This window comes from Enterobacter sp. CRENT-193, from assembly GCF_002787395.1.
Lineage (GTDB): Bacteria > Pseudomonadota > Gammaproteobacteria > Enterobacterales > Enterobacteriaceae > Enterobacter > Enterobacter hormaechei_C.
In genome coordinates this window covers 857,650-914,509 of the sequence record NZ_CP024812.1, presented here as the reverse complement: position 1 = coordinate 914,509, position 56,860 = coordinate 857,650, and the positions used below count along the sequence as shown (strand labels likewise).

The 56,860-nt window shown below is 57.1% G+C and carries 58 protein-coding genes (2 of these 58 running past the window's edge); 34 read left to right on the top strand and 24 right to left on the bottom strand.

Annotated features, from left to right (window positions below; genetic code table 11):
* The 7 genes from priA to rraA all read left to right on the top strand — a co-directional run.
* Positions 1–192, top strand: the 3' portion of a protein-coding gene (priA, locus tag CU081_RS04550; protein WP_022652057.1) for a primosomal protein N'. The gene continues 2,004 nt to the left of window position 1, outside the view; the window shows 192 of its 2,196 coding nt (coding positions 2,005–2,196); the start codon falls outside the window, past its left edge; it ends in the stop codon at positions 190–192.
* A 152-nt stretch (positions 193–344) separates the two neighbouring features.
* On the top strand, positions 345–1,337 hold the full coding sequence (cytR, locus tag CU081_RS04545; RefSeq protein ID WP_371822456.1) for a DNA-binding transcriptional regulator CytR: 993 nt from the start codon (positions 345–347) through the stop codon (positions 1,335–1,337).
* Positions 1,338–1,429: 92 nt separating this feature from the next.
* The gene (gene ftsN / locus CU081_RS04540; protein WP_003862037.1) at positions 1,430–2,398 is read left to right on the top strand and encodes a cell division protein FtsN; all 969 of its coding nucleotides are present in this window, start codon (positions 1,430–1,432) and stop codon (positions 2,396–2,398) included.
* Positions 2,399–2,492: 94 nt separating this feature from the next.
* Positions 2,493–3,023, top strand: a complete 531-nt coding sequence (gene hslV, locus CU081_RS04535; protein WP_003862036.1) for an ATP-dependent protease subunit HslV — start codon at positions 2,493–2,495, stop codon at positions 3,021–3,023.
* Between the two features lie 9 nt (positions 3,024–3,032).
* A complete protein-coding gene (gene hslU, locus CU081_RS04530; protein WP_058647351.1) occupies positions 3,033–4,364 on the top strand; it encodes an HslU--HslV peptidase ATPase subunit in 1,332 nt (443 codons plus the stop codon).
* Positions 4,365–4,432: 68 nt separating this feature from the next.
* On the top strand, positions 4,433–5,353 hold the full coding sequence (gene menA, locus CU081_RS04525) for a 1,4-dihydroxy-2-naphthoate polyprenyltransferase (protein WP_022652060.1): 921 nt from the start codon (positions 4,433–4,435) through the stop codon (positions 5,351–5,353).
* A 92-nt stretch (positions 5,354–5,445) separates the two neighbouring features.
* Positions 5,446–5,931: a ribonuclease E activity regulator RraA gene (rraA, locus tag CU081_RS04520; protein WP_003862032.1), complete on the top strand. Its 486-nt coding sequence runs from the start codon at positions 5,446–5,448 to the stop codon at positions 5,929–5,931.
* Between the two features lie 80 nt (positions 5,932–6,011).
* Here the strand turns inward: rraA and zapB are convergent, their stop codons facing one another.
* The gene (gene zapB / locus CU081_RS04515) at positions 6,012–6,251 is read right to left on the bottom strand and encodes a septal ring assembly protein ZapB (protein WP_003862031.1); all 240 of its coding nucleotides are present in this window, start codon (positions 6,249–6,251) and stop codon (positions 6,012–6,014) included.
* 399 nt (positions 6,252–6,650) lie between these two features.
* Here zapB and CU081_RS04510 point away from each other — a divergent pair, with 399 nt between their 5' ends.
* The 4 genes from CU081_RS04510 to fpr all read left to right on the top strand — a co-directional run bounded on the left by CU081_RS04510 (position 6,651) and on the right by fpr (position 11,003).
* Positions 6,651–7,496: an MIP/aquaporin family protein gene (locus CU081_RS04510; protein ID WP_003862030.1), complete on the top strand. Its 846-nt coding sequence runs from the start codon at positions 6,651–6,653 to the stop codon at positions 7,494–7,496.
* Positions 7,497–7,517: 21 nt separating this feature from the next.
* Positions 7,518–9,026: a glycerol kinase GlpK gene (gene glpK / locus CU081_RS04505; RefSeq protein ID WP_003862028.1), complete on the top strand. Its 1,509-nt coding sequence runs from the start codon at positions 7,518–7,520 to the stop codon at positions 9,024–9,026.
* 123 nt (positions 9,027–9,149) lie between these two features.
* On the top strand, positions 9,150–10,160 hold the full coding sequence (gene glpX, locus CU081_RS04500) for a class II fructose-bisphosphatase (protein ID WP_003862027.1): 1,011 nt from the start codon (positions 9,150–9,152) through the stop codon (positions 10,158–10,160).
* A gap of 96 nt (positions 10,161–10,256) precedes the next feature.
* Positions 10,257–11,003 (top strand): ferredoxin--NADP(+) reductase, encoded by a 747-nt coding sequence (gene fpr, locus CU081_RS04495; protein ID WP_022652061.1) that lies wholly within the window; start codon positions 10,257–10,259, stop codon positions 11,001–11,003.
* On the opposite strand, the gene CU081_RS04490 is transcribed toward fpr, so the two are convergent.
* Positions 11,004–11,423, bottom strand: coding sequence for a DUF805 domain-containing protein (locus CU081_RS04490; RefSeq protein ID WP_003862022.1), 420 nt, complete (start codon positions 11,421–11,423; stop codon positions 11,004–11,006).
* Positions 11,424–11,535: 112 nt separating this feature from the next.
* On the opposite strand from CU081_RS04490, the gene CU081_RS04485 reads away from it, so the two are divergent.
* A complete protein-coding gene (locus tag CU081_RS04485; protein WP_022652062.1) occupies positions 11,536–12,132 on the top strand; it encodes a DUF1454 family protein in 597 nt (198 codons plus the stop codon).
* A gap of 111 nt (positions 12,133–12,243) precedes the next feature.
* A complete protein-coding gene (gene tpiA, locus CU081_RS04480; protein ID WP_003862019.1) occupies positions 12,244–13,011 on the top strand; it encodes a triose-phosphate isomerase in 768 nt (255 codons plus the stop codon).
* Positions 13,012–13,058: 47 nt separating this feature from the next.
* On the opposite strand, the gene CU081_RS04475 is transcribed toward tpiA, so the two are convergent.
* The 6 genes from CU081_RS04475 to cpxP form a co-directional block, all read right to left on the bottom strand.
* Positions 13,059–14,363, bottom strand: a complete 1,305-nt coding sequence (locus CU081_RS04475; RefSeq protein WP_022652063.1) for an SLC13 family permease — start codon at positions 14,361–14,363, stop codon at positions 13,059–13,061.
* A 73-nt stretch (positions 14,364–14,436) separates the two neighbouring features.
* Positions 14,437–15,180 (bottom strand): CDP-diacylglycerol diphosphatase, encoded by a 744-nt coding sequence (locus tag CU081_RS04470; RefSeq protein ID WP_003862014.1) that lies wholly within the window; start codon positions 15,178–15,180, stop codon positions 14,437–14,439.
* Between the two features lie 111 nt (positions 15,181–15,291).
* Complete coding sequence (locus tag CU081_RS04465; RefSeq protein WP_003862012.1) at positions 15,292–16,281, bottom strand: sulfate ABC transporter substrate-binding protein; 990 nt, start codon at positions 16,279–16,281, stop codon at positions 15,292–15,294.
* Positions 16,282–16,511: 230 nt separating this feature from the next.
* A complete protein-coding gene (gene pfkA / locus CU081_RS04460) occupies positions 16,512–17,474 on the bottom strand; it encodes a 6-phosphofructokinase (protein ID WP_003862009.1) in 963 nt (320 codons plus the stop codon).
* Between the two features lie 184 nt (positions 17,475–17,658).
* On the bottom strand, positions 17,659–18,543 hold the full coding sequence (gene fieF / locus CU081_RS04455; protein ID WP_022652064.1) for a CDF family cation-efflux transporter FieF: 885 nt from the start codon (positions 18,541–18,543) through the stop codon (positions 17,659–17,661).
* A gap of 153 nt (positions 18,544–18,696) precedes the next feature.
* Positions 18,697–19,203 carry a cell-envelope stress modulator CpxP gene (gene cpxP / locus CU081_RS04450; protein ID WP_003862006.1) on the bottom strand — a complete coding sequence of 169 codons (507 nt, stop codon included), beginning with the start codon at positions 19,201–19,203 and terminating at the stop codon, positions 18,697–18,699.
* 150 nt (positions 19,204–19,353) lie between these two features.
* Between cpxP and cpxR the strand changes: the two genes are divergently transcribed.
* Positions 19,354–20,052: an envelope stress response regulator transcription factor CpxR gene (gene cpxR / locus CU081_RS04445; protein ID WP_022652065.1), complete on the top strand. Its 699-nt coding sequence runs from the start codon at positions 19,354–19,356 to the stop codon at positions 20,050–20,052.
* The gene (gene cpxA / locus CU081_RS04440; protein WP_003862003.1) at positions 20,049–21,422 is read left to right on the top strand and encodes an envelope stress sensor histidine kinase CpxA; all 1,374 of its coding nucleotides are present in this window, start codon (positions 20,049–20,051) and stop codon (positions 21,420–21,422) included. The genes cpxR and cpxA overlap by 4 nt, the downstream gene beginning before the upstream one ends.
* Before the next feature lie 52 nt (positions 21,423–21,474).
* Here cpxA and yiiM read toward each other — a convergent pair whose 3' ends face one another.
* Both yiiM and sodA read right to left on the bottom strand, forming a co-directional pair.
* Positions 21,475–22,149, bottom strand: a complete 675-nt coding sequence (gene yiiM, locus CU081_RS04435; RefSeq protein WP_003862001.1) for a 6-hydroxyaminopurine reductase — start codon at positions 22,147–22,149, stop codon at positions 21,475–21,477.
* 66 nt (positions 22,150–22,215) lie between these two features.
* On the bottom strand, positions 22,216–22,836 hold the full coding sequence (gene sodA, locus CU081_RS04430; RefSeq protein ID WP_003861999.1) for a superoxide dismutase [Mn]: 621 nt from the start codon (positions 22,834–22,836) through the stop codon (positions 22,216–22,218).
* A gap of 288 nt (positions 22,837–23,124) precedes the next feature.
* Here sodA and rhaT point away from each other — a divergent pair, with 288 nt between their 5' ends.
* Positions 23,125–24,159, top strand: a complete 1,035-nt coding sequence (gene rhaT, locus CU081_RS04425; protein ID WP_022652066.1) for an L-rhamnose/proton symporter RhaT — start codon at positions 23,125–23,127, stop codon at positions 24,157–24,159.
* Here rhaT and rhaR read toward each other — a convergent pair whose 3' ends face one another.
* Both rhaR and rhaS (CU081_RS04415) read right to left on the bottom strand, forming a co-directional pair.
* Complete coding sequence (gene rhaR, locus CU081_RS04420) at positions 24,160–25,008, bottom strand: HTH-type transcriptional activator RhaR (RefSeq protein ID WP_022652067.1); 849 nt, start codon at positions 25,006–25,008, stop codon at positions 24,160–24,162.
* A 73-nt stretch (positions 25,009–25,081) separates the two neighbouring features.
* Positions 25,082–25,918 carry an HTH-type transcriptional activator RhaS gene (gene rhaS, locus CU081_RS04415; protein WP_022652068.1) on the bottom strand — a complete coding sequence of 279 codons (837 nt, stop codon included), beginning with the start codon at positions 25,916–25,918 and terminating at the stop codon, positions 25,082–25,084.
* Between the two features lie 301 nt (positions 25,919–26,219).
* On the opposite strand from rhaS (CU081_RS04415), the gene rhaB reads away from it, so the two are divergent.
* From rhaB to rhaM, 9 genes are all read left to right on the top strand, one after another.
* Positions 26,220–27,689 carry a rhamnulokinase gene (gene rhaB, locus CU081_RS04405; RefSeq protein ID WP_022652069.1) on the top strand — a complete coding sequence of 490 codons (1,470 nt, stop codon included), beginning with the start codon at positions 26,220–26,222 and terminating at the stop codon, positions 27,687–27,689.
* Positions 27,686–28,945, top strand: coding sequence for an L-rhamnose isomerase (rhaA, locus tag CU081_RS04400; RefSeq protein ID WP_003861990.1), 1,260 nt, complete (start codon positions 27,686–27,688; stop codon positions 28,943–28,945). Before rhaB ends, rhaA begins: the two co-directional genes overlap by 4 nt.
* A gap of 96 nt (positions 28,946–29,041) precedes the next feature.
* Positions 29,042–29,872, top strand: coding sequence for a rhamnulose-1-phosphate aldolase (rhaD, locus tag CU081_RS04395; protein WP_022652070.1), 831 nt, complete (start codon positions 29,042–29,044; stop codon positions 29,870–29,872).
* 82 nt (positions 29,873–29,954) lie between these two features.
* On the top strand, positions 29,955–30,941 hold the full coding sequence (gene rhaS, locus CU081_RS04390; protein WP_003861987.1) for a rhamnose ABC transporter substrate-binding protein: 987 nt from the start codon (positions 29,955–29,957) through the stop codon (positions 30,939–30,941).
* A gap of 75 nt (positions 30,942–31,016) precedes the next feature.
* A complete protein-coding gene (locus tag CU081_RS04385; protein ID WP_003861985.1) occupies positions 31,017–32,519 on the top strand; it encodes a sugar ABC transporter ATP-binding protein in 1,503 nt (500 codons plus the stop codon).
* Positions 32,520–33,524, top strand: a complete 1,005-nt coding sequence (locus CU081_RS04380) for an ABC transporter permease (protein WP_022652071.1) — start codon at positions 32,520–32,522, stop codon at positions 33,522–33,524. It begins immediately after the preceding gene.
* Positions 33,521–34,525: an ABC transporter permease gene (locus tag CU081_RS04375; protein WP_003861982.1), complete on the top strand. Its 1,005-nt coding sequence runs from the start codon at positions 33,521–33,523 to the stop codon at positions 34,523–34,525. Before CU081_RS04380 ends, CU081_RS04375 begins: the two co-directional genes overlap by 4 nt.
* A 97-nt stretch (positions 34,526–34,622) precedes the next feature.
* Positions 34,623–35,771: a lactaldehyde reductase gene (gene fucO / locus CU081_RS04370; RefSeq protein ID WP_022652073.1), complete on the top strand. Its 1,149-nt coding sequence runs from the start codon at positions 34,623–34,625 to the stop codon at positions 35,769–35,771.
* On the top strand, positions 35,768–36,082 hold the full coding sequence (rhaM, locus tag CU081_RS04365; RefSeq protein WP_022652074.1) for an L-rhamnose mutarotase: 315 nt from the start codon (positions 35,768–35,770) through the stop codon (positions 36,080–36,082). Before fucO ends, rhaM begins: the two co-directional genes overlap by 4 nt.
* Here rhaM and CU081_RS04360 read toward each other — a convergent pair.
* From CU081_RS04360 to CU081_RS04345, 4 genes are all read right to left on the bottom strand, one after another.
* Positions 36,070–37,347 (bottom strand): MFS transporter, encoded by a 1,278-nt coding sequence (locus tag CU081_RS04360; protein WP_003861977.1) that lies wholly within the window; start codon positions 37,345–37,347, stop codon positions 36,070–36,072. The two genes, rhaM and CU081_RS04360, sit on opposite strands and share 13 nt — an antisense overlap.
* A gap of 44 nt (positions 37,348–37,391) precedes the next feature.
* On the bottom strand, positions 37,392–39,515 hold the full coding sequence (locus CU081_RS04355; protein ID WP_022652075.1) for an alpha-galactosidase: 2,124 nt from the start codon (positions 39,513–39,515) through the stop codon (positions 37,392–37,394).
* A 105-nt stretch (positions 39,516–39,620) separates the two neighbouring features.
* Positions 39,621–40,616, bottom strand: coding sequence for a LacI family DNA-binding transcriptional regulator (locus CU081_RS04350; RefSeq protein ID WP_003861974.1), 996 nt, complete (start codon positions 40,614–40,616; stop codon positions 39,621–39,623).
* Between the two features lie 17 nt (positions 40,617–40,633).
* A complete protein-coding gene (locus CU081_RS04345; protein WP_003861973.1) occupies positions 40,634–41,182 on the bottom strand; it encodes a helix-turn-helix domain-containing protein in 549 nt (182 codons plus the stop codon).
* 103 nt (positions 41,183–41,285) lie between these two features.
* On the opposite strand from CU081_RS04345, the gene CU081_RS04340 reads away from it, so the two are divergent.
* Complete coding sequence (locus CU081_RS04340) at positions 41,286–41,945, top strand: AzlC family ABC transporter permease (RefSeq protein ID WP_022652076.1); 660 nt, start codon at positions 41,286–41,288, stop codon at positions 41,943–41,945.
* Positions 41,945–42,268, top strand: coding sequence for an AzlD domain-containing protein (locus CU081_RS04335; RefSeq protein ID WP_003861969.1), 324 nt, complete (start codon positions 41,945–41,947; stop codon positions 42,266–42,268). Before CU081_RS04340 ends, CU081_RS04335 begins: the two co-directional genes overlap by 1 nt.
* A 39-nt stretch (positions 42,269–42,307) precedes the next feature.
* On the opposite strand, the gene CU081_RS04330 is transcribed toward CU081_RS04335, so the two are convergent.
* Together CU081_RS04330 and fdhD are read right to left on the bottom strand one after the other, a co-directional pair.
* The gene (locus tag CU081_RS04330; protein WP_003861966.1) at positions 42,308–42,520 is read right to left on the bottom strand and encodes a DUF1471 domain-containing protein; all 213 of its coding nucleotides are present in this window, start codon (positions 42,518–42,520) and stop codon (positions 42,308–42,310) included.
* Between the two features lie 114 nt (positions 42,521–42,634).
* Positions 42,635–43,471, bottom strand: a complete 837-nt coding sequence (fdhD, locus tag CU081_RS04325; protein ID WP_003861964.1) for a formate dehydrogenase accessory sulfurtransferase FdhD — start codon at positions 43,469–43,471, stop codon at positions 42,635–42,637.
* Between the two features lie 371 nt (positions 43,472–43,842).
* Between fdhD and fdnG the strand changes: the two genes are divergently transcribed.
* From fdnG to CU081_RS04300, 5 genes are all read left to right on the top strand, one after another.
* Positions 43,843–46,893: a formate dehydrogenase-N subunit alpha gene (gene fdnG, locus CU081_RS04320; RefSeq protein ID WP_086527948.1), complete on the top strand. Its 3,051-nt coding sequence runs from the start codon at positions 43,843–43,845 to the stop codon at positions 46,891–46,893.
* A gap of 12 nt (positions 46,894–46,905) precedes the next feature.
* The gene (gene fdxH / locus CU081_RS04315) at positions 46,906–47,808 is read left to right on the top strand and encodes a formate dehydrogenase subunit beta (RefSeq protein ID WP_003861960.1); all 903 of its coding nucleotides are present in this window, start codon (positions 46,906–46,908) and stop codon (positions 47,806–47,808) included.
* Entirely contained in the window at positions 47,805–48,440 is a 636-nt protein-coding gene (gene fdoI, locus CU081_RS04310) for a formate dehydrogenase cytochrome b556 subunit (protein ID WP_003861958.1), read from the top strand. Before fdxH ends, fdoI begins: the two co-directional genes overlap by 4 nt.
* On the top strand, positions 48,437–49,366 hold the full coding sequence (gene fdhE, locus CU081_RS04305; protein ID WP_022652077.1) for a formate dehydrogenase accessory protein FdhE: 930 nt from the start codon (positions 48,437–48,439) through the stop codon (positions 49,364–49,366). Before fdoI ends, fdhE begins: the two co-directional genes overlap by 4 nt.
* Positions 49,367–49,681: 315 nt before the next feature.
* Positions 49,682–50,602 carry an alpha/beta hydrolase gene (locus tag CU081_RS04300; RefSeq protein WP_003861954.1) on the top strand — a complete coding sequence of 307 codons (921 nt, stop codon included), beginning with the start codon at positions 49,682–49,684 and terminating at the stop codon, positions 50,600–50,602.
* A gap of 8 nt (positions 50,603–50,610) precedes the next feature.
* Here the strand turns inward: CU081_RS04300 and fabY are convergent, their stop codons facing one another.
* The 6 genes from fabY to CU081_RS04270 form a co-directional block, all read right to left on the bottom strand.
* Positions 50,611–51,552 (bottom strand): fatty acid biosynthesis protein FabY, encoded by a 942-nt coding sequence (fabY, locus tag CU081_RS04295; protein ID WP_015569910.1) that lies wholly within the window; start codon positions 51,550–51,552, stop codon positions 50,611–50,613.
* 44 nt (positions 51,553–51,596) lie between these two features.
* Positions 51,597–52,034, bottom strand: a complete 438-nt coding sequence (gene dtd, locus CU081_RS04290; protein ID WP_015569909.1) for a D-aminoacyl-tRNA deacylase — start codon at positions 52,032–52,034, stop codon at positions 51,597–51,599.
* Positions 52,031–52,912, bottom strand: coding sequence for a virulence factor BrkB family protein (locus tag CU081_RS04285; protein WP_058647352.1), 882 nt, complete (start codon positions 52,910–52,912; stop codon positions 52,031–52,033). Before CU081_RS04285 ends, dtd begins: the two co-directional genes overlap by 4 nt.
* Entirely contained in the window at positions 52,906–53,505 is a 600-nt protein-coding gene (gene yihX / locus CU081_RS04280; protein ID WP_003861947.1) for a glucose-1-phosphatase, read from the bottom strand. The genes CU081_RS04285 and yihX overlap by 7 nt, the downstream gene beginning before the upstream one ends.
* A 118-nt stretch (positions 53,506–53,623) precedes the next feature.
* Positions 53,624–54,424 carry a DeoR/GlpR family DNA-binding transcription regulator gene (locus CU081_RS04275; protein ID WP_022652079.1) on the bottom strand — a complete coding sequence of 267 codons (801 nt, stop codon included), beginning with the start codon at positions 54,422–54,424 and terminating at the stop codon, positions 53,624–53,626.
* A gap of 34 nt (positions 54,425–54,458) precedes the next feature.
* A complete protein-coding gene (locus CU081_RS04270) occupies positions 54,459–55,355 on the bottom strand; it encodes a sugar kinase (protein ID WP_022652080.1) in 897 nt (298 codons plus the stop codon).
* Positions 55,356–55,510: 155 nt separating this feature from the next.
* Between CU081_RS04270 and yihU the strand changes: the two genes are divergently transcribed.
* Together yihU and yihT are read left to right on the top strand one after the other, a co-directional pair.
* Positions 55,511–56,401 (top strand): sulfolactaldehyde 3-reductase, encoded by an 891-nt coding sequence (yihU, locus tag CU081_RS04265; protein WP_022652081.1) that lies wholly within the window; start codon positions 55,511–55,513, stop codon positions 56,399–56,401.
* Positions 56,402–56,418: 17 nt separating this feature from the next.
* Positions 56,419–56,860: the 5' portion of a sulfofructosephosphate aldolase gene (gene yihT / locus CU081_RS04260; RefSeq protein WP_022652082.1), read on the top strand. Its footprint extends 434 nt past the window's final position; only the first 442 of its 876 coding nucleotides appear in the window; its start codon is at positions 56,419–56,421; its stop codon lies off the right edge, out of view.

Below are 56,860 nucleotides of genomic sequence, written 5' to 3'. Positions count from 1 at the left end.
CTGTGGATTTTAGGCCCGGTACCCGCGCTCGCCCCGAAACGCGGCGGCCGTTTCCGCTGGCAACTCTTACTTCAGCACCCCTCGCGTATCCGTTTACAGCAGATCGTCAGCGGCACGCTGGCGCTGATCAATGCCCTGCCGGAAGCGCGAAAAGTGAAGTGGGTTCTGGACGTCGATCCGATTGAAGGCTGAAGACGGATCGAAAAATTTAATGCGCCTCACACTTTTTATGAAAATTCTGTAACCGATTCCATTAACTATCTGTAAAAATGGTGCGGTCCGCAGTTCGGTGTTCAGGCGAGGAGAAGACGTTGAAGTCCAGGAAAGAGGTTGCCTCGGCGACCATGAAAGACGTTGCCGAGAAAGCACAAGTCTCAACAGCAACCGTGTCCCGCGCATTGATGAACCCTGACAAAGTCTCCCAGGCGACCCGAAACCGGGTTGAAAAGGCGGCGCTTGAGGTCGGTTATTTTCCGCAAGCCATGGGGCGTAACGTAAAACGCAACGAATCCCGCACCATCCTGGTGATCGTGCCGGACATCTGCGATCCCTTCTTCAGCGAAATCATCCGCGGCATTGAAGTCACGGCCGCCGCCCAGGGCTATCTGGTGCTGATTGGCGATTGTGCCCACCAGAACCAGCAGGAAAAAACGTTCATCGACCTGATCATCACCAAGCAGATTGATGGCATGCTGCTGCTTGGCTCACGCCTGCCGTTTGATGCCAGCATTGAAGAACAGCGCAATTTACCGCCGATGGTCATGGCGAACGAATTCGCGCCGGAGCTGGAGCTGCCAACCGTTCATATCGATAACCTCACCGCCGCGTTCAACGCCGTGAACTATCTTCAGGAAATGGGGCATAAGCGCATCGGTTGTATCGCCGGACCAGAAGAGATGCCGCTGTGTCATTACCGCTTGCAGGGCTACGTTCAGGCGCTGCGCCGTACCGGGGCTATCGTCGATCCGCACTACATTGCGCGCGGTGATTTCACCTTTGAAGCGGGCGGGCAGGCGCTGGAAAAATTGCTGGCCTTGCCAGAACCGCCTACCGCGGTCTTCTGCCACAGCGACGTGATGGCGCTAGGGGCGTTATCCTACGCCAAACGTCACGGCCTGCGTGTGCCGCAGGACCTGTCGATAATCGGTTTTGATAATATTTCGCTTTCGGAGTTTTGCGATCCGCCGCTTTCGACCGTTGCACAGCCGCGGTATGACATCGGCCGTGAAGCGATGCTGCTTTTGCTGGATCAGCTGCACGGTCAAACAGTTAGCAGTGGGTCACGGCTACTGGATTGTGAGCTAATTGTGCGCGGCTCTACCCAGGCATTAACTTAAAGTAAATACCTTTCGACACCCTTATCTGGTCAAAGCCCCGTCGCTTAAGTAACATGGCGGGCTGACGAACGAATAAATACAGCGAAACGATAGTGGCACAACGAGATTATGTACGTCGCGGCCAGCCGGCACCTTCGCGACGCAAAAAGAGTAGTTCAAAAAGCAAGCAACGTAGCCTGTCTGCTGTCTCCCCAGCCATGGTCGCCATTGCTGCGGCTGTGCTGGTGGCCTTTATTGGCGGCCTTTACTTCATTACGCATCATAAAAAAGAAGAGTCTGAAGCCCTTCAGGGTAACAAGGTCGTCGGCAACGGCCTTCCTCCTAAGCCTGAAGAGCGCTGGCGCTACATTAAAGAGCTGGAAAGCCGCCAGCCTGGCGTACGTGCGCCTACCGAGCCTTCTGCCGGGGGTGAAGTGAAGAATGCCGATCAGCTGACGGACGAACAGCGTCAATTGCTCGCTCAGATGCAGGCGGACATGCGCCAGCAGCCTACGCAGTTGAACGAAGTGCCGTGGAACGAACAAACCCCGGCGCAGCGTCAGCAAACATTGCAGCGCCAGCGTCAGGCTCAGCAGCAAACGCAACAGCAGCAGTGGACGCAGACGCAGCCGGTACAGCAGCCGCGTTCACAACCGCAGCAGCAGACGCGTACCGTACAAACTCAGCCTGTCCAGCAGCAACCGAAGGCGCAGCCGCAGAAGCAAACGGCACAGCCGTATCAGGATCTGTTGCAGACGCCTGCGCATACCACTGCGCAACAGCCAAAAACGCAGCAGGCTGCGCCGGTCACCAAAGAGACCGAGGTGCCGAAGCAGACGGCTGAGAAAAAAGATGAACGCCGCTGGATGGTTCAGTGCGGTTCGTTTAAAGGCGCCGAACAGGCAGAAACGGTGCGTGCTCAGCTGGCATTTGAAGGATTTGACTCACGCATTACCACCAATAACGGCTGGAATCGCGTAGTGATTGGACCGGTCAAAGGCAAAGAAAACGCAGACGGCACCATTTCCCGTTTGAAAGTGGCTGGCCACACAAACTGCATTCGACTCGCCTCCGGGGGTTGAAACCCCCAAAATCCCCCCCATCTATCATTTAATTCAGCCCTGAGCACAGGCTCAGGGCTTCTGTTTCCCGAATCTGTAACCAGGGGGTCTGCTCGTGACAACAATAGTAAGTGTACGCCGTAACGGCCAGGTGGTAATTGCCGGTGATGGCCAGGCCACGCTGGGTAATACCGTCATGAAAGGCAACGTGAAGAAAGTACGTCGTCTTTATAACGACAAAGTGATCGCCGGTTTCGCAGGCGGCACGGCTGATGCCTTCACGCTGTTTGAACTGTTTGAACGCAAACTGGAAATGCATCAGGGTCATCTGGTGAAAGCCGCCGTTGAGCTGGCAAAAGACTGGCGTACCGACCGCATGCTACGCAAGCTCGAAGCGCTGCTGGCCGTGGCTGACGAAAACGCCTCGCTGATCATCACCGGTAACGGCGACGTAGTTCAGCCTGAAAACGACCTGATTGCCATCGGCTCTGGCGGCCCGTACGCCCAGGCCGCAGCCCGTGCGCTGTTGGAAAATACCGACATGAACGCGCGCGATATCGCGGTGAAAGCGTTGGATATTGCAGGTGATATCTGCATCTATACCAACCACAATCACACCATCGAAGAATTACCGTCTAAAGCGTAAGGATCGCCCATGTCTGAAATGACCCCACGCGAAATTGTCAGCGAACTGAACAAACACATTATCGGCCAGGACAATGCCAAGCGCTCCGTGGCTATCGCACTGCGTAACCGCTGGCGTCGCATGCAGCTCGACGAAGAGCTTCGCCACGAAGTGACGCCAAAAAATATTCTGATGATCGGCCCGACCGGTGTGGGTAAAACCGAAATCGCCCGTCGTCTGGCCAAACTGGCTAACGCGCCGTTCATCAAAGTTGAAGCCACTAAGTTCACCGAAGTGGGCTATGTGGGTAAAGAAGTGGACTCCATCATCCGCGATCTGACCGATTCGGCGATTAAGATGGTGCGCGTCCAGGCGATTGAGAAAAACCGCTATCGCGCCGAAGAGATGGCCGAAGAGCGTATTCTCGACGTGCTGATCCCACCGGCAAAAAACAACTGGGGACAGGCTGAACAGCAGTCTGAACCTTCTGCTGCGCGTCAGGCATTCCGCAAAAAACTGCGCGAAGGCGAGCTGGACGATAAAGAGATTGAGATCGATCTCGCTGCCGCGCCAATGGGCGTGGAAATTATGGCGCCTCCGGGCATGGAAGAGATGACCAGCCAGTTGCAGTCCATGTTCCAGAACCTGGGCGGGGAGAAGCAGAAAGCGCGTAAGCTGAAAATCAAAGACGCGATGAAGCTGCTGATTGAAGAAGAAGCCGCGAAGCTGGTTAACCCGGAGGAGCTGAAACAGGACGCTATCGACGCGGTTGAGCAGCACGGTATCGTGTTTATCGACGAAATCGACAAAATCTGTAAGCGCGGCAACGCGTCCGGCCCGGATGTCTCCCGCGAAGGCGTTCAGCGCGACCTGCTGCCGCTGGTGGAAGGGTGCACCGTCTCCACCAAGCACGGCATGGTTAAGACTGACCACATTCTGTTTATCGCCTCCGGTGCGTTCCAGATTGCCAGCCCGTCTGACCTGATCCCGGAACTCCAGGGTCGTCTGCCAATCCGCGTTGAGTTGCAGGCGCTGACCACCGAAGATTTCGAACGTATCCTGACTGAGCCAAACGCTTCTGTGACCGTACAGTACAAAGCGCTGATGGCGACCGAAGGCGTGAACATTGAATTTACCGATGACGGTATCAAGCGCATCGCCCAGGCCGCGTGGCAGGTCAACGAAACCACCGAGAACATCGGTGCGCGTCGTCTGCACACCGTGCTGGAACGCCTGATGGAAGACATCTCTTATGATGCGAGCGACCTTAACGGTCAAAGCATTACCATTGACGCAGACTATGTGGGCAAACACCTGGATGCGTTAGTGGCAGATGAAGATCTGAGCCGTTTTATTCTATAATCGCGTTCAATGCATTTTCATCACTGTTGATGGGGGCTATGGCCCCCATTTTTATTGGCTAAATAACTATGACTGATATCAGCCGTACACAGGCGTGGCTCGAAAGTCTGCGCCCTAAAACGCTTCCTCTGGCTTTTGCCGCCATTATTGTCGGTACCACGCTTGCCTGGTGGCAGGGTCATTTCGATCCGCTGGTAGCAGGCCTGGCGCTTGTCACCGCCGGGCTGCTGCAAATCCTCTCTAATCTCGCAAATGATTACGGCGATGCGGTAAAGGGCAGCGACAAGCCTGACCGTATCGGGCCGCTGCGCGGGATGCAAAAAGGGGTGATTACCCAGGCACAGATGAAACGGGCGCTGATTATCACCGTGGTATTGATTTGCCTGTCCGGGCTGGCGCTGGTGACGGTCGCGTCGAAAACCACCAGTGATTTCATTGGCTTCCTGGTGCTGGGCTTGCTTGCCATTATTGCAGCCATTACCTATACCGTCGGGACGCGTCCTTACGGGTATATTGGCCTGGGCGACATCTCCGTGCTGGTGTTCTTCGGCTGGCTGAGCGTGATGGGAAGCTGGTACTTGCAGGCGCATACGGTGATACCTGCCCTGTTCCTGCCGGCGACCGCCTGCGGTCTGCTGGCGACGGCGGTGCTGAATATCAATAACCTGCGCGACATCGACAGCGACCGCGAGAACGGTAAAAACACGCTGGCCGTGCGTCTGGGTCCGGTGAATGCACGCCGCTATCACGCCTTCCTGCTCATCGGCGCGCTGGTCTGCCTGGCACTGTTCAATCTGATCTCTCTGCACAGCCTGTGGGGCTGGCTGTTTGTGCTCGCCGCACCGCTGCTGATTAAGCAGGCCCGCTATGTCATGCGTGAACGCAGCCCGGCCGCCATGCCACCGATGCTGGAACGTACGGTAAAAGGCGCGTTACTGACTAACCTGCTGTTCGTCATCGGGATTGTCTTAAGCCAGACGCTGAGTTAGCTGACAAATATCAATTAACAATTGATGATTTTGCCAACAACGCATTTCGCACGATATACTGAACACATTCGCAGCAACAGAGCGTTAAACCTATGAAATACGATACCTCCGAGCTTTGTGACATCTACCAGGAAGATGTCAACGTCGTTGAACCCCTGTTCTCCAACTTTGGTGGACGGTCGTCGTTTGGCGGACAAATCATCACGGTGAAATGTTTCGAGGACAACGGGTTGCTGTACGATCTGCTCGAAGAGAACGGTCGTGGCCGCGTTCTGCTGGTGGATGGTGGCGGTTCAGTGCGCCGTGCACTGATCGATGCGGACCTCGCCCGCCTTGCGGTGCAAAACGAGTGGGAAGGGATTGTGGTCTACGGCTCCGTGCGCCAGGTGGACGATCTGGAAGATCTGGATATCGGTATTCAGGCCATTGCCGCCATTCCGGTTGGCGCAGCGGGTGAAGGCATCGGCGAAAGCGACGTGCGCGTTAACTTCGGCGGCGTGACCTTCTTCTCGGGTGACCACCTTTATGCTGACAATACCGGCATTATCCTTTCTGAGGATGCGCTGGATATTGAGTAGTTAATCGGTAAGCGAGATGCATAAAAAAGCCGGGTGGCGGCTACGCCTTACCCGGCCTGTTCAATTCATTCCCAAGGAAATCAGACTTCTTCCATACGTCCCAGCAGCGCCTGCAAGCGTTCCTGCCAGCCGTTCTGCTGTTCGCGCAGCTGGTTGTTTTCGCGCTCCAGTTCTTCGCGGCTGTGCTGAGCGTTCTGAACTTCCTGAGACAGGGAGTTGTTCTTCTCTTTCAGTTCTTCAATTTCCATTTGCAGCAGCGTGATGGTGTCAATCGCCTGCTGTACTTTCGATTCCAGTTTCTCAAACACTTCTAAAGACATGATCCTACCTCTCCTGAATTGCAAGGCGACGCTTTAACGTAAACGCGCACAACATATGTTCCGATTGTATGGAGCGCCGTCGTCCCTGTCCAGCGGCATGCCACGCAGATCGTGGTTTGCAACACTTTTCGGCCTCGTCCTGGTGCGTTCGCCGCATATACCCCTAAGTTGTTAACCCATAAGTTAAAGAAATGATTCAACCCACAATCATTACCTGATGCAAAAACGCGCTTTATGGCGCGAAAACGCTCATTTTATTGACACAGACCACACATTTCGATTTCGATATTTCTCGTTTGTGCTCGTTAACGATAAATTAACACTATGTCTACAGGGCATCGTGACTGTCACGGGCGGTCACGCAAACAATAAACATTACTCTTTTGCAGGATTCCGATTATGAGTCAGACATCAACCTTAAAAGGCCAGTGCATTGCCGAGTTCCTGGGTACCGGGTTGTTGATATTCTTCGGAGTAGGCTGTGTCGCTGCACTGAAAGTGGCGGGTGCCAGTTTTGGTCAGTGGGAAATCAGTATTATCTGGGGTCTGGGCGTGGCGATGGCCATCTACCTGACCGCAGGGGTTTCCGGCGCACATCTTAACCCGGCGGTGACCATCGCGTTGTGGCTATTCGCGTGCTTTGACGGACGCAAAGTTGTTCCTTTCATCATTTCGCAATTTGCCGGCGCCTTTTGCGCAGCGGCGTTAGTTTACGGGCTTTATTACAATCTTTTCATCGACTTCGAACAGACGCATCATATGGTGCGTGGCAGTGTCGAAAGTCTGGATCTGGCAGGCATTTTCTCAACGTATCCGAATCCGCATATCAATTTTGTGCAGGCGTTCGCAGTTGAAATGGTGATTACCGCTATTCTGATGGGCGTCATTATGGCGCTGGGCGACGACGGAAACGGCATTCCGCGCGGCCCGCTGGCACCACTTCTGATTGGCCTTCTGATTGCGGTGATTGGCGCATCCATGGGTCCGCTGACCGGTTTTGCGATGAATCCGGCGCGTGACCTGGGTCCAAAAACCTTCGCCTTCTTTGCGGGATGGGGCGATGTCGCCTTCACGGGCGGCAAAGACATTCCTTACTTCCTGGTTCCGCTGTTCGGGCCAATTGTAGGGGCGGCACTGGGCGCATTCGGCTATCGCAAATTAATTGGTCGCCACTTACCGTGCGACACCTGTGTGGAAGAGGAAAAAGAGACAACTTCCACCACACAACAAAAAGCTTCGCTGTAATCTGACTACGGGACACATACCATGACCGAAAAAAAATATATCGTTGCGCTCGACCAGGGCACTACCAGCTCCCGCGCTGTCGTAATGGATCATGACGCGAACATTGTCAGCGTGTCTCAACGCGAATTTGAGCAAATTTATCCGCGTCCAGGCTGGGTTGAACACGACCCGATGGAGATCTGGGCGTCACAAAGCTCCACGCTGGTGGAAGTGCTGGCGAAAGCCGACATCAGTTCTGACCAGATTGCCGCTATCGGTATCACCAACCAGCGTGAAACGACTGTGGTCTGGGAGCGCGAAACCGGTAAGCCCATCTACAATGCCATCGTCTGGCAGTGCCGCCGTACGTCAGAGATCTGCGAACAGCTGAAGCGCGACGGGATGGAAGAGTACGTGCGCAGCGCCACCGGCCTGGTGGTTGACCCCTATTTCTCCGGCACCAAAGTGAAGTGGATCCTCGACCACGTGGAAGGTTCACGCGAGCGCGCACGTCGTGGCGAGCTGCTCTTCGGTACCGTCGATACCTGGCTTATCTGGAAGATGACTCAGGGACGCGTTCACGTCACCGACTACACCAACGCCTCGCGCACCATGCTGTTCAACATCAACACTCTGGAGTGGGATGACAAGATGCTGGACGCGCTGGACATTCCGCGAGCGATGCTGCCAGACGTGCGTAAATCTTCAGAAGTGTACGGCCAGACCAACATTGGCGGTAAAGGCGGCACGCGTATTCCTATCGCCGGTATCGCCGGTGACCAGCAGGCAGCCCTGTTCGGCCAGCTGTGCGTAAAAGAAGGGATGGCGAAGAACACCTACGGCACCGGCTGCTTTATGCTGATGAACACGGGCGAGAAAGCGGTGAAATCAGAAAACGGTCTGCTGACCACCATCGCCTGCGGCCCGCGCGGCGAAGTGAACTATGCCCTGGAAGGCGCGGTATTCATGGCGGGTGCCTCCATTCAGTGGCTGCGCGACGAGATGAAGCTGATTAGCGACGCGTTTGACTCCGAATACTTCGCGACCAAAGTGAAAGACACCAACGGCGTGTACGTGGTGCCAGCGTTCACCGGTCTGGGCGCACCGTACTGGGATCCGTACGCCCGCGGCGCGATTTTCGGCCTGACGCGCGGCGTGAACTCAAACCACATCATTCGCGCGACGCTGGAATCCATCGCCTACCAGACGCGCGACGTGCTGGAAGCGATGCAGGCTGACTCCGGCATTCGTCTGCACGCCCTGCGCGTGGACGGCGGTGCAGTAGCCAACAACTTTCTGATGCAGTTCCAGTCCGACATTCTGGGCACTCGCGTTGAACGTCCTGAGGTGCGAGAAGTGACGGCGCTGGGCGCGGCGTATCTGGCAGGTCTGGCGGTTGGCTTCTGGCAAAACCTCGACGAGCTTCAGGAAAAAGCGGTTATCGAACGCGAATTCCGTCCTGGCATCGAAACCACCGAGCGCAACTACCGCTACAGCGGCTGGAAGAAAGCGGTGAAACGTGCCCTGGCGTGGGAAGAGCACGACGAGTAAGCCTATATTCCCTCTCCCCTGGGGAGAGGGTTAGGGTGAGGGGCTCCAACCGCACCGGTCCCCTCGCCCCTCCCCACTCTGTGATAAACTTCGTGCAATTCCTTTTGATTGTACGAGTACCTCATGAAACGTGAACTTGCTATCGAGTTTTCCCGCGTCACCGAAGCTGCCGCCCTCGCAGGCTACAAGTGGCTGGGCCGTGGCGACAAAAATACCGCAGACGGCGCAGCCGTCCACGCCATGCGCATTGTGCTTAATCAGGTTAACATCGACGGCACTATCGTCATCGGTGAAGGCGAGATCGACGAAGCGCCGATGCTCTACATCGGTGAAAAGGTCGGGACCGGCAAAGGCGATGCGGTGGATATCGCGGTCGACCCGATCGAAGGCACGCGCATGACGGCGATGGGCCAGGCCAACGCGCTGGCGGTACTGGCGGTGGGCGATAAGGGCTGCTTCCTCAACGCGCCCGATATGTACATGGAAAAGCTGATCGTCGGTCCTGGCGCTAAAGGCGCTATCGACCTTAGTCTGCCGCTGGACGCCAACCTGCGCAATATCGCTGCGGCGCTGGGTAAAGCGCTCAGCGAACTCACCGTGACCATTCTGGCGAAACCGCGCCACGACGCCACCATCGCGTACCTGCAAACGCTTGGCGTGCGCGTATTTGCTATTCCGGATGGCGACGTTGCCGCCTCTATTCTGACCTGCATGCCTGACAGCGAAGTCGACGCGCTTTACGGCATCGGCGGCGCGCCGGAGGGTGTGGTCTCTGCGGCAGTGATCCGCGCGCTGGACGGCGATATGCAGGCGCGTCTGCTGCCACGCCATGAGGTCAAAGGCGACAGCGACGAGAACCTTCGCATTGGTGCAGACGAACTGGCGCGCTGCGCGGCGATGGGCATCGAGGCCAATAAAGTGCTCGCGCTAAACGAGATGGCCCGCAGCGATAACGTGGTCTTCTCCGCAACCGGCATCACCAAAGGCGATCTGCTGGACGGCATCACCCGCAAGGGTAACATGGCCACCACTGAAACCCTGCTGATCCGCGGTAAATCCCGCACTATTCGCCGCATTAAGTCCATTCATTATCTCGATCGTAAAGATCCGGACGTACAGACGCACATTCTGTAAAACCGTTTGATCGATAGAGCTTTCCGGCCCGAATGGGCTGGAAATGTTTCCCACAAGTACGGAAGATAGAAGAGAGAAACAGCACAGGAGAAGATCATGGCGGACTGGGTAACAGGTAAAGTCACAAAGGTACAGTTCTGGACCGATGCGCTATTTAGCCTCACTCTGCACGCTCCCGTTCATCCGTTTACTGCCGGGCAGTTTGCCAAACTCGGGCTGGATATCGACGGTGAACGCGTACAGCGCGCCTACTCTTACGTTAATGCGCCTGATAACCCGGACCTTGAGTTCTATCTGGTCACCGTCCCGGACGGTAAGCTCAGCCCGCGCCTCGCCGCGCTGAAGCCAGGCGATGAAGTGCAGATTGTCTCCGACGCGGCGGGGTTCTTCGTGCTGGATGAAATCCCCGACTGTGACACGCTCTGGATGCTGGCGACCGGCACGGCCATCGGCCCGTATCTTTCCATTCTGCAATACGGCAAAGATCTGGAGCGCTTTAAAAATATCGTGCTGGTTCACGCCGCGCGCTACGCCGCAGACCTGAGCTATTTGCCGCAGATGCAGGCGCTGGAACAGCGTTACGGCGGGAAATTAAAGATTCAGACGGTGGTCAGCCGCGAAACCGCAGACGGCTCGTTAACCGGCCGCGTTCCGGCGTTGATTGAAAGCGGCGCGCTGGAAGAGGCGGTGGGTTTACCGATGAATACCGAAACCAGCCATGTGATGCTGTGCGGTAACCCGCAGATGGTACGCGATACGCAGCAGCTGCTGAAAGATACCCGACAGATGACGAAGCACCTTCGCCGCCGGCCGGGCCACATGACCGCTGAACACTACTGGTGATCAGCGGTACTTCACCTCAAGGGTATCTTTACCATATTTGTTCTCGCTCTGGGTGCCGATAAACGCGCCCAGTTCGACAACCATCATCACAAAGATAACCGTCGGCAGCAGTCTGCCCACCACCCATGGGAGGATTGAGGGCAGCAATGACCAGTTCCCCGCCACCAGCATCCACGCCAGGATAATCAGGAAAGCCCATGCGCCGGAGCGGCCACGATCGTGCAGACGTTTCACCACCACGGCGGCGGTTGGCCACAGTAAACAGACCAGCGCAAATGCCGCGGTTTGCGTGCTCAGCCATGCGTTGTAGGCAACAAAAAACAGAAGCAGCATGGCGACAACCCACGTTGCAATCCAGATCCAGAAGTCACGGCGCCCAATACGCCCTTTGAATGAAAACAGCCACTGCTGTATGGTCATGTAAGGTTCCTTATTATTGTTTAGCCCGCATTTTACCCTGGAGTTGTGACCTTTTGACAAGCCGACCAGATATCGTTTTAATCATGGGCAATGACGGCCAGGGGCAATGTTGATGAAAAGTTCGGCACACTCTCTTTATTTGTGTTTAGCGATGCTGTGCGCCAGTTTTTCCCTGTACGCCACGGAAACGGCTTCCCCGGTCACCGCCCCCTATCTTCTGGCGGGCGCTCCCTCTTTCGATCAATCTATCAGCCAGTTCCGCGAAGCCTTCAACAAAGAAAACCCCTCACTTCCGTTGGGAGAGTTCCGAGCGATTGACAGCGCCCGCGATACGCCGACCCTGACCCGCGCGGCCAGCAAAATTAACGAGAATCTGTATGCCTCTACCGCCCTTGAGCGCGGAACGTTAAAAATCAAAAGCATGCAGATCACCTGGCTGCCGATTCAGGGCCCAGAGCAGAAAGCGGCGAAAGCGAAAGCGCTGGAGTACATGAGCGCTATTCTGCGCGCCTTTACCCCCACCTTCACGAAAGCACAAAGCCAGCAAAAGCTGCAAAAACTACTTACCGCGGGGAAAAACAAACGCTATTACGCCGATACGGAAGGTGCCGTTCGCTATGTCGTCGCAGATAACGGCGAAAAGGGGCTGACCTTCGCGGTTGAACCGATTAAGCTGGCCCTATCAGACGCACTCGAGGGGGCGAATTAATGACAAAAAGCAAAGCCTTTCGAGGGAAAATCTCTATACTGATTCACAGACCATGCTGCCCTTAAGGGTGGCCATATTCCTTAATTCGCTTATTGAGCGTGGAGAATTGAAATGCGACATCCTTTAGTGATGGGTAACTGGAAACTGAACGGCAGCCGCCACATGGTAAACGAACTGGTTGCTAACCTGCGTAAAGAGCTGGCTGGCGTGACCGGCTGCGCGGTTGCTATCGCTCCGCCGGATATGTACCTGGATCTGGCTAAACGTGCCGCTGACGGCAGCCACATCATTCTGGGCGCGCAGAACGTTGACGTTAACCTGTCTGGCGCGTTTACCGGTGAAACCTCCGCTGAAATGCTGAAAGACATCGGCGCGAAATACATCATCATCGGCCACTCTGAGCGTCGCACCTACCACAAAGAATCTGACGAGTTCATCGCGAAGAAATTCGCTGTGCTGAAAGAGCAGGGTCTGATCCCGGTTCTGTGCATCGGTGAAACCGAAGCAGAAAACGAAGCGGGTAAAACCGAAGAAGTGTGCGCACGTCAGATCGACGCTGTGCTGAAAACCCAGGGCGCGGCAGCGTTCGAAGGCGCGGTTATCGCATACGAGCCAGTCTGGGCGATCGGTACCGGCAAATCTGCAACTCCAGCGCAGGCACAGGCGGTGCACAAGTTCATTCGTGACCACATTGCGAAAGCAGACGCGAAAGTGGCGGAGCAGGTCATCATCCAGTACGGCGGTTCCGTTAACGCATCAAACGCAGCTGAGCTGTTCACCCAGCCAGACATCGATGGCGCGCTGGTTGGCGGCGCATCCCTGAAAGCAGACGCTTTCGCGGTGATCGTTAAAGCGGCAGAAGCGGCTAAGCAGGCGTAATTGCCTTTGTGGCGGGTGGCGCTTCGCTAACCCGCCCTACAAAACCACTACAAACGTCCTAATACGCTAAACCACAAATAATCCAGCGGCAGCAGCACCAGGTACGTCGCAATCGCCAGCGCCAGACAGAGCAGCATCCCCGCCTTCGCAGGCACTTTCCCTAAGCCCATCGCCACCACAATTGGCGACGCCTGATACGGCAGCAGCGGCGTGGAATACCCCAGCACCTGAATCATGATCACCGACAGCAGCGGGAAGCCGGTCGCGTCGGAGAAGCTCTGCGCCAGCGTGGTGTACAGCGCCGGAACGCCATTGGCGGTCATAATGAAGTTGAGCGCCGTGGTGATCCCCGTCAGCGCCAGGAAGCTGGTAAACGGGCGATCTGCATCCAGCGGCATGATATGGAGCAACGCTTCACCTACGGCCGCACCGATACCGGTCTGCGTTACCGTAATGGCCAGCCCGAGTATACCCGCGACGTAAATACAGGTACGCATATTCACCCCCGCCGAGAACTCCTCCCCGGTGATAAAACCTATACGCGGCAGCATAACGACGACTGAGGCCGCCAGCCCTGTCCACGCTGGGCCCACGCCGTGCCAGCTCTCCATCACCCACATCGTCAACACCACCGCCAGCAGCCAGGCGAGCCGTTTTTCGTCACGCCCCATCGGTTCCGATGGCGCGAGATCCTTCGCCGGTTTCGGGTTGCCGGGGAACAGCCAGCAGATCAGGCCAATCAGAATCAGGCCTTTGAGAATACCCAGCACCGGGGTGTGCAGCAGCAGATACGGAACATAGTTCAGGTGGATGCCGTATGAGCCTTCCGCCGCGCCGCTCATCACCAGGTTGGGCACGTTGGCGGGCAAAATAGTGGCCGAGAGCTGGAAGGTGCCAAACCCGACCGCCAGCGCCAGGCCAAACCAGGCCCGCGAGCCATCAGGAATGCCGGCCCGCTTCGCCATCGCGGCGACAATCGGCATCAGAAGCGCAATACGTCCCATGTTCGACGGCATCACGAATGCCAGGGCATAGCTCAGTAGCACAACGCTTGCCACCATCAGCACCCAGGAGTCGGTAAGCTTTGCCGACAGCGCCCGGGCGGCCCTGTCCGCCAGGCCGGTTTTCCGAATCGCCACACCCAGCACAAAGCCGCTGAACACCAGCCAGAAGGCAGACGAGGCGAAGCCGCCGAAGATCACTTCCGGCGGGGCGATTCTGGCGGTCATCGCCGCCGTGAAAAACAACAGCGCGGTGATAAATTCGGGCAACAGCGACGTCGCCCACAGCACGATGGTGACGCCGACGATCAGCGAGGGAAGCAGCAGAGGATGCGTTAACCAGAGCGACATACCTGTCTCCTGTAGAATTTTTCAGCAAGTCTACGGCGACAGGCAGGGCGAGTAAACGCTATTTATGGTGGGGTCACTTCAGGATATCGCATTGATGATCCTGCAATTCCTCAGCTGACGCGCGGTTAAAGGTAAGCAAATTACGCTCTGTCGCCAGCAATACAAACGAGCCGTCTGACTGCTGCGCCATCGCCAGCGCGAAGCGTCCCATATGGTCGCGCGCTTCTGGCAGCTCTTCCGCCAGCATCATAAACGGGCTGCGCTGCACCAGTTCGTTCTCCGTCACCCGACGGGCAAGGTATTCATGCCCTTCCAGCCCGCCCGGAAGCGGTAACCACTGGGTGCTGATTTGCCCCTGCGACGCGTTCAGCTTCTCGCGCACGTCTGGGCGCAGACAGGAGATGTGGATATGAAAATGGTTTTGCGTGCGCCCGGTCGGGGAGTTGATGGTTAGCGAAACGGCGCTGTCAGGCACGTCGGCCCCTCGTTTCATGCTCATAAAATGACGAGACTGCCATGCCAGCCAGAAGAAATTCGGTGTCTGCGGCTCTGTCAGCAGCGGGCTTTCAGTGCCGTTGATACGGTACGTGGGCATCAGCAGGTATTGCAACGGTCCGTTGCGGTCTTTGAACACCACGTAGCCCGCATCTGGCTTCACCTGCGCGCACGGTGCCGGGTTACGGTTATGCAGCTGGTTGGGCACACACTGGTCGAGAACGATATGACGCAACGCATTCGGATTACCCGCTTTCATCCAGTACACGCCGCCTGCGGCAAGGGCGATAACGATCAGAATCAGTAAGATAATTTTTTTCACAACGCGTTCCCTGTTTTCAATAGAGGCAAAAGAGTAACGCAAAATGATGACCAAATAAAAAACCCGGCGGATTTCTCACACCGGGTTACCGTGTCGTTCTTTGTAAAACGCTTAGCGCTTGCTGATCTGGTCGAAGGTGCCGCCGTTAGAGAAGTGCTCTTTCTGCGCTTTGGTCCAGCCGCCAAAAACATCATCGATAGTAAACAGCTTCAGTTTCGGGAAGGCGTTTTCGTATTTCTTCGCGACGGCCTCATCGCGTGGGCGGTAGAAGTTTTTCGCCGCAATTTCCTGCCCTTCCGGTGAGTAGAGGTACTTCAGGTAGGCTTCCGCCACCGCTTTGGTGCCCTTCTTATCAACAACCTTATCGACGACGGAGACGGTCGGCTCAGCGAGGATGGATTCGCTCGGGGTGACGATCTCGAACTTGTCTTTACCCAGCTCGTTGGTCGCCAGCAGGGCTTCGTTTTCCCAGGCGATCAGCACGTCGCCGATGCCGCGCTCGACGAAGGTGTTGGTTGCGCCGCGCGCGCCGGAGTCCAGCACTTCGACGTTTTTAAACAGTGCTTTGACGAAGTCCTGTGCTTTGGCCTGATCGCCGTTGTTGTGGTGCAGCGCGTAGCCCCAGGCCGCCAGGTAGTTCCAGCGTGCGCCGCCGGAACTTTTCGGGTTCGGGGTAATGACAGACACGCCCGGCTTAATCAGGTCGTTCCAGTCTTTAATCTGTTTCGGGTTGCCTTTGCGCACCAGGAAGACGATGGTCGAGGTGTATGGCGCAGAGTTGTCCGGCAGGCGCTTGATCCAGTTTTTGTCGATACGGCCACGCTCCGCGATCGCATCCACGTCATAAGCCAGCGCCAGGGTCACCACGTCGGCTTCGATACCGTTGATCACCGATGTCGCCTGCTTACCGGAACCGCCGTGAGACTGGCGAACCACCACGTTATCGCCGGTTTCCTGTTTCCAGTGCGCCGCGAAAGCTTTGTTGTACTGGTCGTACAGTTCACGCGTCGGATCGTACGACACATTCAGTAACTGAATGTCCTTTGCCAGAACGCTGGTTGATGCCAGCAATAATGTTAACCCCACGCCCCATTTATTCATCGCCCAGCTCTCTTGTGTAGTGTTTTGATGAATGCAGCGTGCCAGAAAGCTAATCGATGATTAAAGAATAAAAAAAGATTGGCTATAACGTGAAGGAATAAAAAAGTGAATGAGCGGCCTGATGCCCTCACCCCAACCCTCTCCCACGGGAGAGGGAGCAACCATAAAAAACGGTAACCCAAGGGTTACCGTTTTGCATTTACCTTGTCACCACCGGGCAACAGAGCCAATCAGTACAGTTTTTTCGCACAGTCCAGCCAGTCACCCTTGAACGGACGCTTCATGTTTTCAATGGCGTCGATGATGTCATGGTGAACCAGTTTCTCGTTCTGGATACCGACGCAGCGGCCGCCGTGGCCCTGTAGCAGCAGCTCGATCGCGTACGCGCCCATGCGGGACGCCAGGATACGGTCGTACGGGCCTGGGGAACCGCCACGCTGAATGTGACCCAGAACGGTCGCGCGGGTTTCGCGTTTGGTTTCGGTTTCGATGTACTTCGCCAGCTCGTCAACGTCACAGATGTGCTCGGTGATGGCAACGATGGCATGTTTTTTGCCTTTCGCGATACCAGCTTTGATTTCAGCGACCAGATCTTCACGGCTGAATTCCACTTCCGGCACCACCACGAACTCACAGCCACCGGCAATTGCCGCCGCCAGAGTCAGGTCACCGCAGTAACGGCCCATCACTTCAACAATGGAAATACGCTGGTGAGAGGAAGAGGTGTCACGCAGGCGGTCAATCGCTTCCACAACGGTACCCAGCGCGGTGAAGTAACCGATGGTGTAGTCGGTGCCTTTAATGTCGTTGTCGATGGTGCCAGGCAGGCCGATGCACGGGAAGCCCATTTCAGTCAGACGTTTTGCACCCATGTAGGAGCCGTCGCCGCCGATAACCACCAGCGCATCCAGACCCCGTTTTTTCATGTTTTCGATAGCCACTTCACGGATGTGTTCGTCACGGAATTCCGGGAAGCGTGCAGAACCGAGGAAAGTACCGCCACGGTTGATCATGTCAGACACGCTGTAGCGGTCGAGCTGAACCATGCGGTCTTCATACAGACCCAGGTAACCGTCATAGATACCAAAAACTTCCAGACCTTCCGTCAGCGCTGCACGGACAACCCCACGGATTGCCGCGTTCATGCCCGGCGCATCACCGCCGCTTGTCAACACACCGATTTTCTTAATCATGACTACCTCTGAACTTAGGAATGCAAAATTGAAATCTGCTGCCGGAAGAAACTGTTCAACCGTCGAATACTGCAAATAGTATATCAATCCCTTCCAGCTGAATTGATTCAGGTCAGGCCATATGGTGGTAATTTATCCACAAAATGCTGCTCTGGCTCACTTTTTTACAACGAATTACGAAAGCTCAAAACGCCCTGGGTACGACAGAGCATGGGTCCTGGTGAATAATGACGTCTGACCCAGGGAAACGCTGCAAAATCGCCTGCTCCACCTGTTCAGCGACCATATGCGCCTGAACCAGTGGCAGGTTGTCTTCCATTTCCAAATGAATCTGAATAAAGCGGGTCGGCCCTGACTGCCGCGTACGAAGATCGTGAGCACCACTGACGCCGGGCCAGTTGGTCACGATGGCATAAATTTCATCACGTTCTGCATCCGGAAGCGCACGGTCAAGAAGCGACTGTACCGCGTCATACCCCATCCGCAAGGCGCTGTATAAAATATAGATCCCTATCCCTAACGCAAACAACGCATCGGCCCGATGCCAGCCATACCAGGCCAGACCAAGCGCAATAAGAATAGCCCCATTCATCATAACATCAGACTGATAATGAAGCATATCGGCCCGTACAGCCTGGCTTTGTGTTTTGCGTACAACCCAGCGCTGGAACGTTACAAGAACAAGTGTGCTTATAAGAGCAACTACCGTTACGACCACGCCAACGCCCGGATCGTTCATTGGTGACGGCGAAACAAGATGCTGAATGCCTGTCAAAAACAGGAAAAGCGCAGAGCCCGAAATAAACATGCTTTGTGCCAGCGCGGCCAGCGATTCCGCTTTGCCGTGGCCAAACGTATGCTCTTCATCCGCCGGTTGCAGCGAGTAGCGCACCACCAGCAGGTTGGTCAGCGAGGCGGCAATATCCACCAGTGAGTCCACCAGCGCCGCCAGAATACTGACCGATCCGGTGTACCACCACGCGAAAATTTTAATGATCAGTAAACACGACGCCATCACCGTCGCGGCTATTGCGGCCCGGCTTACCAGCCGTCCATAGGATTGATTCATAAACACTCCTGTCATGCCATGGCGCTAGTATAACGGATGGTGGTGGAGTGAAAGGATGAATAAAGCGTTAACAAACCGGAACGATGGGCAAAAAAAACCCCCACATCATGTGGGGGAAGACAGGGATGGTGTCTATGGCAAGGAAAACAGGGTTTACTGGTTACTACGGGTACTGCTATTGCTACTGAAAAGCGTCATATCTGAGCTTCGCTGCATCCGTGCAACCTCACGCAACTGGTTCATACGTTGCTGATGTTTGGTATTCAAAACCGCTTGCTGCTCGGGCGTTAGCAGGTGGAACATCTGGTTGCGAACCTTCGCCATCTCTACCTGGCGGGCAACCTGTTCCTGCGCCATTTTTTCGGCCTGAGCGCGTACAGCGCTTTCGTCAAAATTTTCTGCGGTGACAAGGCGATGCATTGTCTCCATTTCGCTAACATTAACAGGGGGCTGGTCGTGTCTTGCCCTCTGCATCAGATCTCGCATCTGTTGACGCTGATGTTCGGTTAAACTTATGCCGTCAAACATATGGCTTTGGCTGCTGTGCTGCGTTGCGCCCTCTGCTGAGGAACCGTTATCACTGATGATAGCTACAGCAGCCTGGCTAAACGCACTGAAGGCCAGCGTTGAGGCCATGACGGCAGCGGTAACTTTGCGCATCACTTGCTCCCAAAATCTTTCGTGTCGCGATTCAACGAGAGACAGTCTACGATTCAGGCTGCAAACATGCGTCAGGGGGTGTAAAACAACGTAAAGTCATGGATTAGATAGCCTTGATGTCGTAATTTCTGCCTCGGAGGTATTTAAACAATGAATAAAATCCTGTTAGTTGATGATGACCGAGAGCTCACATCTCTTTTAAAGGAGTTGCTCGACATGGAAGGTTTCAACGTCCTGGTTGCCCATGATGGCGAGCAGGCGCTGAGTCTCCTTGACGACAGCATCGATTTACTTTTGCTCGACGTCATGATGCCGAAGAAAAACGGTATTGATACGTTGAAAGAGCTTCGCCAGACACACCAGACCCCCGTCATTATGCTGACCGCACGCGGCAGCGAGCTTGACCGCGTACTCGGCCTTGAGCTGGGTGCGGATGACTATTTACCTAAGCCGTTCAACGACCGTGAACTGGTGGCCCGTATTCGCGCGATCCTGCGCCGCTCTCACTGGAGCGAGCAGCAGCAGAATACCGACAACAGCTCACCTACGCTGGAAGTGGACTCCCTGAGCCTGAACCCGGGCCGACAGGAAGCGAGCTTCGACGGTGAAACGCTGGAGCTAACCGGCACCGAGTTCACCCTGCTGTATCTGCTGGCGCAGCATCTCGGCCAGGTGGTGTCGCGTGAACACTTAAGCCAGGAAGTGCTGGGCAAACGCCTCACCCCGTTTGACCGCGCCATCGACATGCATATCTCGAACCTGCGCCGTAAGCTGCCGGAGCGTAAAGACGGTCATCCCTGGTTCAAAACCCTGCGTGGTCGTGGTTATCTGATGGTTTCCACTTCATGATAGGCAGCTTAACCGCCCGCATCTTCGCCATCTTCTGGCTGACGCTGGCACTGGTTTTAATGCTCGTTTTGATGTTGCCAAAACTCGACTCACGCCAGATGACGGAGCTACTAGACAGCGAGCAACGTCAGGGCGTGATGATCGAGCAGCACGTGGAAGCGGAGCTGGCAAACGATCCGCCGAACGATTTAATGTGGTGGCGCAGGTTGTTTCGCGCTATCGACAAGTGGGCGCCCCCCGGACAACGTCTTTTACTGGTCACCAGTGAAGGCCGCGTGATTGGGGCCGATCGCAATGAAATGCAGATTATCCGCAACTTTATTGGCCAGGCGGATAACGCCGATCACCCACAGAAAAAGAAATATGGTCGGGTAGAGATGGTTGGTCCTTTCTCGGTTCGGGACGGGGAAGACAATTATCAGCTCTACCTGATTCGCCCTGCGAGCAGTTCCCAGTCCGACTTCATCAACCTGCTGTTTGACCGTCCGCTTTTGCTGTTGATTGTCACGATGCTGGTCAGTTCCCCGCTGCTGTTATGGCTGGCGTGGAGCCTGGCGAAACCGGCGCGTAAGCTGAAAAATGCGGCGGACGAAGTGGCGCAGGGCAACCTGAGGCAGCATCCGGAGCTGGAATCCGGGCCGCAGGAGTTCCTGGCCGCCGGGACCAGTTTTAACCAGATGGTGAGCGCGCTCGATCGCATGATGACGGCCCAGCAGCGCCTGCTGTCGGATATCTCGCACGAACTGCGTACCCCGCTCACGCGCTTACAGCTGGGTACCGCCCTGCTGCGTCGCCGCAGCGGAGAAAGCAAAGAGCTGGAGCGCATCGAAACCGAAGCGCATCGTCTGGACAGCATGATCAACGATCTGCTGGTCATGTCGCGCAATCAGCAGAAAAACGCGCTGGTGAGCGAAACGGTGAAAGCCAATCATCTGTGGCATGAGGTGCTGGACAACGCGGCGTTTGAAGCGGAGCAGATGGGCAAATCCTTCACCGTTAACTTCCCGCCGGGGCCATGGCCGCTGTACGGTAACCCCAACGCGCTGGAAAGCGCGCTGGAAAATATCGTGCGTAACGCCCTGCGCTACTCGCACACGAAGATTGAGGTGGCGTTCTCGGTGGATAAAGACGGGATCACCGTCATCGTCGACGACGACGGTCCTGGCGTCAGCCCGGAAGACCGCGAGCAGATATTCCGTCCGTTCTACCGCACCGACGAGGCGCGCGACCGGGAATCGGGCGGTACGGGACTGGGGCTGGCGATTGTGGAAACCGCCATGCAACAGCACCGTGGCTGGGTGAAAGCCGATGACAGCCCGCTGGGCGGGCTCAGGTTAACGCTGTGGCTGCCGCTGTATAAGCGTTCGTAACCGTATGTGCCGGGTGGCGGCTTCGCCTTACCCGGCCTACTTTCTGCGGGAACTATTTCCCCCATAATCTCCGCGAACTGCTCTCGATCTTGCCGCTTATCCGCCGCTTCTGCATCGTTCTGGTCCAGCTGGTGGATAATCCCGCCGCTGACAGCAGACGGTGATACTGATCGTCATCAAACGGCATATGCCAGGCAATTGCGCAGGCCTCGTACACCGACACCTCACTCAAACGCGAAGCCAGCTCAAGCGGCGCATCCGCCGAAACCTGTCCCGCCTGCACAACGCGATACAGCCAGCCGGTTTTACCCGCGTTTTGCAACTGGGCCGACATATCCTGAATGCCGAAATGGTAATTAAGCTTAAAGCACGGTGAGCGCGGCTGGGTGACCTGAATCAAAGCATCGCCCCAGCGGTAAATATCGCCGATAAAGACGTTCTTCTCCGTCAGCCCCTCCGTTGAGAGATTTTCGCCAAACGCGGGGGCGACGAAGAGGTCAGCCTGTTCAGGAAATTCGGTTTTCCAGTGCTGATAGTGCTCGCGCGGATAATGGCACAGCGCGCGATCGGGCCCGCCGTGGATTTTCTTTTCAGCCTGCTGGTCACCCGCAAGCCCGAGATCGGTCAACGTCAGCTCACCGTCGACCTGCACTTTGGCGATGGCACTCGGGCGGCTGCCTTCGTACTCCCTTACCTTGCCTGTAAACACATTCACCGGGTAATGCATCTCCACTCCTTCAGATACAAAAAAAGCGAGTCATCAGACTCGCTTCTCACAGGCGTCAATGCAACCTTATTTTTTAGCGGCGAAACGCGCTGCTGCTTCGTCCCAGTTCACCACGTCCCAGAAGGCTTTGATGTAGTCAGGGCGACGGTTCTGGAACTTCAGGTAGTAAGCGTGTTCCCACACGTCCAGACCCAGAATTGGGAAGCCGGATGCGCCAGAGATAGCTTCACCCATAAGCGGGGAATCCTGGTTAGCGGTAGAAACGACCGCCAGTTTGTCACCTTTCAGAACCAGCCACGCCCAGCCAGAGCCGAAACGGGTTGCAGCGGCTTTTTCGAATTCCGCTTTGAAGTTGTCAACGGAACCGAAGTCACGCTCGATAGCCGCTTTCAGGTCGCCCTGAAGGGTGGTGCCGGTTTTCAGGCCTTTCCAGAACAGGCTGTGGTTAGCGTGACCGCCCGCGTTGTTGCGCAGCACGGTTTTCTTGTCCGCTGGCAGCTGGTCCAGCTTGGTGATCAGCTCTTCAACAGGCAGGTTAGCGAACTCAGGCAGGCTTTCCAGCGCGGCGTTCGCGTTGTTCACGTAGGTCTGGTGGTGTTTAGTGTGATGGATTTCCATCGTCTGCTTGTCGAAATGCGGTTCCAGTGCGTCGTAGGCATACGGCAGGGATGGCAGTGTATAACTCATAATCCTCTCCATTATTGTCGGGCGGCACAGCTGTTAATGCCGCGTAAGCAGTTGGTTCATTATAGTTAATTAAATGATATTGAAAATGATTATCAATGCCGTAGTTTTTATAAGGTTATTCGGTTTTTGATAAATGACAAAATTGAGAGTCTGCTCACGTGTTTAACGTGCTGATTGCCATCCTGAACAAAAGTGCGGCAACCTTCTGAAGGTTCCCAAACCGCCTCATTTTTACACTCATCAAGTCGGCGGGAAGCCTCCGGCTATAAAAACGATGAGGATGTAAAAATGAATCATGCGATTACGATGGGTATCTTCTGGCATTTGATAGGCGCGGCCAGTGCAGCCTGCTTCTATGCCCCGTTTAAAAAGGTGAAAGGCTGGTCATGGGAAACCATGTGGTCCGTTGGCGGTACCGTGTCCTGGCTGATTTTGCCCTGGACAATCAGCGCCATGCTGCTGCCCGATTTCTGGGGCTACTTCTCCTCCTTCAACGCCTCCACCCTGCTGCCGGTATTCCTGTTCGGCGCGATGTGGGGCATCGGTAATATCAACTACGGCCTCACCATGCGCTACCTCGGCATGTCGATGGGGATTGGCATCGCGATTGGCATAACGTTGATTGTTGGCACCCTGATGACGCCAATCCTCAACGGCAACTTCGATGTGCTGATCAACACCCAGGGAGGGCGAATGACCCTGCTGGGCGTGCTGGTGGCGGTGATCGGCGTGGGCATCGTCACCCGCGCGGGCCAGCTGAAAGAACGCAAGATGGGCATCAAAGCCGAAGAGTTCAACCTGAAGAAAGGGCTGCTGCTGGCGGTGATGTGCGGCGTCTTCTCGGCGGGCATGTCGTTCGCCATGAATGCCGCCAAACCGATGCACGACGCCGCTGCGGCGCTGGGCGTCGATCCGCTGTACGTTGCCCTGCCAAGCTACGTGGTGATCATGGGCGGCGGCGCGCTGGTAAACCTCGGCTTCTGCTTTATTCGTCTGGCAAAAGTGAACAACCTGTCGGTAAAAGCCGACTTCTCGCTGGCAAAACCGCTGATCGTCACCAACGTCCTGCTCTCCGCCCTTGGCGGCCTGATGTGGTATCTGCAATTCTTCTTCTACGCCTGGGGTCACGCCAGTATTCCGGCGCAGTATGACTACATGAGCTGGATGCTGCACATGAGCTTCTACGTGCTGTGCGGCGGGCTGGTTGGGCTGGTGCTGAAAGAGTGGAACAACGCCGGGCGTCGTCCGGTTGGCGTGCTGAGCCTGGGCTGCGTGGTGATTATCATTGCGGCCAATATCGTCGGCCTCGGCATGGCGAACTGATTACGCTGCCTTTCGACTGCGATGACGCCACTGAACCGGCGTCATCCCCACCTCACGGTTAAACACCACCGAAAAGTAGTTACTGTCCTCAAAGCCGCAGCGCATCGCCACTTCACTCACCATCAGCTCCGTATGCTGTAACAGGTACTGGGCGTGGCAGATGCGCAGCTGGCGCAGATAGTGGTTGACCGTCATCCCCGTCTGGGTGCGGAACTGCTGGCGCAGCGCGCGCTCGCTGCACTGCTCCTGCTCGCAGAATTTTTCCAGCACGAAACTCTTGTTCAGACTGCCCGCAAGCCGGGTGATGAGCTTATCCAGCAGCGCTTCCTGCATGGTGGCAGAGGGATTATCCGTAGCGTAACGATGGCGCTTCAGGGTCATCACCAGCTGGGCGAAAAGCAGCTCCGACATCTGGTTAGCCGCCGGATCGCTCTTCTGGCTCTCCTGCTCCAGCTGGGAAATCGTCTGGCGCACCTGAGCCATGCCGTTGCTGCTTAAGCGCCAGTGCGGTTCGCCTCTGGCATTATGAAAACCGGGGATATTGCCCGCCCAGTCGACATTCAGTTTAAGTCTGTCGGGGCAATAGATGACGTTCTGCAACACCAGATCGTTAACCGAGGCGTAGGAGTGTTTGTCTTCAGCGCGGATGTAGAACAGGTCTCCGCGCGTGATGCGGTAGGGACGGTCGTTGAGGACGTGCAGGCCATTGCCCCGCCACACCAGCACCAGCTCGCAAAACTCGTGGGTGTGCTCGGCGAAGACGTTTTGCGGGTAGCGGTCGGCCACCGCGACGGCCTGACTCGCGGAGGCAAAAAAATCATCTTTGCGAAGAATGAGCTGAGCAGCCACACCACAACCTCTACGGCGAATAACCGGACATTATTAGCCTTTTTGCAGCAAAAAAACGGTGACTGCCCTCGCGTTACTGAAGCAACGCGTCTTTCCCCTGACGAATATCGCGCGGCGACCAGCTAAACTCCCGGCGAAACAGCGTCGAAAAGTGGTTACTGTCGCCGAAACCGCAGCGATAGGCGATATCGGTGACGCTTTCGTCGGTATGACGTAAAAGGTGACGCGCTTTGATCAGGCGCAGACGGTTAAGGTAACGCTGCGGCGTCAGGCCGGTATGCTGCTTGAGCTGACGATGCAGCGTGCGCAGCGAGAGCGAAAAGTCATCCGCCAGCGTTTCCCAGCAGACATCTTCGGCGAAATGATCTTCCAGCCATGCCATCAGCTGATTCAGGCGCGCGTCGTTATTTTCCAGCCCTTCCACCAGGCTGCTGCGCCGCAGCAGCACCAGCAGCTGCATAAACAGCAGCTCGCGGGTAGCAATGGCGTGCGTCTCCTGTCCATCCTCGCTCTGCTCCATCTGGCTCACCAGCTGACGCACCTGCTGCAACGTGGACTGATTCACCCGCCAGTGCGACGGATAATGGCCGTCCTTCTCCTGCGGCAACAGCTGATTCAGCCCGGAAAGAAACTGGAACGCATCCGGAGAACGATAGAGCACATTGGTCAGGCACAGGTTGTCGGTATGTTCATACAGGTGCCTGTCGTGATCGCGCACGAAGCACACCGTACCGCCGCTGATGGTATACGGCTGACCGTTAAACACGTGGATGCCCGTTCCGTGCTCAACAATCACAATTTCATGAAAATCATGATGATGCTCCGGGAACGCAGCCTGAGGCAGCCGTGGCTCAATCGCGACCGGCGAAGCCCCCGTAGGAAAAAAATCGACGCTGTGCAGTACGGTCATAACGGCCCCCACCAATGAGAAAAGTTCTCAAAATAGTAATTAAGGCCTTTCACGCTCACCTTAAATTTTTGACAGCAAACCGCGCAAAAGCTGTCGGTTTTTCAAGAAACAGGCGGAAAGATCGGGAAATGCGGTCAGCGTCACACTGCCTGCAAACCCCGCCATTACTGGAAACTGTGAACTCCCTCACGTTCATCTTTGCTTTCTTGCCAGCGCGAGATTTGGGCTGTCAGTGGCGAGAAGGTGGCTATTTCTTCCCTTTCTTACACTCCTCGCTAATGACTTAAGAAAGGACCCGACCATGACTTTTCGCCATTGTGTGGCTGTCGATTTAGGCGCATCCAGCGGCCGTGTAATGCTCGCCACCTGGGACTGCGACCTGCACACCCTTACGCTTCGCGAAATGCACCGTTTCGCCAATTGTCTGCAAAAACAGGACGGTTTTGTTACCTGGGATATCGACGCCCTGGAAGCAGAGATCCGCACCGGACTTCACAACGTCTGCGAAGACGGTATTCGCATCGACAGTATCGGCATTGATACCTGGGGTGTGGATTACGTACTGCTGGACCGTCACGGCGAACGCGTCGGCCTGCCCGTCTCCTACCGCGACAGCCGCACCGATGGGCTAATGGCGCACGCCATCGCCCAGCTTGGCAAGGAGAACATCTATGGTCGCAGCGGCATTCAGTTTCTGCCGTTTAACACGCTGTATCAGCTGCGCGCGCTGGTTGAGCAACAGCCAGAGCTGGTCGAAAAGGTGGCGCATGCGCTGCTGATCCCGGACTACTTAAGCTACCGTCTGACCGGCAACATGAACTGGGAATACACCAACGCCACCACCACGCAGCTGGTCAACATCAACACCGATAACTGGGATGAACATCTGCTGGCCTGGACGGGCGCCTCGCCGTCCTGGTTTGGCGCGCCAACCCATCCGGGCAATGTGATCGGCCACTGGCTTTGCCCGCAGGGGAATAAAATCCCCGTTGTCGCCGTCGCCAGCCACGACACCGCGAGCGCGGTCATTGCCTCGCCGCTCGCCGGCAAAGATGCGGCCTACCTCTCATCCGGCACCTGGTCGCTGATGGGCTTTGAGAGCAAAACGCCCTACACCAGCGATGCCGCGCTGGCCGCGAACATCACCAACGAAGGCGGTGCCGAAGGGCGCTACCGGGTGCTGAAGAACATCATGGGCCTGTGGCTGCTCCAGCGGGTGCTGAAAGAGCAGAACATCACCGACCTGCCCGAGCTTATCGCCGAAACCGAAACGCTGAAGGCCTGTACCTTCCTGATTAACCCGAACGATGACCGCTTTATCAACCCGGCGCACATGAGCGCCGAAATCCAGGCCGCCTGTTTTGAAGCGGGGCAGCCGGTACCTTCCCGCCCCGCCGAGCTGGCACGCTGCATTTTTGACAGTCTCGCCCTGCTGTATGCCGACATCCTGAGCGAGCTGGCTGACCTTCGCGGCAAACCGTTCACACAACTGCATATCGTGGGCGGCGGCTGCCAGAACCAACTGCTGAACCAGCTCTGCGCGGATGCATGCGGCATTACCGTGGTGGCAGGTCCGATTGAAGCCTCCACGCTCGGCAATATCGGCATTCAGCTGATGACCCTGGACGAACTGTCCAACGTCGACGATTTCCGTTCGGTGGTGACGGCGAATAACAGCCTGACCACCTTCACCCCCCATCCCTGCCATGAAATTGCCCGCTACCGGGCGCAGTTTCAGCAAAAACGACTGACTAAGGAGCTTTGCGCATGACCACTCAACTTGAACAAGCCTGGGATCTGGCTAAACAGCGTTTCGCCGCCGTCGGCGTGGATGTCGAAGAGGCGCTGCGCCAGCTCGATCGTCTGCCCGTCTCCATGCACTGCTGGCAGGGTGATGATGTCGCCGGTTTCGAGAACCCGGGCGGTTCCCTGACGGGGGGTATTCAGGCCACGGGTAACTATCCTGGCAAAGCGCGCAACGCCACCGAACTGCGTGCGGATCTGGAGCTGGCGCTGAGCCTGATCCCCGGGCCAAAGCGCCTGAACCTGCACGCCATTTATCTCGAATCCGATGAGCCGGTCGCGCGTAACGAAATCAAACCGGAACACTTTACGAACTGGGTGGCGTGGGCGAAAGCCAACCGGCTGGGTCTGGATTTTAACCCGTCCTGCTTCTCGCACCCGCTGAGCGCGGACGGGTTTACCCTTGCGCATGCCAACGATGAAATCCGCCAGTTCTGGATCGACCATGTCAAAGCCAGCCGCCGCGTCTCGGCTTATTTTGGCGAGCAGCTTGGCACGCCATCGGTAATGAATATCTGGATCCCGGACGGCATGAAGGACATCACCGTAGACCGACTGGCCCCGCGTCAGCGCCTGCTGGCCGCGCTGGATGAAGCCATCAGCGAGAAGCTGGACCCGGCGCACCACATCGACGCCGTCGAGAGCAAGCTGTTCGGCATTGGCGCAGAGAGCTACACCGTGGGCTCAAACGAGTTCTACATGGGTTATGCCACCAGCCGCCAGACCGCGCTGTGCCTGGATGCTGGCCACTTCCACCCAACGGAAGTCATCTCCGACAAGATCTCCGCCGCCATGCTCTACGTGCCGCGCCTTCTGCTGCACGTCAGCCGCCCGGTGCGCTGGGACAGCGACCACGTGGTGCTGCTGGATGACGAAACCCAGGCCATTGCCAGCGAAATCATCCGCCACAACCTCTTTGACCGCGTACATATCGGCCTCGACTTCTTCGACGCCTCCATCAACCGCATCGCGGCGTGGGTTATCGGCACCCGTAACATGAAGAAAGCCCTGCTGCGCGCGCTGCTGGAGCCTGTCGCCGCCCTGAAACAGCTGGAAGAAAACGGCGACTACACCGCGCGCCTGGCGCTGCTGGAAGAGCAGAAATCCCTGCCGTGGCAGGCGGTGTGGGAGATGTACTGCCAGCGTCACGATGCACCTGCGGGCAGCCAGTGGCTGGATAACGTGCGGGCGTATGAGAAAGAGGTTCTTGCCGCTCGTCAGTAAAAAACATCGCCCGGCGGCGCGTTGCTTGCCGGGCCTACAGATAAGACCAGGCCGGGTAAGCGTAACGCCACCCGGCATTTTCAAAGGAACTACAGTATGCAGACCATCACCACCTCCTGGTTCGTCCAGGGCATGATCAAAGCCACCTCCGACGCCTGGCTGAAGGGCTGGGATGAGCGCAACGGCGGCAACCTGACGCTACGCCTGGACGACGCGGATATCGAGCCATTTGCCTCCGATTTCCACCAGAAGCCGCGCTATATCGCCCTGAGCCAGCCGATGCCGCTGCTCGCCAACACGCCGTTTATCGTCACCGGTTCCGGGAAGTTTTTCCGCAACGTACAGCTGGACCCGGAAGCCAACCTCGGCGTGGTGAAGGTGGACAGCGACGGCGCGGGTTACCACATTCTCTGGGGACTGACGGACGACGCGGTACCGACATCCGAACTGCCGGCGCACTTCCTCTCCCACTGCGAGCGCATCAAGGCGACCAATGGCAAGGACCGCGTAATCATGCACTGCCACGCCACCAACCTGATCGCCCTGACCTACGTGCTGGAAAATAATTCTGATTTCTTCACCCGCAAACTGTGGGAAGGCAGCACCGAGTGTCTGGTGGTGTTCCCGGACGGCGTCGGCATTCTGCCGTGGATGGTGCCGGGTACCGACGAAATCGGCCAGGCGACCGCGACGGACATGCAGAAGCACTCACTGGTGCTGTGGCCGTTCCACGGCGTCTTCGGCAGCGGCCCGACACTGGATGAAACCTTCGGCCTGATCGACACCGCCGAGAAATCCGCGGAGGTGCTGGTGAAGGTCTATTCCATGGGCAGCATGAAGCAGACCATCACCCGGGAAGAGCTGATTGCCCTGGGCAAACGCTTTGGCGTCACCCCGATGCAGTCGGCGTTAGATCTGTACCAATAACAACATCGCGCCCCGCTCACCGAGACGGGGCGAAAACCACCTGCAATCCCTACAACTAATTCAAGTCAGTGGAGTAAAAGCAATGAAAATAAAAGCAAGCTTGATCCTCACCGTTGCCGCTCTGGCGTTGTCCGGTTCCGCTTTAGCAGAAGTGAAAATCGCCCTGGTGGCGAAGTCCTTAGGGAATGGATTCTTCGAGGCAGCGAACGTCGGCGCGCAGGAGGCGGCCAAAGAGTTAGGCGATGTAAAAGTGATTTATACCGGCCCGACCACCACCACGGCGGAAGCGCAGATCGAGGTGCTGAACGGGCTGATCGCCCAGGGCGTGGATGCGATCGCAATTTCCGCGAACGATCCGGACGCCGTCGTGCCGGTGCTGAAAAAAGCGATGCAGCGCGGCATTAAGGTTGTGTCGTGGGATTCCGGGGTGGCGAAAGCCGGGCGTCAGATCCATCTCAACCCGTCCAATAACGCCCTGATTGGCGAAACCAACGTCAAGCTCGCCGCCGATGCCCTGAAAGCGCTGAACGTGGAGAAGGGCGAAGTAGCGGTGCTGAGCGCCACGCCAACCTCCACCAACCAGAACACCTGGATTGCGGAGATGAAAAAGGTGCTGCCGAAGTACCCGTCCGTCAATCTGGTGACCGTGGCCTACGGAGACGATCTCTCTGACAAAAGCTACCGCGAAGCGGTCGGCCTGCTGAAAACCTACCCGGAGCTGAAAGTCATCGTCTCGCCGTCGTCCGTGGGCATTGTGGCTGCCGCGCAGGCGGTGAAGGACCAGGGCAAGATTGGCAAAGTGTACGTCACCGGTTTAGGCCTGCCGTCTGAGATGGCGGGCGCGGTGAAATCCGGCGCGAGCAAGAGCTTTGCCATCTGGAACCCGATTGACCTGGGCTATGCCGCGACTTACTTAGCGGACGATCTGGTGAAAGGCACGGCCACGAAAGGTGAGGCCAGCATGGGCAAACTGGGCAAAGTGAAGCTGGATGCGGACGGCAACGGCGCGATGGCCGAGCCGTTCGTCTACGATGCCAGCAATATTGATAAGTTCTCGAAAATCTTTTGATCCTTTCCCCCCTCACCCTAGCCCTCTCCCAAAGGGAGGGGGTCGGGGTGAGGGTGAACCAAACGGAGAACTATCATGACCCCATTGCTACAGCTTTCTGGCATCACCAAGGTGTTCCCCGGCGTACGTGCTCTTGAGAACGTGCAGCTTGCGCTGTGGCCCGGCAAAGTGACGGCGCTTATCGGCGAAAACGGCGCGGGCAAGTCGACGCTGGTCAAAGTGATGACCGGCATATACCAGCCCGACGAGGGCGAAATTCTCTACAAGGCGATCCCCGTTCACCTTCCAACGCCGGAGTCGGCGCATAAAATGGGTATCACCGCCATACACCAGGAAACCGTCCTGTTTGATGAACTCTCGGTCACCGAAAATATCTTTGTTGGTCAGTACCTTCACAAAGGCTTCCTGAAAAAGCTCGACTGGCCGGAAATGCACCGCCGGGCGCAGGCTATTCTCGCCCGCCTTGAGGTGCAAATCGACCCGCGCGCAACGCTGAAAACCCTAAGCATCGCCCAGCGTCACATGGTGGCGATTGCCCGCGCGCTGTCGTTTGAGGCGCAGGTGGTGATCCTCGACGAACCCACGGCGGCGTTGTCGCAGCATGAAATCCTCGAGTTTTACCAGATTGTGGAGCGCTTAAAGCAGGAGGGAAAAGCCATCCTGTTTATCTCCCACAAGTTCGACGAGATTTTTGAGCTGGCCGATCACTACACCATTTTGCGCGACGGCGTGTTCGTTGGTGCAGGGGCAATAAATGAGATCACCGAGGAGCGGATGGTGTCGATGATGGTCGGGCGCGCCATTACCCAAACCTTCCCGAAAATCGACTGCGAAAAAGGCGAGACGGTGCTGGAGGTGCAAAACCTCTGCCATCCGACCGAGTTTGCGCATATCTCGTTCTCCCTGCGTAAAGGGGAAATCCTCGGCTTTTACGGGCTGGTGGGTGCCGGGCGTACCGAATTGATGCAGGCGCTTTCCGGCGTCACGCGGCCATCGTCCGGGGAAATTATCCTCAACGGACAGCCCCGGCGCTTCCGCCAGCCTGCGGATGCGATCAAAGCCGGTATTGTCTGCGTGCCGGAAGAAAGGCAGAAACAGGGGGCGATTATCGCCCTGCCGATTGCCCAGAACATCAGCCTGCCTCAGCTTAGCACGCTCAATCCGAACGGCGTGCTGCATGACGACCGTGAATGGAAACTGGCGAACGAGTACGCCAAACGCCTGCAAGTGAAAGCCTTCAGCTGGAAGCAGGCGGTGGAGACCCTCTCTGGCGGCAACCAGCAAAAGGTGGTGATCGGCAAATGGCTGGCGACGCACCCTGACGTGATCATCCTCGATGAGCCAACAAAAGGCATCGATATCGGCTCAAAGGCAGCCGTTCATCAGTTTATGTCCGAGCTGGTCAGTCAGGGGCTGGCGGTGATTATGGTCTCGTCCGAACTACCGGAAGTGATGGGCATGGCGGATCGCATTATCGTCATGCACGAGGGGCTGATGGTGGCCGAATACCAGGCGGGAGACGCGACGGCGGAAACCATCGTCAGCGCCGCCAGCGGTGCAAAACAGGAGGCGGCATAAATGCTTAGCTCACTCTTAAAACACCGCGAAGCCCTGCTGGGCGCGGTGATTATCCTGATGATCGTCGCCATTGGCAGCCGCGTGCCATCGTTTATCGCGCCGGGCAACCTGGTGGAGATGTTTAACGACACCGCCATTCTGATCGTCCTCGCGCTCGGGCAGATGATGGTGCTGCTCACTAAAGGCATCGACCTGTCGATGGCGGCCAATCTGGCCCTGACCGGGATGATTGTCGCCCTGATTAACTTCCATTACCCGGACGTGCCCGTCTGGGCGCTGCTGATCCTCGCCAGCGCGCTTGGGCTGCTGATGGGCGCGATAAACGGCCTGCTTGTGTGGAAGCTGGGCATTCCGGCGATTGTGGTAACACTCGGCACCATGAGCATCTACCGCGGAATGATCTTTTTGCTCTCCGGCGGCGGCTGGGTGAACTCCAACCAGATGGGTGCAGACTTCCTCGGCCTGCCGCGTGCGTCAGTGCTGGGCCTGCCGGTGCTGAGCTGGTGCGCCATCGCCGTACTGCTGCTGGTGGGCTACTTCCTGCGCTACAGCCGCACCGGACGGGCGCTCTACACCGCAGGCGGTAACGCCACGGCAGCGTACTACACCGGGATCAACGCCGGGAAAATGCAGTTCATCAGCTTCTGCCTTTCCGGTCTGCTGGCCGGGTTCTGCGGCTACCTGTGGATATCGCGCTTTGCCGTTGCGTATGTTGACGTCGCTAACGGTTTTGAATTGCAGGTGGTGGCAGCCTGCGTGATTGGCGGGATCAGCACCATGGGCGGCACCGGCCGCGTGCTCGGCTGTCTGTTCGGGGCGCTGTTCCTTGGCGTCATCAACAACGCCCTGCCGGTGATCGGCGTCTCCCCGTTCTGGCAGATGGCGATTTCCGGCTCGGTCATTGTCATCGCTGTGCTGCTGAACGAGCGCGGCAACAAGCGCAAAGGCAGGCTGATCCTGCGCGACGCGGCGCTGGCACGTCAGAAACTGGCGGTGAAACCATGAGTAAAATGATGACATCTGAAGAGTTCAAACCCACTTCTGCGCCGGGCATCTTCCAGCGTCTGCTGTGCTGGGAGGGCTTCCTGCTGGCGGTGACGCTGGCGGTGTTTGTGGTGAACGCGCTCGCCTCGCCCTACTTCCTCAATATCTGGAACCTCTCCGACGCGACGTTCAACTTCACGGAAAAAGCGATCATTGTGTTGCCGATGGCGATGCTGATTATCGCCCGGGAAATTGACCTGTCGGTGGCCTCCACCATCGCGCTCAGCTCGACGGTGATGGGCTTTTGCGCGGCGGCGGGCGTCGATACGCCACTGCTGGTGTGCGTGGGATTAGGCGTCGGGCTACTGTGCGGGTTGTTCAACGGCATTCTGGTGACGCGCTTTAACCTGTCGTCCATCGTCATCACCATCGGCACCATGAGCCTGTACCGCGGGATCACCTACATCCTGCTCGGGGACCAGGCGCTGAACAGCTACCCGGAGAGCTTTGCCTGGTTCGGCCAGGGCTACGTCTGGGGCGCGTTGTCGTTTGAGTTCGCGCTGTTTATCGTCCTGGCCGCTCTGTTTGCCTTTGTGCTGCACCGTACCAACTTTGGCCGCCGCACCTACGCCATCGGCAACAACCCGACCGGCGCGTGGTACTCCGGCATCAACGTGAAGCGCCACAACCTGATCCTCTTCGCGCTGGTGGGGCTGATGTCCGGCCTGGCGTCGGTGCTGCTCACCTCGCGTCTGGGCAGCACCCGTCCGACCATCGCGATGGGCTGGGAGCTGGCGGTGGTGACGATGGCGGTGCTCGGCGGCGTCAATATTCTCGGTGGGTCCGGCAGCATGGTGGGCGTGATTATCGCCGCCTTCCTGATGGGGCTGGTGACCTTCGGCCTGAGCCTGCTCAACGTGCCCGGCATTGTGATGTCGGTGATTATCGGCGCGATGCTGATCGTGGTGATTTCGCTGCCGATTATTACCCGCCGGATTATGCAGCGAAGACGGATCTCATAGCCGGGTGGCACTGCGTTTACCCGGCCTGCTTAACCGTAGGCCCGCGCAAGCGCAGCGCCGCCGGGCATAAAATTCACAGTAATTAAGGAGAATTATCATGAGCTTTATGTTGGCACTCCCCAAAATCAGCCTGCACGGCGCGGGCGCGATCGGCGATATGGTCAATCTGGTGGCAAACAAACAGTGGGGAAAAGCGCTGATTGTCACCGACGGTCAGCTGGTGAAGCTGGGCCTGCTCGACAGCCTGTTTACCGCGCTCGACGCCCATCAGATGTCGTATCACCTGTTCGATGAGGTATTCCCGAATCCGACGGAAGCGCTGGTGCAAAAAGGCTATGCGGCATATCAGGATGCGGAGTGTGATTACCTGATTGCCTTTGGCGGCGGCAGCCCGATTGATACCGCCAAGGCAATCAAAATCCTCACCGCCAACCCCGGTCCGTCAACCGATTACTCTGGCGTCGGCAAGGTGAAAAACGCGGGCGTGCCGCTGGTGGCGATCAACACCACCGCAGGCACGGCGGCGGAGATGACCAGCAACGCGGTGATCATCGACTCCGCGCGGCAGGTGAAAGAGGTGATCATCGACCCGAACATCATCCCGGATATCGCCGTGGACGATGCCAGCGTGATGCTCGATATTCCCGCCTCCGTGACCGCCGCAACCGGCATGGATGCGTTGACTCATGCGATTGAAGCCTACGTGTCCGTCGGCGCGCACCCGCTGACCGATGCCAACGCGCTGGAGGCGATTCGCCTGATCAACCTCTGGCTGCCGAAAGCGGTCGACGACGGTCACAACCTGGAAGCGCGCGAGCAGATGGCCTTTGGTCAGTATCTGGCGGGCATGGCGTTTAACAGCGCCGGTCTGGGGCTGGTGCATGCCCTGGCGCACCAGCCGGGCGCGACGCACAACCTGCCGCACGGCGTGTGCAACGCCATTCTGCTGCCGATCATCGAAAACTTTAACCGCCCGAACGCGGTTGCCCGATTTGCCCGCGTGGCGCAGGCGATGGGCGTTGACACGCGCGGCATGAGCGATGAAGCGGCCAGCATGTCAGCCATTCAGGCGATTCGCGACCTGAGCGCCCGGGTCGGCATTCCGTCCGGATTTAGCCAGCTCGGCGTGACCAAAGCCGATATTGAAGGCTGGCTGGATAAAGCTCTCGCAGACCCGTGCGCGCCGTGTAACCCGCGCACCGCCAGCCGCGATGAGGTCCGCGAGCTGTACCTGGAGGCTTTATGATCCGCAAAGCGTTTGTGATGCAGGTAAACCCGGACGCGCACGAGGAGTACGCGCGTCGCCACAACCCGATCTGGCCTGAGCTGGAGGCGGTACTGAAAGCCCACGGTGCGCACCACTACGCCATTTACCTCGACAAAGCCCGCAACCTGCTGTTTGCAACCGTGGAGATTGAATCGGAGGAGCGCTGGAACGCGGTAGCGAATACCGACGTCTGCCAGCGCTGGTGGAAACATATGGCTGACGTTATGCCGTCTAACCCTGACAACAGCCCGGTGAGTGCGGCGCTGAACGAGGTGTTTTACCTGGACTGATGTGTTAACGCTGCTGCCCCAGCGGTAGCAGCAATCTCCCGCCTGCCACTCAGCGTAAACGCCGACACCACCGTGATCGCCAGCACGAAACAGCCCAGTATCAGATACGTCTCCTGGAAGCCGACCCGGTCATACATATTCCCGGCAAAGGCGGAGAGAAAAATCGCCGCCGACTGTTTGGCAAACTGGAAGCCAATCAGGTAGATGGTGGCCGACAGGCGCGTATCAAACACCCCGGTGATGTACTTGAATGCCCCCACCAGCAGGAACGGGACTTCCAGCGCGTGCAGCATCTTCAGGGCAATCACCTCCACGGCGGTGGTGGCAAACGACGATCCGATAATGCGCGTCGCCATGATCACCCCGGCAATCAGCAGCGTGTTTTTCGCACCGATGCGGTTAATGATCCACGGCGAGCAGAACATGATGATCGCGTTACAGATTTCCCCCGCTGTGGTGGCGAAACCAAAGGCGCGGGTCCCCTCCTGCGGCGTGGCGAAGAAGGTTTTGAAGAAGGTAGCAAACTGCTGGTCGAAGACGTCATATACGCAGGCCACGCCAATCACGTACAGGATGAACATCCACATTCTGCGCTGGCGGAACAGGTTGAACACGGTTTTAGCAGTGATCTGCCGCTGGTTCGCGCCCAGGGCGTTCATGACCTGCGCCGTCTGGTTGGGCTTCGGTTTCGCGACCACCAGCAGCAGCATTAGCAACAGCGCCGCCGCCGATCCCATCCAGAAAACATACGACGGATCGATGCCGAACAGGATGCCGCCCGTTGAGGCGCACAGCCCCCAGCCGAGACAGCCGAACATGCGCGCCTTGCCGTACTCAAAAAAGCTGTTGCGGCTCACGCGTTCAATGTAGGCCTCAATCGCCCCCGAACCCGCTGAGAAGACAAAGCCGATATACAACCCACCGCTCAGCGCCCCCAGCCAGATATTGGTTTTCAGCAGCGGGGCGAAGACGTACAGGAAGAACGGCGCGAACAGGAACAGCAGCACCGAAATGATCCAAAGCAAATGTTTTTTCAGCCCCAGCTTGTCCGAAATGACCCCCAGCACCGGCTGGAAGGCAATGGCCGACAGCGAGATGCAGGAGAAAACAATCCCCGTATGGGTTTTGTTCAGGCCGATGATGTCCGACAGCCAGATCGGCAGGAACGGAAAACAGGTGGCCATGATGAAGAAGTAGAGAAAGAAGAACAGCCCGAAGATCCAGAAGTTAGGGTTGTCTTTGTGGGTACAGGTTGTTGTGTTCATTATTTTTATCCTCAACGGAGGGCCGGTTGCCCGGCCCGTCACCCTTACACGCGTTCCACACCAATCAGAATGGTGGTTTCCGGATCCAGAATCGGCAGCGCAATACCCGCCTGCATCAGCCATTCACCGCTTACCGTTTGCGGCGCGTCCATCCACGCCGGCAGCTTGCGCATGGTGTGCCCGCCCTCGCCCGTAATCTGAATGTTCGGGTGATCGAGCAGCGTGATGCGGTACTGCGCGCTGGCGTCTAACCCCGGCATGCGCAGCGGCATCATCAGGGTGTAATCCGGCATCGCGAGCTGGCTGACCAAAAACAGCCCCTGCGTCTTGTCTTCGCTCACTATACCCTGCGCCAGGGTGGTGGCGTCCGGCATATCCACGCGCCACTGGGTGCCGTGATGAATGACCCCGCGCCACCGCTTATACAGCGCGGCGTAATGTCGATAGCCTTCACGCTCCTGCGCGTCGACGGTGAGCGGATCCAGCTCCAGCCCCATGTGACCAAACAGCGCCGTCAGCCCGCGGAACTGAATGCTGTGCTGGCGGAAGGTAGCGTGACATTTATGATGACCGATATGCGCCCCCATCACCTCCGGCGGGAAGAAGTAGCTCATGCCGCGCTGGATAGTGTTGCGCTCCAGCGCGTCGTTATTGTCGGACGCCCAGAAGCGGTGGCAGCGGGTCAGCACTTCATAATCGATTCGCCCGCCGCCGGAGGAGCAGGATTCAAACTCAATGTGCGGGAAACGCTCGCCCAGCACGTCCAGCAGGCGATAAAACTGGCGCGTCTGGGCATCGGCGGCGGCTTTGCCCTTGTGCCCTGGCTGCACCAGCTCGCGGTTCATGTCCCATTTCACGTAGTCGACCGCGTGTTCGCCCAGCAGCCAACTCATGCGCTCGACCAGATAATCAAAGGCCTGCGGAATATTAAGATTGAGCACCAGCTGATGTCGCCCGGTCGCCTGGGCGTAGCCCGGCAGCGCCAGCACCCAGTCAGGGTGCGCGCGGTACAGATCGGAATCCGGGTTAATCATCTCCGGCTCAACCCAGATACCAAACTCCATGCCGAGCTGTTTAACGTGATCGATTACCGGCTTAAGGCCGTTCGGGTATTTTTTCTCGTCCAGATACCAGTCGCCCAGCGCGGCGTGGTCGTCGTTGCGGCCTTTGAACCAGCCGTCGTCAATGATAAAGCGCTCCACGCCCAGCGCTGCGGCCTCGTCGGCCATGCGCATGATGTAGTCCGGATCGTGGTCGAAGTAGATCCCCTCCCAGGTGTTGAGATGCACCGGGCGCGGTTTATCTTCCGGGAAGCGGATAACGTTATCGCGCAGGTAGCGGTGGAACTGCTGGCTCATGCCGTTCAGCCCGTGCGGGGAGTGGCTGGCATACAGGCGTGGCGTCCAGAGCGTTTCCCCCTCTTCAATCGCCATTTCACCCGGCAGGTAGAGCGCTTCGGCCTGCATATAACGGCGGCCATCGGTTTTCGCCTCTGCGCGCAGGCGGTGGTTGCCGCTCCAGCCCAGATGCACACCCCAGACGTGGCCGTGCATTTCACTGAATGACGGCGTACCTGAAATCAGTGCCGGGAAATGTTCGTGGGAGGTTTTACCCCGGCGGTTTTCAATCACGAAGCTGTCGTGCTCAAGCGTAACGCGGTGCGGCTGAAACTCCCTGATCCAGCGTCCGTGGAAGGCCATCACCTCCTGCGCGCGTTCGGCCACCGGCAGCGTCACGGCAAAGCGATCCACCTGCCACGCCAGCGTTTTCAGGTTGGTTAACCCATGGCGCACCACCAGTACGCCGCTGGCATCCAGCGTTATTTCACTGGTCAGGCGCAAGCCTGCATGCTCGTCTTCAGCAGTGATTGTCAGGGCGTTTAACGCCTGCTGCACCTGCGTGGTTTTAAATACCGGCGATCCGTCCAGCCCCTGGCGATGCCCCTCGATGCCCGGCGAGCCAAACAGCCCATGCCCCAGCTCTGCCATCAGCGTGACGGGGGAGTCGACGTCCAGCCTGCCGTTAGCAATCGGGCGCGCAATACTCAGGACATCCTGCGGCGAGAAGTGCTGAAGGTGCGGCCCCCAGTAGAGAATTTCGGCGAACGGGTGGGTTTTTAGCACCACGTCAACCGTATTGCTTTCAAGTCGAAAAATGGCATCTTGCATCGGACATCTCCTGTCATCGGGATGTCCTGAGTTTTGATCCGAAACGTTTCGGATACAAACCAAAACGTTTCGGATCTGTGATCGGGTTTGGAATTTTTCGTGTGATTAGGCCGTCTGGCCTGGGGAGAATTCTGGCTGCCAGAGCACCTGAAGGGTGTCAATGTCGTCGCCGTTAATCAGCTGGCGCACCATATCGGCAATCTGTTTCCCGACGCCCTGACGGGTAGACTGGATCACCGCCGCGACGTCGATATCGACAATGCTGTCCTGCGGTAAGCCGTCATAGACCACCAGCGAGACGGCATTTTCACCGGTTAAGCGTCCCATCTGCGCCAGGGCCATCGCTGCGCCGTCGCCGTGGGTGTTGCAGTCGGTAATGATGGCCGTGGGCGGCTGCGGCAGGGAGAGAAGTTCTTGCGTGGTGGCATAACCCACGCGGCGCGAAGGAGGCATGGCGCGCAGCCATTCGCTGGAAAGTCCGGCTTCCCGCAGCGCGTCCAGGTAGCCCTGGCGGCGCTGGGTGATGAATGCCTGGTTGTTGCTTTCGCCCAGCAGCGCAATGCGCTGATGGCCTTTCTCGATCAGCCAGCGGGTGGCCTGATACGTACCGGCATAGTTGTCGAAATCGAACCACGCGTACGGCTGCGGGAGCTGGCTGCGGCCTAGCGCCAGAAACGGAAACCCGGCGGCCTGAAGCTGCTCAAGACGCGGATCGTGATCCAGCGTATGCGCCACTATCAGCGCATCCACGCGTCGGCTCTGCACCATGCGCATATAGCTGTGTTTGTCCGCCAGATCGTCGTCAGCGATGAGCAGCAGGTCAATCTCATGTCGCGCCAGTTCGTGGCTAATTTCGCCGACCATGTCCATAAAAACGCTGTTATTGAGCGGAACAGGATGCACCGGAAATACCAGCCCGACGGCGTCGATTTTGCCCATCTTCAGGCGACGGGCAAAGGTATTTGGTCGGTAGCCACGGCGCTGGGCCTCCGCTTCCACGCGGGCGCGCGTCTCAGCAGAAACGTCGTCATATCCGTTGAGGGCGCGGCTGACGGTGGTAACAGACAGCCCCAGTTCTTTGGCAATGGCTTTAAGCGACATGATTTTCCGTATCTTCTTTAGTTTTGTTCCGCCACCAGCAGCGCGTGCGTATCGGGCTCCAGCGCCTTAAAGATATGCGGCTGGTCAGCAGGGTAGCAAATGTAATCTCCCGGGCCGAGTTCTTCCGCCGCGTCGATCAGACCGACCATCGCCCGCCCCTGGGTCACGATAATATGCTCAACCGAACCAGGCGGATGGGGCTGGGAAATACGGTCTGCCCCCGGCTGAGTCAGCAGCAGATAGATATCACGACGCGCGCCCGGCGGACACGCCGCGAGCAAAATCGCCTCGTAGTTCGCCTGCCCGGCGACGACTTTTGTGCCCTCGCCGCGGCGGATCACCTGCGTGACGGGTTGCTGCGGCTCCAGTAACCGGGCAAACGGAATATCCAGCGCCACGCAAAGCGACCACAGCGTTTCCAGGCTAGGATTGCCGTTGCCAGACTCCAGTTGTGAAAGCGTGGATTTGGCGATCCCGGCACGGCGGGCAATTTCCGCCAGTGAGAGCCCGGTTCGCAGGCGTTCTCGTACCAGGCTTTTGGCGATCACGCTGATTGGCTGCGTCATAAAAACGGCCTCTTTCTCTCTATAACGAACGAATCGTTCGCCTTGTAAAACGATTTTGATGCGTTCATTATAATGGAAATACGTTCGATATGGCTAAAATGGTATGAAGAAACACCTCTCCTGTCTGAAAGGCGACACGATAAAAGCGATCGTCCTGGTCTGCCTCGCGGTGGGCGTAGTCGGCATGTCTTATGGCTCACTGGCGATGGCCTACGGTTTCCCGCTGTGGGTGCCGTTTGTCCTCTCCCTCACGGTGCTGGCAGGCGCATCCGAGTTTATGTTTATTGGCATCGTGGCAAGCGGCGGCAATCCGCTGGCAGCGGCCGCGGCCGGTTTACTGGTAAACGCACGCCATGTGCCGTTCGGCGTAACGGTGCGTGACCTGGTGGGCAAGCGCGGCCTGAGCTTTCTGGGCTGTCATATTATGAACGATGAAAGCGTGGTGTTCGGCCTTTCGCAAAAAACCGCCGAGCAGCGTAAAGCGGCCTACTGGCTGTGCGGCCTGGGCGTGGCAATTATCTGGCCGCTGGGGGCGGTACTGGGGGCGATGGTCGGCAAGCTGCTGCCAGACCCGGAAACCATCGGGCTGGACGCGGTGTTCCCGGCGATCCTGCTGGCGTTAGTGGTGCCGGCATTTAAAAACCGTACCACGCTGATCCGCGCCTGTAGCGGCGCAGTGTTGTCGCTGGCCGCCGTACCGTTTGCGCCGGTGGGTCTGCCGGTGCTGCTCTCTTTGCTCGGCCTTGCCGCGAGGAAAAAATAATGGAAAACATGACGGTCTTTATTCTCGGCATCGCCATTCTTTCTGCCGGAACCTATCTGATGCGTCTTGGCGGAGCGAAACTTGGCAACCGGCTGGCGCTTTCAGAACGGTCGCAGGCGCTGCTTTCAGACGCGGCTACCGTTTTGCTGTTCTCCGTCGCGTTGGCGACAACGTTTTATGAAGGGGACCATTTTGCCGGGATGGCACGTGTGCTGGGCGTGGGGTTCGCGGTGTTTCTGGCCTGGCGCAAAATGCCGTTAATTGTGGTGATCGTCGCGGCGGCGGTGGTGACCGCACTGCTGCGTCTGGCAGGCATAAACTAAAAAGCGCCCCAGGGGCGCTCTTTCGACGGTATAGCGGAATTATTTGTTCAGTTCAGCGGTCATGTGTACGCGGTTACCGGTGAATGCCTGGGTAATTTTGTAGGATGACGCGCCCGCTTCCTGAGCCTGTGCAGCGATTTTAGCTTCTGCACCATCCAGGGTAGAGGCGGATGCGGTCACTGTCTGCGCAGCGAAAGAACCAAAAGAGGTAGCCAGAGCGATTACTGCGACAAAAGTTTTGATGCTTTTCATGAGATAAACCCTTTCGTTAAGTTGTTTAGATAAGGCGCCGTGCCTTGATGAGATAAATATTAGACCTCATCATGAACAACTAAAAGCGGAAGGATTTGCTATACTCATTCAAAATTACTGATCAACTATCAATCGCTGCGGATGGGTGTAAATAGTTGCTCTACCCGGCTTGCAGAACCCCACCAGCGTCAGGTTGCAGCGCTCCGCCACTTCCACCGCCAGCGTGGTTGCCGCTGACACCGCAAACAGAATTTCCACGCCGCACATGGCGGACTTTTGCACCATCTCATAGCTGGCGCGGCTGGAGACTAACGCCGCGCCCTGCTGCCAGACGTTGCTTTCCCGAGCGCGGCGACCTAACAGCTTATCCAGCGCGACGTGGCGGCCCACATCTTCATGACCGCCGGCAATGTTGCCTGACGGCAATATCCATGCCGCCGCGTGGGTACAGCCGCTGAGCTGACCGATGGGTTGCACGTCGTTCAGGTGCTCAAGCGCCCGATCAAGGTGCGCCAGATTGAACGTCTGGGTGAACGGCAGCGGGATAATGGGTTTGCCGATATCGTTAAGCTGTTCAACGCCGCACACGCCGCAGCCGGTACGTCCGGCCAGCGCCCGGCGGCGCTCTTTCAGCCCCATAAAGCGGCGGCTGGAGAGTTCGATTTGCACTTCAAGACCATTACAGGCATGAACCACATCCATGCCGTAGATCTCCTGCGGATGCGCAATGATGCCTTCCGAGAGGGAAAAACCTATGGCGAACAGCTCCAGATCTTTCGGCGAGGCCATCATCACCACATGCGAAATACCGTTGTAAACCAGGGCAACGGGGACCTCTTCCGCCAGAAAATCCGGCGTGGCATGTGAAATGTGAGGCGGTCTGTGTACCGACAGTTCCACAATACCCGCAGGCAGTGGCGACGCGTGGGCAACACGGTTTTGTTTAGACACAACGGTATTCCTGAACAACCACGGAAGTGAGCCTGCTATTGCAACACAAACGGCAGGCCTTACGCATAGTATGGATCAACTTTTCAGCAACCATTCTCCTACTCAATACGGAGGGGTGCAACCGATCACCTGCTACACCTCTTTAACATGCACAGGTTAAAATGTGATTTATATCACATTTTATAATCAATGCCGTGATAATACGTTCACTTTGTTTTAACCCCGTTGGAACAGGCGTACCGACATTGTGGTATTCTGGGCTTATCCCTCGGAGAAATGAGGGATTAACGCAAATTTTTCTCCTTTGCGGTTAATTCTCAACCGCAAAGTAAAACTACATAGCAATGTCGTAATGAACCAAGGAGTGACCCATGCAGGTCAGCAGAAGGCAGTTCTTTAAGATCTGCGCTGGCGGTATGGCAGGCACCACGGCGGCGGCACTGGGCTTTGCGCCCGGTGTAGCGCTGGCGGAAACACGGCAGTATAAACTGCTGCGCACCCGCGAAACCCGTAACACCTGTACGTACTGCTCCGTCGGCTGTGGGCTGTTAATGTATAGCCTCGGCGACGGTGCGAAAAACGCCAAAGCATCTATTTTCCACATCGAAGGCGATCCGGATCACCCGGTAAACCGTGGTGCACTCTGTCCGAAAGGGGCCGGTCTGGTAGATTTTATCCACTCCGAAAGCCGCCTGAAGTTTCCTGAGTATCGCGCTCCCGGCTCTGACAAATGGCAGCAAATCAGCTGGGAAGAAGCGTTCGATCGCATCGCTAAGCTGATGAAAGAAGACCGCGATGCCAACTTTATCGCGAAGAATGCCGAAGGCACCACCGTTAACCGTTGGCTCTCCACCGGCATGCTGTGTGCTTCAGCGTCCAGTAACGAAACCGGCTATTTAACCCAGAAATTTACGCGCGCACTCGGTATGCTCGCGGTCGACAACCAGGCGCGTGTCTGACACGGACCAACGGTAGCAAGTCTTGCTCCAACATTTGGTCGCGGTGCGATGACCAACCACTGGGTCGACATCAAGAACGCCAACCTTATTGTGGTGATGGGCGGTAACGCCGCTGAAGCGCACCCTGTCGGGTTCCGCTGGGCGATGGAAGCCAAAATCCACAACGGCGCGAAGCTGATTGTGATCGATCCCCGCTTTACGCGTACAGCGTCAGTGGCGGATTTCTACACCCCTATTCGTTCAGGTACTGACATCACTTTCCTGTCAGGCGTATTGCTGTACCTGATGACCAACGAAAAATATAACCGCGAGTACACCGAAGCCTATACCAACGCCAGCCTGATCGTGCGTGAGGATTACCACTTCGAAGATGGCCTGTTCAGCGGTTACGACGCCGAAAAACGCAAGTACGACAAAACCAGCTGGAACTACGAGCTGGACGAAAACGGCTTTGCGAAGCGCGACACCACCCTGCAACACCCCCGCTGCGTGTGGAACCTGCTGAAAGAGCACGTTTCCCGCTACACGCCGGAGGTTGTCGAAAACATCTGTGGGACGCCGAAAGCGGATTTCCTGAAGGTGTGCGAGCTGATTGCGGAAACCAGCGCGAAAGATAAAACCGCGTCGTTCCTGTATGCGCTCGGCTGGACGCAGCACTCCATCGGCGCGCAGAACATCCGCACCATGGCGATGGTTCAGCTGCTCCTCGGCAACATGGGGATGGCAGGCGGCGGCGTGAACGCCCTGCGCGGTCACTCCAACATTCAGGGTCTGACCGACCTCGGCCTGCTGTCTCAGAGCCTGACGGGTTACATGAACCTGCCGAGCGAGAAACAGACTGACCTGCAAACCTACCTGACGGCCAGCACGCCAAAACCGCTGCTCGAAGGCCAGGTGAACTACTGGGGCAACTATCCGAAGTTCTTCGTCTCGCTGATGAAAGCCTTCTACGGCGACAAGGCGACGGCGGAAAACAGCTGGGGCTTTGACTGGCTGCCGAAGTGGGACAAAGGTTACGACGTACTTCAGTACTTCGAAATGATGCACCAGGGCCAGGTCAACGGCTATATCTGCCAGGGCTTTAACCCGGTGGCGTCGTTCCCGAACAAGAACAAGGTTGTCGAGTCTCTGTCGAAGCTGAAGTTCCTGGTGACGATTGACCCGCTCAATACCGAAACGTCGACGTTCTGGCAGAACCACGGTGAGTCGAACGACGTCGATCCGTCGAAGATTCAGACCGAAGTGTTCCGTCTGCCGTCCACCTGCTTCGCGGAAGAGAACGGGTCTATCGTCAACTCCGGCCGCTGGTTGCAGTGGCACTGGAAAGGCGCAGACGCCCCGGGCATCGCCCTGAATGACGGCGAGATCCTGGCCGGCATCTTCTTACGCCTGCGTAAGATGTACGCCTCTGAGGGCGGCGCAACGCCTGAGCCGGTACTGAACATGACCTGGAACTACTCGACGCCGGAAAACCCAGCGCCGGAAGAAGTGGCCATGGAGAGCAACGGTAAAGCGCTGGCGGACGTTATCGACCCGGCGACCGGTGCGGTGCTGGCGAAGAAAGGCGATCAGCTCAGCACCTTCGCGCACCTGCGCGATGACGGTACGACGTCAAGCGGCTGCTGGATCTTTGCCGGGAGCTGGACGCCGAAAGGCAACCAGATGGCCAACCGCGATAACGCCGACCCGTCGGGCCTCGGTAATACGCTGGGCTGGGCATGGGCGTGGCCGCTTAACCGCCGCATCCTCTATAACCGTGCCTCCGCTGATCCGCAGGGCAACCCGTGGGATCCGAAGCGTCAGCTTCTGAAGTGGGACGGCGCGAAATGGGGCGGCGTGGATATTCCGGACTACAGCACTGCCGCACCAGGCAGCGATGTCGGGCCGTTTATCATGCAGCCTGAAGGGATGGGCCGTCTGTTTGCTATCGATAAGATGGCGGAAGGGCCATTCCCGGAACACTACGAGCCGTTTGAGACGCCGCTGGGTACTAACCCGCTGCACCCGAACGTGGTCTCTAACCCGGCAGCCCGTATCTTCAAGAGCGATTTTGAAGCGCTGGGTAAAAAGGACAAGTTCCCGTATGTCGGCACCACTTACCGTCTGACCGAGCACTTCCACTACTGGACCAAGCACGCGCTGCTGAATGCCATCGCGCAGCCGGAACAGTTTGTGGAGATCGGCGAGAAGCTGGCGAACAAACTCGGCATTGCCCATGGCGATACCGTGAAGGTCTCCTCTAACCGCGGCTACATCAAAGCCAAGGCGGTGGTGACCAAGCGTATTCGCACGCTGAACGTTCACGGTCAGCAGGTGGATACCATCGGCATCCCGATTCACTGGGGTTATGAGGGCGTGGCGAAGAAAGGGTTCATTGCGAACACCCTGACGCCGTTCGTCGGTGATGCGAACACGCAGACGCCGGAGTTTAAGGCCTTCCTCGTGAACGTGGAAAAGGTGTAACGGAGACGACTTATGGCTTATCAATCTCAAGACATTATCCGTCGTTCCGCGACTAACGGTTTCACGCCCGCGCCTCAGGCGCGGGACCACCAGCAGGAAGTGGCGAAGCTTATCGACGTGACCACCTGTATCGGCTGTAAAGCCTGTCAGGTGGCCTGCTCTGAGTGGAACGACATCCGTGACGAAGTGGGTCACAACGTCGGGGTGTACGACAACCCGGCGGACCTGACCGCCAAGTCCTGGACGGTAATGCGTTTCTCGGAAGTGGAGCAGAACGACAAGCTGGAATGGCTTATTCGCAAAGACGGCTGTATGCACTGTGCGGATCCGGGCTGCCTGAAGGCGTGTCCGTCAGAAGGGGCTATCATTCAGTATGCCAACGGCATCGTCGACTTCCAGTCCGAGCAGTGCATTGGCTGCGGCTACTGCATCGCGGGCTGTCCGTTCGACGTGCCGCGCATGAACCCGGAAGACAACCGCGTCTACAAATGTACGCTGTGCGTTGACCGCGTAAATGTCGGCCAGGAGCCAGCGTGCGTGAAGACCTGTCCAACCGGCGCTATCCACTTTGGCTCTAAAGAGGATATGAAAACGCTGGCGGCAGAGCGCGTGGGCGAGCTGAAAACTCGTGGTTACGATAACGCGGGCCTCTACGATCCGGCCGGGGTTGGCGGTACGCACGTCATGTACGTGCTGCACCACGCCGACAAGCCGAACCTGTATCACGGCCTGCCGGAGAACCCGGAAATCAGCGCCACCGTGAAGTTCTGGAAAGGTATCTGGAAACCGCTGGCCGCGGTCGGTTTTGCGGCCACCTTCGCAGCGAGCATCTTCCACTACGTCGGCGTTGGTCCGAACCGCGCGGAAGAGGAAGACGACAACCTGCATGAAGAGAAAGACGAGGTGCGCAAATGAGAAAACGTGACACCATCGTGCGCTACACCGCGCCGGAACGTATCAACCACTGGGTCACCGCCTTCTGCTTCATGCTGGCGGCGATAAGCGGGCTGGGGTTCTTCTTCCCGTCCTTCAACTGGCTGATGCAGATCATGGGGACACCACAGCTGGCGCGTATACTGCACCCGTTTGTGGGCGTCATCATGTTCGCGTCGTTCATCATCATGTTTTTCCGTTACTGGCACCATAACCTAATCAATCGGGATGATATCTTTTGGGCGAAGAATATTCGTAAGATCGTCGTCAACGAGGAAGTAGGTGATACCGGGCGTTATAACTTCGGCCAGAAATGCGTATTCTGGGCGGCGATTATCTTCCTGGTCCTGTTGCTGGTGAGCGGCGTGATCATCTGGCGTCCGTACTTTGCGCCTGCTTTCTCAATCCCGGTGATCCGATTTGCGCTAATGCTGCATTCATTTGCCGCAGTAGCGTTAATTGTGGTTATCATGGTGCATATTTACGCCGCCCTCTGGGTGAAAGGCACCATTACCGCGATGGTGGAAGGCTGGGTCACCAAAACGTGGGCGAAGAAACATCACCCGCGCTGGTACCGTGAAGTCCGCCAGAAACAGGAAAAGTCATCTGAATGAGTATTCGCATAATCCCGCAAGATGAGCTGGGGTCGAGCGAGAAACGTACGGCGGAGTATATTCCGCCGTTGTTATTCCCCAGACTCAAGAACCTCTACAACCGCCGCGCAGAGCGTCTGCGCGAGCTGGCAGAGAACAACCCGCTGGGCGATTTTCTGCGTTTTGCCGCGCTGGTCGCCCATGCGCAGGAAGTGGTGCTGTACGACCATCCGCTGCAAATGGACCTGACCGCACGCATCAAAGAAGCCAACGAGCAGGGCAAGCCGCCGCTGGATATTCACGTCCTGCCGCGCGACAAGCACTGGCATAAGCTGCTGCATTCCCTGATCGCCGAGCTGAAGCCGGAGATGAGCGGCACGGCGCTGGCGGTCATTGAGAACCTGGAAAAAGCCTCCGATCAGGAGCTGGAAGAGATGGCGAGCGCGCTGTTTGCGTCCGACTTCTCGCTGGTGAGCAGCGATAAAGCACCGTTCATCTGGGCTGCGCTGTCGCTCTACTGGGCGCAAATGGCGAGCCTGATCCCAGGCAAAGCCCGCGCCGAATACGGCGAAGCGCGCCAGTTCTGTCCGGTGTGTGGTTCAATGCCGGTCTCCAGCATGGTACAGATTGGTACGACACAGGGGCTGCGCTACCTGCACTGCAACCTGTGTGAAACCGAGTGGCACGTGGTGCGCGTGAAGTGCAGCAACTGCGAGCAGACCCGCGATCTGAACTACTGGTCGCTGGAAAACGAAGACGCGGCGGTGAAAGCCGAAAGCTGCGGCGACTGCGGAACCTACCTGAAGATTCTGTATCAGGAAAAAGACCCGAAAGTCGAAGCGGTGGCCGACGATCTCGCCTCGCTGATTCTGGACGCGAAGATGGAGCAGGAGGGCTTTGCCCGCAGCTCGATCAACCCGTTCCTGTTCCCGGGTGAAGGGGAGTAATCTCCTGTGACAGTGCCGGGCGGCGCGAGCTTGCCCGGCCTACACCTCGACAGCAATACCTGCCGTCTTATATGCCAGATGCTCTTCAGCCCGTAGTCCAGGATCCGTCTAAAGACGCGTTATCGCTTTAGCATCGCTTCCACGGCAAATCTCAGGCAACATCCGCACTTTATGTCTGTGACGAAAGCAGATAATAAAAAAGCTCTCGCCTTTGCGAGCAGCTTTCAAGACTTTTCCCCTCAATAATATTCTTGTTTTCTTTTGTATCAAATCAGGCTATAAAGCTGTACATTCATACAGTTAAAAGATGTTTTCATGGCACTGGAAAAGGGTATTGAACGGCTGGTTCAAGGATTTATCGCTGCAGGTCGCCCCTCATCGCGTCGCCAGACAATTGAGGTACGACGAGCAGGCTATATTGCCAGCACGGAGCTTGCCGGGAAGACCGAAACGCGCGTTCAGCTGGAGACGCTTGTTCTTGAGGGTCTTACCATTCGGGTATTTTCACCTCTCAATGCGCCTGAAATATTGCCTGCTGCCATCTACTACCACGGCGGATGTTTTATCAGCGGCGGCTTTGATACCCATGACAACCAGCTCCGTCAGTTAGCCTACTACGGCAATTGCCGGGTGATTGCGATTCAGTACAGACTGGCGCCGGAGCATACCTTCCCCGCCGCACATGACGATGCTGAAAGAGGTGCGAATCTGGTCTGGCAGTATGCAGACGAATTAGGCGTGGATAAGAACCGACTCACCCTCTGTGGAGACAGCGCAGGAGGGCATTTGGCGCTGGTAACGTCATTGCGGCTTAAGGCAAAAGGGCTCTGGGATCCCGCGCAGCTCATTCTTATCTATCCCATGCTCGACGCTACGGCCAGTCTTGAAAGCTATACCCTCAATGGCATGGATTACGTGATTACTCGCGATACCCTTTTGAGCGGCTATGAAATGTATCTGGCTGGAGCCGACCGTCAGCATCCTGAAGTCAGTCCACTGTGGCGCAACGACTTTAGCGGTCTGCCGAAGGTCCATATTGTTACCGCTGAGTATGATCCGTTACGTGACGAAGGCGAGGCGCTTTATCAGCGCCTCACGGCGCAAGGCGTGAAGTGTACCGCTCAACAATGGCGGGGTGTAATTCACGGCTTCTTCCAGTTGGGTGGAATTAGCCAGTCAGCGCGAGACATTATGCGAGATATTGCCTGGCGCATTAACCATGCCGGGCGAGAGTGAGAAGGAGACTACTCCTCCTCGTTCCCACCCTCTTCATACGCGCCATACGGCTTCGCAGGCAGAACGATATAGGTGCCTTCAAACACCGCGCCTGGCGTTTCATCGCCGAACAGCTCAACCTGCATCTGTACGCGTGCTTTACGTCCACGCGCCAGACGGTCGAGATCGCCGCCCAGTGCGCCCAGGTCAGCTACCGCGCTCGGCTTGCCGCTGATCGGCGCGCTGTAGCGGATATGGGCATCGGCCAGAATAATGGTGCCGCCGAGATGACGTTCGCGCAGCATCAGCCAGATCAGTCCCCATCCGGTGAGCGTGGCGAGTGAAAACAGGCTGCCGGCAAACAGGGTATGGTGCGGGTTCTGGTTGCCGGTTTCCGGCATGGTGGTGATAAATTTTTGTCCGGTATACTGCTGAATACGCACGCCCATTTTTTCACTGAGCGGTATGTGCTGATACCACGCCTGCTGGAGCTGCCCGCACCAGTCGGCGCGATGGAGAATATCGTCCAGCGTGGCGATGGGTTTGATCATCAAAAAGTGACGAATCGGCGTAGTTTGCGGGGCGGTGATTTCCCCCTGATTCACGAAACCAAGCTTGGCAAAGAACTCAACGGCATCTTCGCGGGCGCTACAGGTGACGCGCTTGACCCCTTCCTGACGGGCAACGGATTCCAGCGTCATTGCCATCAGCGTTCCAAGGCCTTTGTCCTGCACGGAGGGATGAACGGCCATAAAGCGGATTGAAGCTTCGTTGTCGGCATTGATGTACAGACGTCCCACGGCAACGAGGTTGCCCTCTTCATCAACCACCATCTGGTGGTGCGCCATCGCGTCCCAGGCGTCGCGTTCAGAGCCTTTCGGTTGATGCAGTGGTTTGCGCAGCATTTCCCAGCGGAAATGGTAATAAGCGTCTAATTCTTCTTCCGTTTGCGGTACTCGAAGGTGATACATAGCTGTACTCTCTCTTGTTACCCGCGGCCATACCGCCAGTTGGCTCATACCTGGAGCCAGAATGTGACGGGGCCATCGTTCACCAGCGAAACCTGCATATCCGCAGCGAATCGTCCGGTTTGTGTATTCATGTCCTGTTGGCGACAGCGCTCAACAAAGTACTCGTATAGAGCTTCTGCGCGATCCGGTGCCGCGCCCTTCGAAAAACTCGGCCGCATGCCGCGTTCGGTATCCGCAGCCAACGTAAACTGGGAAACCACCAGCACGCTGCCGCCCGCCTGCTGAACGTTCAGGTTCATCTTGCCTTCCGCATCGCTGAAAATGCGGTAGCCCAGCACGCGCTCACATAAGCGGTTAGCTTTTTGTTCGTCGTCATCTTTTTCGACACCCAGGAGCACCAAAAGTCCTGGGCCAATTTCACCCGTCACCTCATCCGCCACGGTGACGCTGGCACGGGTTACGCGCTGAATCAATGCAATCATGGTTGGTCTGCTTCTTGTTGTTTTTCAGCTTCTGCTGCTTTTTTGAGTTCGCGGTAGACTCCGAGAGTGACAGTTATTTCGGCGCCAAGCAAGACGATACACCACGTCCAGTAGACCCAGACAAACAAAATGGGGATCACCGCCAGCACACCGTAAATCAGCTGATAAGAGGGGAACATGGTGATATAAAGCGCGAATCCTTTCTTGCCCAGCTCAAAGAGCAACGCCGCGACCAGCGCACCCACCACGGCATCCCGGTTGGGTACGCGCGTGGTTGGTACCACGCTGTAGAGCAGCCAGAACGAAAGCCACGATAAAATCAGCGGGAAGATACGCAGCACGTTATCGATCACGCTGTTTAAGTCGGTCGCCCAGCGCAGCGAAAGAAGGTAGGAGCTGATCGCCAGGCTTGCCCCCGCCAGCAATGGGCCAAGGGTTAAAATCATCCAGTAGACGGCAAAGGAGTAAACCTTCGGGCGGACTTTTTTGCTCCGCCAGATGGTGTTGAGCGCACTGTCGATGGAGTACATCAGCAGCAGCGCGGTAACAATAAGCCCACACGCCCCCATCGCCGTCATCTTGCTGGAGTTTGCGACAAACTGCTCAATGTAGTTCTGGATCACATCGCCGGTGGCAGGAATAAAGTTTGCGAAAACAAAATGGCGAAGCTGCATGCTCACATCGGCAAACATTGGAAATGCCGAAAAAAGCGCAAAAATCACCGCCACCAGCGGCACCAGCGAGAGCAACGACACGTAAGCGAGATTGCCCGCCAGCGTGGTCATGTTGTCCTCATCAATGCGATGCCAGAGGAGTTTCAGCCACGCCCTCAGCGGGCGCGTGTGGTGATTGGCTTTTTGATGAACGGTTTTTAGCATAACTGCTTCGCAAAGTAGTTCGGTATCGTCTCTTTTCCGGTCACCAGAATGGAGGTGATACCTAACTGATTAGCCCCTTCTATATTATCGGCGTTGTCGTCAAAAAAGACCGCATCCGCTGCCGTGAATCCTTCTTCCTGCAATACTGCCTGATAGATGCGCGCCTCAGGTTTACGCATCCCCATCTCCTGGGAGAGATACACTTTATCTGCCGCCGCGTGAATTTCCGGGTATTCATCCGGCCAGAAGGTGGTATGCAGGCGGTTAGTATTAGACAGCACGACAACACGATGCCCCTGCTCGCGCAGCTTGTGCATGATGTCGATCACTTCCGGGCGGATCGCGACAAATATGGCCTGCCAGCCGTGGGAAAACTGCTCGTAGCTTAACGAAAGACCCATTTCCTGGCAGAAACGCTCTGCGAACGCTTCGTCGCTGATCTCACCTCGCTCGTGCAGATGGAAAGTCTCACCCATCGCGAAATTCTGCTTTAACGTCGCCAGCGGAACACGGCTAAAATCGCTCCATGCGCCCAACACCCGGTTAAAATCGATATCGACGATTACATTTCCTAAGTCAAAGATATAAAGCATGTTTATCTCCTTTCGCCGTGGAGAAGTAACTGTAGCGGGAAAGAGAAACTTTAGCTATGCGCCAGATTCAGCTTAGAGAAAGGAAAGGCCCGAATCGCAATATCGGGCCATAGGATGATCAGCCAGCCTGCTGTTCTTCTCCGGAATTGACTTCGACAACCTCAACCTTGCTGGATTTGAGGTGATTTTGCAGCGCCGGGCCGGGCAGTTCATCAGTGAACAGCGCCGTCGCCTGCGCCACGTTGCCAATTTCAACCGCCGCGGAGGCGTGGTATTTCGTATGATCGGCCGCCAGTAAAATGTGGCGGGAGTGGGCAATCATGGTTTTCACCACGCTGGCTTCGTTAACGTCAAATTCCATCATCGCGCCGTCGTGCTCTATCGCCCCGACGCTGGTGACCAGGTAATCTGCGCGAAATCCTGACACGAACGCCGTTGCCGCAGGACCGATAATGCCGCCGTTATGCGGGCGCAGCGTACCGCCGGGCACCATCACCTCAAAGCGCGGATTCTTATAAAGAATGTGCGCCACCCGCAGGCTGTTAGTGATGATGCGCAGATGATTATGGTTAAGCAGTGCCCGGGCAACGTGCTCCACGGTCGTCCCGATGGTGATAAAAATGGTCGAACCGTCGGGAATATAGTCCGCAATCGCTTCGGCAATCGCCCGTTTCTCTTCGGTAAGCGAGACTTCACGCTGCTCGAACGCCGTGTTCATCACGCTGGATGCCCTGCCCGCCCCGCCATGATGACGCGTGATCAGCCCCTGCTCGCTGAGCTTACGGATATCCCGACGCACGGTTTGCGTCGACACATCCAGCAGCTGCGCCAGTTCATCAATGTTCATATAGCCGCGATCGGCAATCAGCGTCAGCAGCTGATCGTGACGCGGGTTGCCGGTCAGTTCGGTAAGGCTCATGGTCTGTCCTCTGAAAACCATCACGCCCCGCATTTTATACAAAAAGTGACAAAAAAGAGCGGGTTTGATCACAGTCGGGTATACCCGCGCGTCCACCGGGCTTTGTGCATTTCAGCGCTGCGACGGCGCTGGCAAAACGCACAGCGTCTGAAGTGGACGATTGTTGCCCCAGACTGACCGCCAGCGCACCGTGGAACACGTCGCCCGCCCCCGTGGTATCCACCACGTTCACCTCAAAGCCGGGCTGATGACACAGTGCGCCGTTTTCCAGCCAGAAGCAGCCGTCTCGCCCCTGCGTAACATACACATGTCCATTTGTGAGCGTTTGTGCTTTCTTCAGCGCGTTTTCGGTTTCATCCCGCTGCGTTAAACGCCGCAATCCCGGCGCGGAGAAGGCCGCGTGGTCGCTTAAGGCAATCAGATCCGCGATGTCCTGCGGGGTGACATCCGCATCAAGCAACGTCGGTACGCCCTGCTGGCGGGCCAGGGTAAATGCCTGTTTTGCCCCGTCATGCCAGCGCACGTCGGCTAAGACAATGTCCCACTGCGAGAAGTCGATTTCATGCAGCCAGTCTGCCGCCGCAGGGAGATCGGGGCTGCAATAGTTCGCTATAACACGCTCCCCGCTGCCGTCCACCAGCACCGCCGATTGCGACGATCGGGCTCCCTTAACTACGCGCGTGTAGCGGGTATTCACCCCCAGGGATTCCAGCTCCGCGAGCAGCCGTCTGCCGGTATCGTCGTCCCCCACCCGGCCAATAAAATCCACTTCCGCGCCCAGTTTCGCGGCTGCCACTGCCGCCGTTGCCGCCGGGCCACCGCCCACTTCCGTATAGTCTTTTGCGACATATTTCCCACCTTCTTTCGGTAAATCATCGAGATACCAGATGCGATCCAGCACGGTAATGCCGACACAAACGATGCGAGTCATGGTGATTCCTTCTGCGATTTCTGATGCCTTCATTTTAATTTCACCAAATGTTTAAAAAGTGACCCGTGTCAATTTTTTGACTATAAATTACAAATACGATCAAAAACAGACACTACAAACGCGCAAAAATTGACACGATGTGACAGGAGAGAGGCATGTCAGCAATCGCATTTATCGGCTTAGGACAGATGGGCGCGCCCATGGCGAAGAATCTGTTGAAACAGGGCCACCAGCTTAACGTTTTTGATGTGAACCCGCAGGCGGTTCAGGCGCTGGTAGAGAGCGGCGCTCGGGCGGCGGCTACGCCAGCACAGGCAGCAACGGACGCGGAATTCGTAATTACCATGCTGCCAAACGGCAACCTGGTACGCAGCGTCCTGTTCGGCGAGCACGGCGTGTGCGAAGGATTATCCCGCGACGCGCTGGTCATTGATATGTCCACCATTCACCCGCTGCAAACCGACGCGCTGATACGCGACATGGCTGAGCAAGGCTTCAGCCTGATGGACGTGCCCGTCGGACGCACCTCTGACCATGCCATCGCCGGCACGCTGCTCCTGCTGGCAGGCGGCACGGCCCAGCAGGTTGAGCGCGCCACCCCGGTCTTAATGGCGATGGGCAATGAGCTGATTAACGCCGGCGGGCCAGGCATGGGCATCCGCGTGAAGCTTATCAATAACTACATGAGCATTGCCCTGAACGCCCTTTCCGCCGAGGCCGCCGTGCTGTGCGAAGCGCTTGGCCTCTCCTTTGACGTGGCGCTCAAGGTCATGAGCGGTACGCCTGCGGGTAAAGGCCACTTCACGACATCCTGGCCGAACAAGGTGCTGAAAGGGGATCTTTCTCCCGCCTTTATGATCGACCTTGCGCATAAAGATCTGGGGATCGCCCTCGACGTGGCTAACCAGCTCCACGTTCCGATGCCGCTGGGCGCGGCCTCCCGCGAAGTTTACAACCAGGCACGCGCCGCCGGGCGCGGGCGCGAAGACTGGACGGCCATTCTTGAACAGGTTCGCGCGTCTGCCGGGCTGAAAAAATCACACTGATACGAAAGGACTGAGGAATGACGATGTACACCCTGAAAGATATCACCCGACCTTCCGGCGGTTTTGCGATGCTGGCCGTGGATCAGCGCGAAGCGATGCGCATGATGTTTGCTGCCGCAGGCGCGCCGGTGCCGGTAACCGACCAGAACCTGACCGATTTTAAGGTCAACGCGGCAAAAATTCTGTCGCCGTACGCCTCGGCCATTCTCGTCGACCAGCAGTTCTGCTATCGCCAGATTGTCGAGCAGCAGGCCGTGGCCAACAGCTGCGCGATGATTGTGGCCGCCGACGAATTTATTCCGGGGAACGGTATTCCGGTCGACAGCGTGGCGATCGACAAGAACGTCGACGCGCAGGCGGTCAAGCGCGATGGCGGCAAAGCGCTGAAGCTGCTGGTGCTGTGGCGCAGCGATGAAGATCCGCAGCAGCGCCTGGAGATGGTGAAAGCGTTCAATACGC

Excerpts from the sequence above, each read along its gene's own strand:
- zapB (WP_003862031.1), bottom strand. The coding sequence starts at position 6,251 with ATGTCTTTAGAAGTGTTTGAGAAACTGGAATCGAAAGTACAGCAGGCG.
- rhaS (WP_022652068.1), bottom strand. The coding sequence starts at position 25,918 with ATGACCGTACTGCACAGCGTCGATTTTTTTCCTACGGGGGCTTCGCCG.
- CU081_RS04485 (WP_022652062.1), top strand. The coding sequence starts at position 11,536 with ATGAAAAGTTCGGCACACTCTCTTTATTTGTGTTTAGCGATGCTGTGC.
- yiiM (WP_003862001.1), bottom strand. The coding sequence starts at position 22,149 with ATGCATTACCCGGTGAATGTGTTTACAGGCAAGGTAAGGGAGTACGAA.
- fpr (WP_022652061.1), top strand. The coding sequence starts at position 10,257 with ATGGCGGACTGGGTAACAGGTAAAGTCACAAAGGTACAGTTCTGGACC.
- pfkA (WP_003862009.1), bottom strand. The coding sequence starts at position 17,474 with ATGATTAAGAAAATCGGTGTGTTGACAAGCGGCGGTGATGCGCCGGGC.
- rhaS (WP_003861987.1), top strand. The coding sequence starts at position 29,955 with ATGAAAATAAAAGCAAGCTTGATCCTCACCGTTGCCGCTCTGGCGTTG.
- CU081_RS04350 (WP_003861974.1), bottom strand. The coding sequence starts at position 40,616 with ATGTCGCTTAAAGCCATTGCCAAAGAACTGGGGCTGTCTGTTACCACC.
- cytR (WP_371822456.1), top strand. The coding sequence starts at position 345 with ATGAAAGACGTTGCCGAGAAAGCACAAGTCTCAACAGCAACCGTGTCC.
- CU081_RS04510 (WP_003862030.1), top strand. The coding sequence starts at position 6,651 with ATGAGTCAGACATCAACCTTAAAAGGCCAGTGCATTGCCGAGTTCCTG.
- fdxH (WP_003861960.1), top strand. The coding sequence starts at position 46,906 with ATGGCTTATCAATCTCAAGACATTATCCGTCGTTCCGCGACTAACGGT.
- rhaA (WP_003861990.1), top strand. The coding sequence starts at position 27,686 with ATGACCACTCAACTTGAACAAGCCTGGGATCTGGCTAAACAGCGTTTC.
- CU081_RS04490 (WP_003862022.1), bottom strand. The coding sequence starts at position 11,423 with ATGACCATACAGCAGTGGCTGTTTTCATTCAAAGGGCGTATTGGGCGC.
- CU081_RS04285 (WP_058647352.1), bottom strand. The coding sequence starts at position 52,912 with ATGCTAAAAACCGTTCATCAAAAAGCCAATCACCACACGCGCCCGCTG.
- fucO (WP_022652073.1), top strand. The coding sequence starts at position 34,623 with ATGAGCTTTATGTTGGCACTCCCCAAAATCAGCCTGCACGGCGCGGGC.
- rraA (WP_003862032.1), top strand. The coding sequence starts at position 5,446 with ATGAAATACGATACCTCCGAGCTTTGTGACATCTACCAGGAAGATGTC.
- menA (WP_022652060.1), top strand. The coding sequence starts at position 4,433 with ATGACTGATATCAGCCGTACACAGGCGTGGCTCGAAAGTCTGCGCCCT.
- yihU (WP_022652081.1), top strand. The coding sequence starts at position 55,511 with ATGTCAGCAATCGCATTTATCGGCTTAGGACAGATGGGCGCGCCCATG.
- cpxR (WP_022652065.1), top strand. The coding sequence starts at position 19,354 with ATGAATAAAATCCTGTTAGTTGATGATGACCGAGAGCTCACATCTCTT.
- fieF (WP_022652064.1), bottom strand. The coding sequence starts at position 18,543 with ATGAATCAATCCTATGGACGGCTGGTAAGCCGGGCCGCAATAGCCGCG.
- CU081_RS04335 (WP_003861969.1), top strand. The coding sequence starts at position 41,945 with ATGGAAAACATGACGGTCTTTATTCTCGGCATCGCCATTCTTTCTGCC.
- fdoI (WP_003861958.1), top strand. The coding sequence starts at position 47,805 with ATGAGAAAACGTGACACCATCGTGCGCTACACCGCGCCGGAACGTATC.
- cpxA (WP_003862003.1), top strand. The coding sequence starts at position 20,049 with ATGATAGGCAGCTTAACCGCCCGCATCTTCGCCATCTTCTGGCTGACG.
- fdhE (WP_022652077.1), top strand. The coding sequence starts at position 48,437 with ATGAGTATTCGCATAATCCCGCAAGATGAGCTGGGGTCGAGCGAGAAA.
- CU081_RS04330 (WP_003861966.1), bottom strand. The coding sequence starts at position 42,520 with ATGAAAAGCATCAAAACTTTTGTCGCAGTAATCGCTCTGGCTACCTCT.
- CU081_RS04270 (WP_022652080.1), bottom strand. The coding sequence starts at position 55,355 with ATGACTCGCATCGTTTGTGTCGGCATTACCGTGCTGGATCGCATCTGG.
- CU081_RS04385 (WP_003861985.1), top strand. The coding sequence starts at position 31,017 with ATGACCCCATTGCTACAGCTTTCTGGCATCACCAAGGTGTTCCCCGGC.
- glpX (WP_003862027.1), top strand. The coding sequence starts at position 9,150 with ATGAAACGTGAACTTGCTATCGAGTTTTCCCGCGTCACCGAAGCTGCC.
- rhaB (WP_022652069.1), top strand. The coding sequence starts at position 26,220 with ATGACTTTTCGCCATTGTGTGGCTGTCGATTTAGGCGCATCCAGCGGC.
- CU081_RS04275 (WP_022652079.1), bottom strand. The coding sequence starts at position 54,424 with ATGAGCCTTACCGAACTGACCGGCAACCCGCGTCACGATCAGCTGCTG.
- CU081_RS04465 (WP_003862012.1), bottom strand. The coding sequence starts at position 16,281 with ATGAATAAATGGGGCGTGGGGTTAACATTATTGCTGGCATCAACCAGC.
- CU081_RS04475 (WP_022652063.1), bottom strand. The coding sequence starts at position 14,363 with ATGTCGCTCTGGTTAACGCATCCTCTGCTGCTTCCCTCGCTGATCGTC.
- sodA (WP_003861999.1), bottom strand. The coding sequence starts at position 22,836 with ATGAGTTATACACTGCCATCCCTGCCGTATGCCTACGACGCACTGGAA.
- cpxP (WP_003862006.1), bottom strand. The coding sequence starts at position 19,203 with ATGCGCAAAGTTACCGCTGCCGTCATGGCCTCAACGCTGGCCTTCAGT.
- tpiA (WP_003862019.1), top strand. The coding sequence starts at position 12,244 with ATGCGACATCCTTTAGTGATGGGTAACTGGAAACTGAACGGCAGCCGC.
- rhaD (WP_022652070.1), top strand. The coding sequence starts at position 29,042 with ATGCAGACCATCACCACCTCCTGGTTCGTCCAGGGCATGATCAAAGCC.
- dtd (WP_015569909.1), bottom strand. The coding sequence starts at position 52,034 with ATGATTGCATTGATTCAGCGCGTAACCCGTGCCAGCGTCACCGTGGCG.
- glpK (WP_003862028.1), top strand. The coding sequence starts at position 7,518 with ATGACCGAAAAAAAATATATCGTTGCGCTCGACCAGGGCACTACCAGC.
- fabY (WP_015569910.1), bottom strand. The coding sequence starts at position 51,552 with ATGTATCACCTTCGAGTACCGCAAACGGAAGAAGAATTAGACGCTTAT.
- rhaM (WP_022652074.1), top strand. The coding sequence starts at position 35,768 with ATGATCCGCAAAGCGTTTGTGATGCAGGTAAACCCGGACGCGCACGAG.
- CU081_RS04345 (WP_003861973.1), bottom strand. The coding sequence starts at position 41,182 with ATGACGCAGCCAATCAGCGTGATCGCCAAAAGCCTGGTACGAGAACGC.
- CU081_RS04355 (WP_022652075.1), bottom strand. The coding sequence starts at position 39,515 with ATGCAAGATGCCATTTTTCGACTTGAAAGCAATACGGTTGACGTGGTG.
- yihX (WP_003861947.1), bottom strand. The coding sequence starts at position 53,505 with ATGCTTTATATCTTTGACTTAGGAAATGTAATCGTCGATATCGATTTT.
- CU081_RS04360 (WP_003861977.1), bottom strand. The coding sequence starts at position 37,347 with ATGAACACAACAACCTGTACCCACAAAGACAACCCTAACTTCTGGATC.
- CU081_RS04340 (WP_022652076.1), top strand. The coding sequence starts at position 41,286 with ATGAAGAAACACCTCTCCTGTCTGAAAGGCGACACGATAAAAGCGATC.
- CU081_RS04375 (WP_003861982.1), top strand. The coding sequence starts at position 33,521 with ATGAGTAAAATGATGACATCTGAAGAGTTCAAACCCACTTCTGCGCCG.
- hslU (WP_058647351.1), top strand. The coding sequence starts at position 3,033 with ATGTCTGAAATGACCCCACGCGAAATTGTCAGCGAACTGAACAAACAC.
- CU081_RS04380 (WP_022652071.1), top strand. The coding sequence starts at position 32,520 with ATGCTTAGCTCACTCTTAAAACACCGCGAAGCCCTGCTGGGCGCGGTG.
- CU081_RS04300 (WP_003861954.1), top strand. The coding sequence starts at position 49,682 with ATGGCACTGGAAAAGGGTATTGAACGGCTGGTTCAAGGATTTATCGCT.
- rhaT (WP_022652066.1), top strand. The coding sequence starts at position 23,125 with ATGAATCATGCGATTACGATGGGTATCTTCTGGCATTTGATAGGCGCG.